Origin of the sequence: Geobacillus proteiniphilus (assembly GCF_001908025.1) — a bacterium.
Lineage (GTDB): Bacteria > Bacillota > Bacilli > Bacillales > Anoxybacillaceae > Geobacillus > Geobacillus proteiniphilus.
Genome location: NZ_MQMG01000015.1, coordinates 1 through 56208, shown reverse-complemented (window position 1 = coordinate 56208; position 56208 = coordinate 1). Strand labels below are relative to the sequence as shown.

55 protein-coding genes and 5 pseudogenes (1 of these 60 only partly in view) are annotated in these 56208 nt (G+C 52.1%); 15 read left to right on the top strand and 45 right to left on the bottom strand.

The window, feature by feature from the left end; translation table 11 throughout:
- A protein-coding gene (gene typA, locus BRO54_RS07155) for a translational GTPase TypA (protein ID WP_042380146.1) crosses the window boundary here: on the bottom strand, positions 1-1687 show its 5' portion. The gene continues 152 nt to the left of window position 1, outside the view; only the first 1687 of its 1839 coding nucleotides appear in the window; it begins with the start codon at positions 1685-1687; its stop codon lies beyond the left edge, outside the window.
- 118 nt (positions 1688-1805) lie between these two features.
- Here typA and BRO54_RS19815 point away from each other — a divergent pair, with 118 nt between their 5' ends.
- Positions 1806-1976, top strand: a complete 171-nt coding sequence (locus BRO54_RS19815; RefSeq protein WP_011230569.1) for a DUF5325 family protein — start codon at positions 1806-1808, stop codon at positions 1974-1976.
- A 50-nt stretch (positions 1977-2026) separates the two neighbouring features.
- Here BRO54_RS19815 and BRO54_RS07150 read toward each other — a convergent pair whose 3' ends face one another.
- From BRO54_RS07150 to BRO54_RS07135, 4 genes are all read right to left on the bottom strand, one after another.
- Positions 2027-2821 carry an inositol monophosphatase family protein gene (locus BRO54_RS07150; RefSeq protein ID WP_042380149.1) on the bottom strand — a complete coding sequence of 265 codons (795 nt, stop codon included), beginning with the start codon at positions 2819-2821 and terminating at the stop codon, positions 2027-2029.
- Positions 2822-2927: 106 nt separating this feature from the next.
- Positions 2928-3143, bottom strand: a complete 216-nt coding sequence (locus BRO54_RS07145) for a hypothetical protein (protein WP_013523313.1) — start codon at positions 3141-3143, stop codon at positions 2928-2930.
- Between the two features lie 97 nt (positions 3144-3240).
- Positions 3241-3534 (bottom strand): UPF0223 family protein, encoded by a 294-nt coding sequence (locus tag BRO54_RS07140; RefSeq protein ID WP_042380152.1) that lies wholly within the window; start codon positions 3532-3534, stop codon positions 3241-3243.
- A gap of 16 nt (positions 3535-3550) precedes the next feature.
- A complete protein-coding gene (locus BRO54_RS07135; RefSeq protein ID WP_042380156.1) occupies positions 3551-4510 on the bottom strand; it encodes an NAD(P)H-dependent flavin oxidoreductase in 960 nt (319 codons plus the stop codon).
- 157 nt (positions 4511-4667) lie between these two features.
- Between BRO54_RS07135 and BRO54_RS07130 the strand changes: the two genes are divergently transcribed.
- Complete coding sequence (locus BRO54_RS07130) at positions 4668-6140, top strand: aminotransferase class I/II-fold pyridoxal phosphate-dependent enzyme (protein WP_042380158.1); 1473 nt, start codon at positions 4668-4670, stop codon at positions 6138-6140.
- A gap of 111 nt (positions 6141-6251) precedes the next feature.
- Here the strand turns inward: BRO54_RS07130 and BRO54_RS07125 are convergent, their stop codons facing one another.
- Positions 6252-6377: a GapA-binding peptide SR1P gene (locus tag BRO54_RS07125; protein WP_042380163.1), complete on the bottom strand. Its 126-nt coding sequence runs from the start codon at positions 6375-6377 to the stop codon at positions 6252-6254.
- A gap of 325 nt (positions 6378-6702) precedes the next feature.
- Between BRO54_RS07125 and BRO54_RS07120 the strand changes: the two genes are divergently transcribed.
- Entirely contained in the window at positions 6703-7080 is a 378-nt protein-coding gene (locus tag BRO54_RS07120) for a DUF1885 family protein (RefSeq protein ID WP_042380166.1), read from the top strand.
- Between the two features lie 26 nt (positions 7081-7106).
- On the opposite strand, the gene BRO54_RS07115 is transcribed toward BRO54_RS07120, so the two are convergent.
- The 5 genes from BRO54_RS07115 to pdhA all read right to left on the bottom strand — a co-directional run bounded on the left by BRO54_RS07115 (position 7107) and on the right by pdhA (position 12465).
- A complete protein-coding gene (locus tag BRO54_RS07115; protein ID WP_042380168.1) occupies positions 7107-7349 on the bottom strand; it encodes a hypothetical protein in 243 nt (80 codons plus the stop codon).
- Positions 7350-7589: 240 nt separating this feature from the next.
- A complete protein-coding gene (gene lpdA / locus BRO54_RS07110) occupies positions 7590-9002 on the bottom strand; it encodes a dihydrolipoyl dehydrogenase (RefSeq protein WP_074043552.1) in 1413 nt (470 codons plus the stop codon).
- A gap of 4 nt (positions 9003-9006) precedes the next feature.
- A complete protein-coding gene (locus tag BRO54_RS07105; protein ID WP_074043551.1) occupies positions 9007-10302 on the bottom strand; it encodes a dihydrolipoamide acetyltransferase family protein in 1296 nt (431 codons plus the stop codon).
- A 72-nt stretch (positions 10303-10374) separates the two neighbouring features.
- Complete coding sequence (pdhB, locus tag BRO54_RS07100; RefSeq protein WP_011230559.1) at positions 10375-11352, bottom strand: pyruvate dehydrogenase complex E1 component subunit beta; 978 nt, start codon at positions 11350-11352, stop codon at positions 10375-10377.
- A 3-nt stretch (positions 11353-11355) separates the two neighbouring features.
- Positions 11356-12465 carry a pyruvate dehydrogenase (acetyl-transferring) E1 component subunit alpha gene (pdhA, locus tag BRO54_RS07095; protein ID WP_074043550.1) on the bottom strand — a complete coding sequence of 370 codons (1110 nt, stop codon included), beginning with the start codon at positions 12463-12465 and terminating at the stop codon, positions 11356-11358.
- Between the two features lie 527 nt (positions 12466-12992).
- Between pdhA and def the strand changes: the two genes are divergently transcribed.
- On the top strand, positions 12993-13547 hold the full coding sequence (gene def, locus BRO54_RS07090) for a peptide deformylase (protein WP_074043549.1): 555 nt from the start codon (positions 12993-12995) through the stop codon (positions 13545-13547).
- Positions 13548-13600: 53 nt separating this feature from the next.
- On the opposite strand, the gene BRO54_RS07085 is transcribed toward def, so the two are convergent.
- Entirely contained in the window at positions 13601-14383 is a 783-nt protein-coding gene (locus BRO54_RS07085; RefSeq protein ID WP_079936277.1) for a Cof-type HAD-IIB family hydrolase, read from the bottom strand.
- Positions 14384-14559: 176 nt separating this feature from the next.
- Here BRO54_RS07085 and BRO54_RS20800 point away from each other — a divergent pair, with 176 nt between their 5' ends.
- From BRO54_RS20800 to rnjA, 3 genes are all read left to right on the top strand, one after another.
- On the top strand, positions 14560-14694 hold the full coding sequence (locus BRO54_RS20800) for a hypothetical protein (protein ID WP_014195339.1): 135 nt from the start codon (positions 14560-14562) through the stop codon (positions 14692-14694).
- Positions 14695-14840: 146 nt separating this feature from the next.
- The gene (locus tag BRO54_RS07080; protein WP_013145900.1) at positions 14841-15056 is read left to right on the top strand and encodes a DNA-dependent RNA polymerase subunit epsilon; all 216 of its coding nucleotides are present in this window, start codon (positions 14841-14843) and stop codon (positions 15054-15056) included.
- Complete coding sequence (gene rnjA, locus BRO54_RS07075; protein ID WP_011230553.1) at positions 15053-16720, top strand: ribonuclease J1; 1668 nt, start codon at positions 15053-15055, stop codon at positions 16718-16720. Before BRO54_RS07080 ends, rnjA begins: the two co-directional genes overlap by 4 nt.
- A 71-nt stretch (positions 16721-16791) precedes the next feature.
- Here the strand turns inward: rnjA and BRO54_RS07070 are convergent, their stop codons facing one another.
- From BRO54_RS07070 to BRO54_RS07025, 10 genes and pseudogenes are all read right to left on the bottom strand, one after another.
- On the bottom strand, positions 16792-17454 hold the full coding sequence (locus BRO54_RS07070) for a potassium channel family protein (protein ID WP_013145901.1): 663 nt from the start codon (positions 17452-17454) through the stop codon (positions 16792-16794).
- 163 nt (positions 17455-17617) lie between these two features.
- On the bottom strand, positions 17618-17860 hold the full coding sequence (locus BRO54_RS07065; RefSeq protein ID WP_074043547.1) for a YkuS family protein: 243 nt from the start codon (positions 17858-17860) through the stop codon (positions 17618-17620).
- A 45-nt stretch (positions 17861-17905) separates the two neighbouring features.
- Entirely contained in the window at positions 17906-19042 is a 1137-nt protein-coding gene (locus BRO54_RS07060; RefSeq protein WP_074043546.1) for an N-acetyldiaminopimelate deacetylase, read from the bottom strand.
- A 59-nt stretch (positions 19043-19101) separates the two neighbouring features.
- The gene (dapD, locus tag BRO54_RS07055; protein ID WP_011230549.1) at positions 19102-19812 is read right to left on the bottom strand and encodes a 2,3,4,5-tetrahydropyridine-2,6-dicarboxylate N-acetyltransferase; all 711 of its coding nucleotides are present in this window, start codon (positions 19810-19812) and stop codon (positions 19102-19104) included.
- A 195-nt stretch (positions 19813-20007) separates the two neighbouring features.
- Complete coding sequence (gene cbpB, locus BRO54_RS07050) at positions 20008-20481, bottom strand: cyclic-di-AMP-binding protein CbpB (RefSeq protein ID WP_074043545.1); 474 nt, start codon at positions 20479-20481, stop codon at positions 20008-20010.
- Positions 20482-20583: 102 nt separating this feature from the next.
- Complete coding sequence (abbA, locus tag BRO54_RS07045; protein ID WP_074043544.1) at positions 20584-20781, bottom strand: antirepressor AbbA; 198 nt, start codon at positions 20779-20781, stop codon at positions 20584-20586.
- A 201-nt stretch (positions 20782-20982) separates the two neighbouring features.
- The gene (locus BRO54_RS07040; RefSeq protein ID WP_074043543.1) at positions 20983-21216 is read right to left on the bottom strand and encodes a hypothetical protein; all 234 of its coding nucleotides are present in this window, start codon (positions 21214-21216) and stop codon (positions 20983-20985) included.
- Positions 21217-21264: 48 nt separating this feature from the next.
- Positions 21265-22482, bottom strand: coding sequence for an EAL domain-containing protein (locus BRO54_RS07035; protein ID WP_074043542.1), 1218 nt, complete (start codon positions 22480-22482; stop codon positions 21265-21267).
- A gap of 214 nt (positions 22483-22696) precedes the next feature.
- Complete coding sequence (fadH, locus tag BRO54_RS07030) at positions 22697-23464, bottom strand: 2,4-dienoyl-CoA reductase (protein ID WP_074043541.1); 768 nt, start codon at positions 23462-23464, stop codon at positions 22697-22699.
- 209 nt (positions 23465-23673) lie between these two features.
- Positions 23674-24724 (bottom strand): annotated as a pseudogene (locus tag BRO54_RS07025) (RNA-guided endonuclease InsQ/TnpB family protein).
- Positions 24725-24905: 181 nt separating this feature from the next.
- Between BRO54_RS07025 and BRO54_RS07020 the strand changes: the two are divergent.
- Positions 24906-25775 (top strand): metallophosphoesterase, encoded by an 870-nt coding sequence (locus tag BRO54_RS07020; protein WP_074043540.1) that lies wholly within the window; start codon positions 24906-24908, stop codon positions 25773-25775.
- 80 nt (positions 25776-25855) lie between these two features.
- Positions 25856-26290 (top strand): YkyB family protein, encoded by a 435-nt coding sequence (locus tag BRO54_RS07015; protein ID WP_074043539.1) that lies wholly within the window; start codon positions 25856-25858, stop codon positions 26288-26290.
- 169 nt (positions 26291-26459) lie between these two features.
- On the opposite strand, the pseudogene BRO54_RS20985 reads toward BRO54_RS07015, so the two are convergent.
- The 4 genes and pseudogenes from BRO54_RS20985 to corA all read right to left on the bottom strand — a co-directional run.
- Positions 26460-26757 (bottom strand): annotated as a pseudogene (locus tag BRO54_RS20985) (glycosyltransferase family 2 protein); the annotation flags it as partial.
- A 55-nt stretch (positions 26758-26812) separates the two neighbouring features.
- Positions 26813-28441: a diguanylate cyclase gene (locus tag BRO54_RS07005; RefSeq protein ID WP_074043538.1), complete on the bottom strand. Its 1629-nt coding sequence runs from the start codon at positions 28439-28441 to the stop codon at positions 26813-26815.
- Positions 28442-28614: 173 nt separating this feature from the next.
- Entirely contained in the window at positions 28615-29265 is a 651-nt protein-coding gene (locus BRO54_RS07000) for a glycoside hydrolase domain-containing protein (RefSeq protein WP_011230538.1), read from the bottom strand.
- A 76-nt stretch (positions 29266-29341) separates the two neighbouring features.
- Complete coding sequence (gene corA, locus BRO54_RS06995) at positions 29342-30340, bottom strand: magnesium/cobalt transporter CorA (RefSeq protein ID WP_074043537.1); 999 nt, start codon at positions 30338-30340, stop codon at positions 29342-29344.
- 189 nt (positions 30341-30529) lie between these two features.
- Here corA and BRO54_RS06990 point away from each other — a divergent pair, with 189 nt between their 5' ends.
- Both BRO54_RS06990 and BRO54_RS06985 read left to right on the top strand, forming a co-directional pair.
- Entirely contained in the window at positions 30530-30757 is a 228-nt protein-coding gene (locus BRO54_RS06990) for an IDEAL domain-containing protein (protein WP_011230536.1), read from the top strand.
- A gap of 154 nt (positions 30758-30911) precedes the next feature.
- Positions 30912-32069 (top strand): aminotransferase A, encoded by a 1158-nt coding sequence (locus tag BRO54_RS06985; protein WP_074043536.1) that lies wholly within the window; start codon positions 30912-30914, stop codon positions 32067-32069.
- A 145-nt stretch (positions 32070-32214) separates the two neighbouring features.
- On the opposite strand, the gene BRO54_RS06980 is transcribed toward BRO54_RS06985, so the two are convergent.
- From BRO54_RS06980 to BRO54_RS06940, 9 genes and pseudogenes are all read right to left on the bottom strand, one after another.
- Entirely contained in the window at positions 32215-33189 is a 975-nt protein-coding gene (locus tag BRO54_RS06980) for a quinone oxidoreductase family protein (RefSeq protein ID WP_014195329.1), read from the bottom strand.
- Entirely contained in the window at positions 33186-33968 is a 783-nt protein-coding gene (locus tag BRO54_RS06975; protein WP_014195328.1) for a 2-phosphosulfolactate phosphatase, read from the bottom strand. The genes BRO54_RS06980 and BRO54_RS06975 overlap by 4 nt, the downstream gene beginning before the upstream one ends.
- Positions 33969-33977: 9 nt before the next feature.
- Positions 33978-35036: a phosphotransferase family protein gene (locus BRO54_RS06970; RefSeq protein ID WP_011230532.1), complete on the bottom strand. Its 1059-nt coding sequence runs from the start codon at positions 35034-35036 to the stop codon at positions 33978-33980.
- A gap of 97 nt (positions 35037-35133) precedes the next feature.
- Positions 35134-35718, bottom strand: a complete 585-nt coding sequence (locus BRO54_RS06965; RefSeq protein ID WP_014195326.1) for a TetR/AcrR family transcriptional regulator — start codon at positions 35716-35718, stop codon at positions 35134-35136.
- Positions 35719-35811: 93 nt separating this feature from the next.
- Complete coding sequence (locus BRO54_RS06960; protein ID WP_020278639.1) at positions 35812-37431, bottom strand: long-chain-fatty-acid--CoA ligase; 1620 nt, start codon at positions 37429-37431, stop codon at positions 35812-35814.
- 21 nt (positions 37432-37452) lie between these two features.
- Complete coding sequence (locus tag BRO54_RS06955; RefSeq protein WP_011230529.1) at positions 37453-38235, bottom strand: SDR family oxidoreductase; 783 nt, start codon at positions 38233-38235, stop codon at positions 37453-37455.
- A gap of 18 nt (positions 38236-38253) precedes the next feature.
- Positions 38254-39465, bottom strand: coding sequence for an acyl-CoA dehydrogenase (locus tag BRO54_RS06950; protein ID WP_074043535.1), 1212 nt, complete (start codon positions 39463-39465; stop codon positions 38254-38256).
- Positions 39466-39641: 176 nt separating this feature from the next.
- Positions 39642-40517, bottom strand: a pseudogene (locus BRO54_RS06945) (NAD(P)-dependent oxidoreductase); the annotation flags it as partial.
- A 17-nt stretch (positions 40518-40534) separates the two neighbouring features.
- The gene (locus BRO54_RS06940; RefSeq protein ID WP_011230526.1) at positions 40535-41320 is read right to left on the bottom strand and encodes an SDR family oxidoreductase; all 786 of its coding nucleotides are present in this window, start codon (positions 41318-41320) and stop codon (positions 40535-40537) included.
- A 359-nt stretch (positions 41321-41679) separates the two neighbouring features.
- Here BRO54_RS06940 and BRO54_RS06935 point away from each other — a divergent pair, with 359 nt between their 5' ends.
- Positions 41680-41967 (top strand): hypothetical protein, encoded by a 288-nt coding sequence (locus BRO54_RS06935; protein WP_239691224.1) that lies wholly within the window; start codon positions 41680-41682, stop codon positions 41965-41967.
- A gap of 148 nt (positions 41968-42115) precedes the next feature.
- A complete protein-coding gene (locus BRO54_RS06930) occupies positions 42116-42370 on the top strand; it encodes a hypothetical protein (RefSeq protein WP_074043533.1) in 255 nt (84 codons plus the stop codon).
- Here the strand turns inward: BRO54_RS06930 and BRO54_RS19810 are convergent.
- The 5 genes from BRO54_RS19810 to BRO54_RS06910 form a co-directional block, all read right to left on the bottom strand.
- Positions 42364-42519 carry a hypothetical protein gene (locus BRO54_RS19810; protein WP_161496648.1) on the bottom strand — a complete coding sequence of 52 codons (156 nt, stop codon included), beginning with the start codon at positions 42517-42519 and terminating at the stop codon, positions 42364-42366. The two genes, BRO54_RS06930 and BRO54_RS19810, sit on opposite strands and share 7 nt — an antisense overlap.
- Before the next feature lie 119 nt (positions 42520-42638).
- A complete protein-coding gene (gene odhB, locus BRO54_RS06925; protein ID WP_074043555.1) occupies positions 42639-43907 on the bottom strand; it encodes a 2-oxoglutarate dehydrogenase complex dihydrolipoyllysine-residue succinyltransferase in 1269 nt (422 codons plus the stop codon).
- A 31-nt stretch (positions 43908-43938) separates the two neighbouring features.
- Positions 43939-46791: a 2-oxoglutarate dehydrogenase E1 component gene (locus tag BRO54_RS06920; protein ID WP_074043554.1), complete on the bottom strand. Its 2853-nt coding sequence runs from the start codon at positions 46789-46791 to the stop codon at positions 43939-43941.
- Complete coding sequence (locus BRO54_RS06915) at positions 46791-47063, bottom strand: hypothetical protein (RefSeq protein WP_074043532.1); 273 nt, start codon at positions 47061-47063, stop codon at positions 46791-46793. Before BRO54_RS06915 ends, BRO54_RS06920 begins: the two co-directional genes overlap by 1 nt.
- Positions 47064-47155: 92 nt before the next feature.
- Positions 47156-49132 (bottom strand): methyl-accepting chemotaxis protein, encoded by a 1977-nt coding sequence (locus tag BRO54_RS06910; protein ID WP_074043531.1) that lies wholly within the window; start codon positions 49130-49132, stop codon positions 47156-47158.
- Between the two features lie 151 nt (positions 49133-49283).
- Between BRO54_RS06910 and BRO54_RS06905 the strand changes: the two genes are divergently transcribed.
- A complete protein-coding gene (locus BRO54_RS06905) occupies positions 49284-49481 on the top strand; it encodes a YbxH family protein (protein WP_011230519.1) in 198 nt (65 codons plus the stop codon).
- A gap of 210 nt (positions 49482-49691) precedes the next feature.
- On the opposite strand, the pseudogene BRO54_RS20500 reads toward BRO54_RS06905, so the two are convergent.
- From BRO54_RS20500 to BRO54_RS20980, 3 genes and pseudogenes are all read right to left on the bottom strand, one after another.
- Positions 49692-50414: pseudogene (locus tag BRO54_RS20500) on the bottom strand (transposase); the annotation flags it as partial.
- Positions 50305-50955, bottom strand: coding sequence for a transposase (locus tag BRO54_RS20495; RefSeq protein ID WP_223812913.1), 651 nt, complete (start codon positions 50953-50955; stop codon positions 50305-50307). The pseudogene BRO54_RS20500 and the gene BRO54_RS20495, both read right to left, overlap by 110 nt.
- 115 nt (positions 50956-51070) lie before the next feature.
- Positions 51071-51224: pseudogene (locus BRO54_RS20980) on the bottom strand (alcohol dehydrogenase); the annotation flags it as partial.
- 513 nt (positions 51225-51737) lie between these two features.
- Between BRO54_RS20980 and katA the strand changes: the two are divergent.
- Positions 51738-53204: a catalase KatA gene (gene katA, locus BRO54_RS06895; protein WP_044744909.1), complete on the top strand. Its 1467-nt coding sequence runs from the start codon at positions 51738-51740 to the stop codon at positions 53202-53204.
- A gap of 146 nt (positions 53205-53350) precedes the next feature.
- Here katA and BRO54_RS06890 read toward each other — a convergent pair whose 3' ends face one another.
- Positions 53351-54379 (bottom strand): hypothetical protein, encoded by a 1029-nt coding sequence (locus BRO54_RS06890; protein ID WP_074043530.1) that lies wholly within the window; start codon positions 54377-54379, stop codon positions 53351-53353.
- Between the two features lie 561 nt (positions 54380-54940).
- The gene (locus tag BRO54_RS06885) at positions 54941-56077 is read right to left on the bottom strand and encodes an IS110-like element ISGka2 family transposase (protein ID WP_074043529.1); all 1137 of its coding nucleotides are present in this window, start codon (positions 56075-56077) and stop codon (positions 54941-54943) included.
- Between the last annotated feature and the right edge of the window lie 131 nt (positions 56078-56208).

The window sequence follows — 56208 nt, the reverse complement described above, 5'->3', positions numbered from 1 at the left end:
GCTTTTTCATTGTCACCGTCTGTTCTTTCGTCGACGAGCGCATGTTGGTGACATGTTTTTCCCGGCAAATGTTGACAATCAGGTCGTTCTCACGGTTATGCTCGCCGACGATCATCCCTTCGTACACTTCAGTGCCCGGCTCGACAAAAATCGTGCCGCGGTCCTCAAGCTGCATGATGCTGTAAGCCGTCGCCTTTCCGGTTTCCATCGAGACGAGCACCCCTTGGCGGCGGCCGCCGATTGCGCCAGGCTGCACGGGGGCATAATGGTCAAACGAATGGTTTAAAATGCCATATCCGCGCGTCAACGACATAAATTCACTCCGATAGCCGATCAAGCCACGCGACGGCACAAGGAAGACGAGACGCACTTGCCCGTTGTCGCCGTGCACCATATCGACGAGCTCGCCCTTGCGGCTGCCGAGCGACTCCATGATCGCTCCCGTATATTCCTCCGGGATGTCAATGACGACCCGCTCGATCGGCTCGCACGTGACACCGTCAATCTCTTTTAGAATGACTTCCGGCTTCGATACTTGCAGTTCGTATCCTTCGCGGCGCATGCTTTCAATCAAAATCGCCAAATGAAGCTCCCCGCGGCCGGAGACAATCCACGCATCCGGCGACTCGGTCGGCTCAACGCGCAGACTGACATCCGTCTCCAGCTGGGTGCGAAGCCGCTCCTCCAGCTTTCTCGCCGTCACGTATTTGCCTTCGCGTCCCGCAAACGGGCTGTTGTTGACGAGAAACGTCATTTTCAACGTCGGCTCATCGATGCGAAGCGGCGGCAGCGGCTCTTGATGATCGGGCGGGCAAACCGTTTCACCGACATTGATGTCCTCCATCCCGGCGACCGCGACGATGTCGCCAGCGTGCGCTTCTTCAATCTCAATCCGCTTCAACCCAATAAAACCAAACAGCTTCGTGACACGAAACATCTTGACGGCACCGTCGCGCTTTAAGAGGGCGACTTGCTGGCCTGTTTTCATCGTGCCGCGGAAAATGCGGCCGATGCCGATGCGTCCGACGTATTCATTATAGTCGAGCAGCGCCACTTGAAACTGCAACGGTTCGTTGCGGTTGTCCGCCGGCGCAGGAATATGGCGGATGATCGTTTCAAACAAGACGGTCATATCGCCGTCCTGGCGATCCGGATCGAGGCTTGCCGTCCCGCGCAGCGCCGATGTGTATACAACAGGAAACTCCAACTGCTCCTCGGAAGCACCGAGTTCGATAAACAGGTCGATCACCTCATCGACGACTTCCGCCGGCCGAGCGAATTCGCGGTCGATTTTGTTGACGACGACGATCGGCACAAGCTGCTGCTCAAGCGCCTTTTTCAGCACGAACCGCGTTTGCGGCATGCAGCCTTCATACGCATCGACGACAAGCAAGACGCCGTCGACAAGGCGCATGATCCGCTCCACTTCCCCGCCGAAATCAGCGTGTCCCGGCGTATCCAAAATGTTGATGCGCGTTCCTTTATACAAGACAGCGGTGTTTTTTGCCAAAATCGTAATGCCGCGCTCCCGCTCCAAATCGTTGCGGTCAAGCGCCCGCTCCTCGACTTGTTCGTTTTCGCGGAACGTCCCCGACTGCCGAAGCAGCTGGTCAACGAGCGTCGTTTTTCCATGGTCGACGTGAGCGATGATCGCGATATTGCGAAGATCGATTCGTTTGTTCGTCAATGTCGGTCACTCCTGTTCGGCAAACTGCTTGTCTATTATATCACAACCGATAGAAAATCGGCATGTTTTCCGGTACACTAGAAAAAGACGCCCACTTTGCCAGAAAGGAGTCAACCCAATGAAACGGATCGAGCCTGTACCGCTGTTGCTCGCCATTCTTGCCGTCGCCGCCATCATGGCGATCGGCGTCTTCATCGCCGAGCAAAGTTTGATCGGCATCGCCGCTTCCACGCTCATCTTCATCGCCGCCATGGGCGCCGGGTTCGCCCATAAAAAACGGACGCGCTAAAAAACGGGACAAGCTGGATGCTTGTCCCGTTTTCGTGATTTCTCGCCTCATCAATAGTGAAGATAGCGCCGCAAAATTTCTTCGTGCACCCCGGGTTTCGCAGCAAGCACCGAATTGCGGCCAAGCAGATCCAGCGGCTTCCCGTCAAGGGTCGTCACCATTCCGCCCGCTTCTTCAATCAAAATCATCCCGCCGGCGAAATCCCACGGCGACAGGCGCGGCGAAATGTAGGCGTCCAAACGGCCGGCGGCAACATACGCGAGCTCAAGCGCCGCTGAACCATACGAGCGCGTGCCGCGCGCCTCTTTCGCCAGCCTCATGAGCGGACGATGGTCGAGGCGCTTGTTTTCCATGAGCCATGTCCCGTTGATGGCGATGATCGACTCCGCCACTGGCACGGGCTGCAGGCGGCCGAGCGGCTCGTCGTTCAAAAATAGCCCCCGCCCTTTTTGCGCCGCATACAGTTCGTCAAACACGACGTCATACACGTAGCCGAGCTGCCCGACGCCATCTTCAAAAATGCCGATCGATACAGCAAAATGGCGCCGCTGATGAACGAAATTCATCGTGCCGTCGATCGGGTCAATCACCCAAACAACGCCGTCCAAGACATCGATCCGGTCGCCGAATCCTTCTTCTCCCAACAGGCGGTGACTAGGGAACTGGCGGCGGATGTGCTCGGCGAAAAACTGCTCAATGCCGCGGTCAACGTTCGTCACTAAGTCGTTCGGGTTCTCTTTCGCTTCCACCGTCAGCTGTTCCGCAAACGAGGCGCGGATGCGCTTTCCTGCTTCGTCGATCCATTGCCGGGCGTATCGGTCGATCTCTTCCCATTTTTCTGCCATATTGATTCCTCCTGCCATCGGTTATGTATAGGATAGCAGCTGGAAAGGGGGCGGACACCGCTCAAGAAAAAAACGAACCGGAAAGATGGTTCGCCTTGAATAAGGATCATACTTGAAGGCGCATCAGTTCTTGGCGCAGCTTTTCAAGCCGCCGTTTGCACTCTTTTTTCTTTTCTTCATCGTTTTCCATCATAGCTTCGTACAGCGTCGCTAATTCGTAATCAAGTTCGAGCCGCAACACCGCCATGCGTTTGTCTCCATCTGGCCGCTTCAGCGAATTGGCGGTTTTTTTCATGTTCGTCCGCACCCCTTTCCCTATCATCCGCTAAACTTCCGGCGCCCGTCACCGAATGTGCTGCTTCATTTTGTTTTATATTATATTATGTGGAAAAAGGGGTGTATGCAACTAATTTGTGCGTTTACCTACCGCGCTTCCCTTGTGGCTCGATGCGAATCCAATCGCCGTTTTTGGCCTCTTTCGCCTGCTTCATGACCGCATATGACGAGTAGCCGCTTTCTTTTTCAAATTCGGCATACAGCCGGTTTTCTTCGCTTTTCGATGGGACGATCTCTTTGAAACGACGGTAGACATCCATCAGCTCCTCGCGCCTCATCCCCTGCTCATAGACCGTTTCGATCGCCGTGAAAAATTTGATGACATCAATGATTTCTTGTGTTGACCAGTCGTAGGAAAACGGATAGGAATAACCCATTGTTCCACCTCCGCCGTTAGTTTGCCCAACGGCGCCGAATTTGTTCCGCCTCTTCAATCATGCGGGCAAACAGCTCAGCGACGGACGGAACGTCGTGAATGAGCCCGATCGCCTGCCCGGCCCAGGCGAATCCTTCGTCCACCTTTCCTTCGTAAATGAAGCGCCGGTTCGCTTCTCCGCTAATATATTCTTTTAAATCATCATACGTACCGCCTTGGCGCTCGATTTCCAATATTTTTTCCGCCCAGGCGTTGGCCAGCACCCGCCCCGGCGCCCCGAGCGACCGTTTAATGATCACCGTATCGTTTTCGGTGGCGTTGAGAATCATTTCTTTATACGCGGGGTGAGCATGAACGCATTCTTTCGTGGCGATAAACCGCGTTCCCATCTCAATCCCTTCCGCTCCAAGCGCCAATGCCGCCATCAACCCGCGTCCATCGGCGATGCCGCCCGAGGCGATGACCGGGATCGATACGGAGTCAACGACTTTCGGAATGAGGACGAACGTGCCAGTATCGTATTTGCCGAGATGCCCGCCCCCTTCCTGACCGACGACCATCACCGCATCAGCGCCGAGCTCCTCTGCTTTCACTGCCTGGCGGACGGCGGCGACGAGCACGAGCTTTTTCACGTTTGTTCCTTTCAATTGTTCAAAAAACGGCGCTGGGTTGCCGCCGGTGACCGAAACGACCGGCACCCCCTCATCAAGCGCTGCTTCAAGCATATGAGCAAACGGGCGGCCGTGCTGGCCGATGGCGAAATTGACGCCGAACGGTCGATCGGTTTTTTCCTTCACCTTGCGGATTTCCTCGCGCAGCTGCTCCGGGCCATCGAGCGACATCGCCGTAATTTGTCCGAGCCCGCCGGCGTTCGAGACTGCTGCGGCCAAATCAGCGTACGCCAAGTAGGCAAGTCCCCCTTGAATGATCGGATATGTAATACCGAGCAATTCCGTTACCCTCGTTTTCCATTTCACGATAAACGCCTCCTTTTCCTTTTGCTGTTCTTTTATTCTCTTTTGAACCCCCGTTTTCCTTTTTCATCGTCCATTCATTTCTTCTTTGCAAACGGAAAAATCCATGCTATAATGCATTTTGTTTTATTCTCCGAGTTAAAAGAGGTGTGAAAAACCATTGTCGCAACTCGAGACACCATTGTTTACCGGTTTGTTGGAGCATATGAAAAAAAATCCGGTTCAATTTCACATTCCCGGCCATAAAAAAGGGGCCGGCATGGATCCGGAGTTTCGCGCATTCATCGGAGACAACGCCTTGGCGATTGATTTGATCAACATCAGCCCGCTCGATGACTTGCACCATCCAAAGGGGATGATTAAGCGAGCGCAGGAGCTTGCTGCCGAAGCGTTCGGCGCCGATTATACGTTTTTTTCAGTGCAAGGAACGAGCGGCGCCATCATGACGATGGTCATGTCGGTCGCCGGGCCGGGCGATAAAATCATCGTGCCGCGCAACGTCCATAAATCGGTCATGTCGGCCATTGTCTTTTCTGGAGCGACGCCGATTTTCATTCATCCCGAAATCGACAAGGAGCTTGGCATTTCTCACGGCATCACGCCGCAAGCAGTGGAAAAAGCGCTCCGCCAGCACCCGGACGCCAAAGGGGTGCTCGTCATCAACCCGACGTACTTTGGCATTGCCGGCGATTTGAAAAAAATCGTCGATATCGCCCACTCGTACAACGTTCCAGTGCTTGTCGACGAAGCGCACGGCGTGCACATTCATTTTCATGAGGACTTGCCGCTCTCAGCGATGCAAGCGGGCGCCGATATGGCGGCGACAAGCGTCCATAAGCTCGGCGGATCGCTGACGCAAAGCTCGATTTTGAATGTGCGCGAAGGACTCGTCTCCGCGAAACACGTGCAGGCGATTTTAAGCATGCTGACGACGACCTCAACGTCGTACTTGCTGCTCGCTTCGCTTGATGTCGCCCGCAAACAGTTGGCGACGAAAGGGCGTGAACTCATCGACAAAGCCATTCGACTCGCCGACTGGACGCGCCGGCAAATCAACGAGATTCCATATTTGTACTGCGTCGGTGAAGAGATTTTAGGTACGGAAGCGACGTACGACTACGATCCGACAAAGCTCATCATTTCGGTTAAAGAGCTCGGGCTGACCGGCCATGACGTCGAACGGTGGCTGCGCGAAACGTACAACATTGAAGTCGAGCTTTCCGATTTATACAACATTTTGTGCATCATCACCTCGGGCGACACCGAACGGGAGGCGAGCCTGCTCGTTGAAGCGCTCCGCCGCTTGTCGAAGCAGTTCAGCCATCAGGCAGAGAAAGGGGTCAAGCCGAAAGTGCTCCTTCCAGACATCCCGGCGCTCGCCTTGACGCCGCGCGATGCGTTTTACGCCGAAACGGAAGTCGTGCCGTTTCACGAATCGGCCGGCCGAATCATCGCCGAATTTGTGATGGTGTATCCGCCTGGCATTCCGATTTTTATTCCAGGCGAAATCATCACGGAAGAAAACTTGAAGTATATTGAGACGAACTTGGCTGCCGGCCTTCCTGTCCAAGGGCCGGAAGACGACACGCTGCAGACGTTGCGCGTCATTAAAGAATACAAACCGATCCGCTGACCGCACAAGCCGGTTTGTCTGGCTTGTGCTTTTTTTGGCCAAAATAAACGGCGCGCATGTCGACAAGTCACATGCACGCCTTTATCCGTTCCTTCCCCCGGTTTGACCGTTTTATTCTTTTTCCCCGCCCTCGCTGTCATGTTCGCAGCAATCGCATTTGCCGTAAAGCGTTGTCACTTTTTCATCTTCGAAATACGCAATCGTCGCCTCACACGTTTGACATACGATCGTGCCCATCCCCAAAACCCCTTTGTGATGATAAATTCCGTTGTTGACTTTATAATAATATATCACATTTCGGTTGTCAATCCTAATTTGTATATCACATTTAATCAAAAGGGGATTTTTTTGCAATCGCTCTTTTTTCCACCCATCGTCTAGCGACATATGGTACAATGAATTTGAACTACTCCACTGTTCGGAAAATTCGATGATGTAGGCTGGACTTCCTGCCATTCATCTCCCACTTATTTTTGGGCTATACCCTGAACAAAACGGAAGTGGGGATCTTCTGTCGAGAAATGATAAAGACGCAATGCGAATCATGGGAGGGGCGAGAAACATGAACACCTATCTAAAGCTGCCGGCAGGGAAAACGATGACAACCGAGGACGTCAAACAGCTGCTCGAACGCTACCGGATGGCGCTCAAAAAAACAGGGGAACAGCTTGGCTGGACGTACGAACAGGCCGCTTTCCCGTATACGATCCGCGAACACGAATCCGTTCTCTACTTGCAAGGCGACGGCCGTTTATACAAAGGGATGGCGATTTCCGTGCGGACAGCTGGAGAAGAGACATTCATTGACGTCACGCTGCCGCCGGGGGCGACGCATGGGGATAAAGGGAAGGCCAATGAATTCAGCAAATGGCTGGCGAAAACGCTCGGCGGTGAATTGCACTTGTTCAGCGGCCGGACGATGGCGTTTGGCGGCGCGTAAACAGCGGGCATTCGACCGCTGTTTTTTTATTGAACGGCTTGCCAAATGACATGCTGGCCGGCAAAATACACCGCCGCCGTCCCAAGCGTCGTCAGCGCCGCCTTGCGCGTCGCCAAGCCGAGCTGGCGCGCCAGCAAAAACGCGATGTACATAAAGACACACAGCATCAGCCCACGGAAAAACGGCCGATCCCTTCCTGACAGCCACTCGATCAACGAAAAACTGCTCCAAATCATCATTTGCAGCAAAAACGCAACGTAAGCTTTCATCTCGACTTCATCCCCCGCTTGTTCTTTACCATAACGATATGAAACGAGAGCGGAAAATAGTATGGGAAATTGGACAAGAAATGGGCCAGGCCGCTCCTTTGGACAAAAAGCTGTACAATCCAGCTGCCGCCGCAGATTCGTCTCCTTTCCACCAACCATCTTACTTCTGGATGATGTTCCTTGCTTATTGCGCCGCAAGAAAAAGGTGCCCCGCTGTGTTTGGGGCACCTTCATTTTCCATTACTTCGCAATGATATGAATCGGCGTGCCAAGCGCCACTTCCGCCGCTTCCATGGCGATTTCGCCAAGTGTCGGGTGGGCGTGGATCGTCAGCGCGATATCTTCCGCCGTCATGCCGGCTTCGATGGCAAGCCCAAGCTCGGCGATCATATCCGAAGCGTTCGGGCCGATGATTTGCGCTCCGATCACGACGCCGTCTTCTTTGCGGACGACAAGCTTCAGGAAACCGTCCGTATCGTTGAGCGACAGAGCGCGGCCGTTGGCAGCAAACGGGAATTTCGCCGTAATGACGTCGATGCCTTCATCTTTCGCCTGTTGTTCAAAGTAGCCGACCGAGGCGCATTCCGGATCGGAGAAGACGACAGCCGGAATGGCGATGTAATCGACGACCGACGGATGGCCGGCGATGGCTTCCGCCGCCACTTTCCCTTCATACGACGCTTTATGAGCAAGCGCTGGTCCTGGGACGATGTCGCCGATGGCGAAAATGTTCGGCACGCTTGTCCGGCATTGTTGGTCAACTTCAATCAAGCCGCGGTTGTTCATTTTGATGCCGATTTGTTCAAGACCAAGCTCGTCCGTGTTCGGCCGGCGGCCGACCGTCACCAACACATAGTCGGCGTCGATCGTTTTCGTTTCGCCGTTGGCCTCATACGTGACCGTCACGCCATCTGCGCGCTCTTCAGCTCCTTTCGCGAGCGCGTTCGTCACGACTTCGACCCCTTTGTTCTTCAGACGGCGCTTAATGATGGACACCATTTGCTTTTCAAAGCCGGATAAAATCTCACCGGCCCCTTCAAGAATCGTCACTTTCGTCCCGAAGTTGGCGTAAGCCGTGCCGAGTTCGATGCCGATGTAGCCGCCGCCGATGACAACAAGCGATTTCGGGATTTCCCCGAGGTTGAGCGCACCGGTCGAGTCGAGAATGCGGCCGGAAAACTTGAAGTTCGGCAGCTCGATCGGGCGCGAACCGGTGGCCAGAATCGCGTTTTTAAACGTATACGTCTGCGCGCTGTCGCCGTTGACCACACGCACCGTATTGGCGTCGACGAAGTACGCTTCCCCCTTGACGATGTCGACTTTGTTGCCTTTAAGCAGTCCTTCGACGCCGCCCGTCAATTTTTTGACGATGCTCGCTTTCCATTCTTGTACTTTCGAAAAATCGACGGTGACATTTTCCGCCTTGATGCCCATCTCTTCGGAATGTTTCGCCTGCTCATAGCGATGGCTTGCCGAGATGAGCGCCTTGGACGGGATGCAGCCGACGTTTAAGCAAACGCCGCCCAAATTGCCTTTTTCCACAATCGTCACTTTTTGGCCGAGCTGCGCGGCGCGGATGGCGGCGACATAGCCGCCAGGGCCGGCGCCAACGACGAGCGTTTCTGTTTCAATTGCAAAATCGCCAACTACCATCGTTTTACGCCTCCATTAATAATAATTCTGGATCGCTTAACAGCTGCTTGATATGGTTGAGTGCTTTTTGCGCCGTCGCTCCGTCGATCATCCGATGATCAAAGCTCAAAGAGAGCGCCAAGACCGGAGCAGCGACAATTTCGCCGTCACGGACGATCGGTTTTTCGGCAATGCGGCCGATGCCAAGAATCGCCACTTCCGGATGGTTGATGACCGGCGTAAACCATTGCCCGCCGGCTGAGCCGATGTTCGTGATCGTGCACGATGCGCCTTTCATTTCGTTTGGCATCAGTTTGCCTTCACGCGCTTTTTCAGCGAGTTCGTTGATTTCTTTCGCCAGCGCGAAAATCGGCTTCCGGTCGGCATGTTTAATGACCGGCACGAGCAACCCGCGGTCCGTATCAGCGGCGATGCCGATGTTGTAGTAATGCTTATGAATAATTTCCTCCGTCGCATCGTCGATCGACGTATTCAGCACCGGATATTCACGCAGCGCGGAAACAAGCGATTTGACGACATACGGCAAGAACGTCAGCTTGATGCCTTTTTCCGCGGCAATGGCCTTGAATTTTTTCCGGTGAGCAACAAGCTTCGTCACATCGACTTCGTCCATGAGCGTCACGTGCGGGGCCGTATGTTTCGAATGCACCATCGCCTTGGCGATCGCTCGACGGATGCCGCTCATTTTCTCGCGCGTTTCTGGGAATTCGCCTTCCGGCACAACCGGTTTCGCCGCCGCTTGCGGCGCTGCTTTCTCTTCCGCCGCTTGTGGAGTCGGCTCAGCCGCGGCTTTCGCGCCGCCGGCGAGGAAGGCATCAATATCTTCTTTCAAAATGCGGCCGTTTTTCCCTGTGCCTTGGACGAGTCGGATATCGACGCCTTTTTCACGCGCATATTTGCGCACAGATGGCATCGCGATGACGCGACGGTTCGGGTCGGCTTCCGCCGCCGGCGCTTCCGGAGCGGCCTCAACGTTTTCTTCTTTCGACACGGTTTCCGCTTTTTCCTCTTTTTTCGCCTCTTTTTCGTGCTCCTGCCCTTTAAACGTCATGTTTTCATAGCCCGGCGCATCGAGCGTAATGAGCGTTTGCCCGACCGTCGCCACCGTTCCTTCCGGGACGAGAATCTCAAGCACTTTTCCCTTGACTGGGGACGGGATCTCGACGACCGCCTTGTCGTTTTGCACTTCGCACAACACGTCGTCCTCGTTCACTTCATCGCCCGGCTTGACGAACCATTTGACGATCTCACCTTCGTGAATGCCTTCGCCAATGTCCGGCAGCTTAAATTCAAATGCCACTGTAGGTCGACCTCCTATCGTTTGCCGAAAATGAGCGGGGGAAGGCGCTTTGCTCCCCCGGATTTGTCCACATTAGAAGTTGATCACTTTTTTCGCCGTCTCGATCACGTCTTTAAAGTTCGGCAGCCACACCGATTCTGCTTGAGCGAACGGATAGACGGTATCCGGCGCGGCGACGCGCAATACCGGCGCCTCAAGGCTTAAAATCGCGCGCTCGTTAATTTCAGCAACGACGTTGGCGGCGATGCCGGCTTGCCGTTGCGCTTCTTGAACGACGATGGCGCGGCCCGTTTTTTCGACCGAACCAATGATCGTCTCAATATCGAGCGGCTGCACGGTGCGCAAGTCGACGACTTCGGCAGAAATGCCTTCCTTCTCTAATTCTGCCGCCGCTTTTAACGATTCATGCACCATGGCCCCGTACGCGATAATCGTAATGTCTTTCCCTTCACGCTTAATGTCTGCTTTGCCAATCGGAATTGTATACTCTCCTTCCGGCACCTCTTGTCGGAACGAACGGTACAGCTTCAAATGCTCAAGGAAAATAACCGGGTCGTTGTCGCGGATCGCCGAGATGAGCAATCCTTTCGCATCATACGGCGTCGACGGGATGACAACTTTCAAGCCCGGTTGTTGGGCGACGAGTCCTTCTAAGCTGTCTGAGTGCAATTCTGGCGTATGGACGCCGCCGCCAAACGGCGAACGAATCGTAATCGGAACATGGTAGCGGCCGCCAGTGCGGTAGCGGATGCGCGCCATTTGTCCGCAAATCGCATCCATCGCCTCATAGACGAACCCGAAAAACTGAATTTCCGGCACCGGGCGGAACCCTTGCAAGGCCAAGCCGATCGCCAAACCGCCGATCCCCGATTCGGCCAGCGGCGTATCAAACACACGCTCTTCGCCAAACTCAGCTTGCAACCCTTCGGTCACCCGGAATACGCCGCCGTTGACCCCAACGTCTTCGCCAAACACAAGCACGTTCGGATCGTTTCTCATCTCGATGCGCAGCGCATCGGTGATCGCTTGAACCATTGTCATTTGCGCCATGGCTTACTTCGACTCCTTCTCTTTATAAATTTCATACTGCTCTTTTAAGTTCGCCGGCAGCTCTTCGAACATGATGCTGATTAAGTCGGTCACTTTTTGTTTCGGCGTTTCGTCCGCTTTTTTGATCGCTTCCTTGATGTCCTCTTTCGCCTGCTCGATGACGCGGTTTTCTTCCTCTTCGCTCCATAAGCCTTTCGCTTCTAAAAACTTGCGGAAGCGGACAAGCGGGTCTTTTTTCGCCCATTCGTTTTCGAGTTCTTTCGAACGATAGCGCGTCGGATCGTCGCCGGACATCGTGTGCGGGCCGTAGCGGAAGCAAAGCGTTTCGATGAGCGTCGGCCCTTCGCCGTTAATGGCGCGTTCGCGGGCTGCTTTCACCGCGGCGTAGACCGCAAGCGGATCCATGCCGTCGACTTGAATGCCCGGAATGCCGGCAGCGACCGCTTTTTGCGCCAATGTTTTGGCGACCGTTTGCTTTTCCACTGGCGTAGAGATGGCAAAGCGGTTGTTTTGCACGACAAAGATGGCCGGCGCCTTAAACGCCCCCGCAAAGTTGATCCCTTCGTAAAAGTCGCCTTGCGATGTGCCCCCATCGCCGGTATATGTAATCGCCACCGCTTTTTTGCCCCGCATTTTCAAGCCGAGCGCCACGCCGGCCGCTTGAATGTATTGAGCCCCGATGATAATTTGCGGCGGCAAGACGTTGACGCCTTCAGGAATTTGGTTTCCGTGGAAGTGGCCGCGCGAGAACAAAAACGCTTGATAGAGCGGAAGCCCGTGCCAAATGATTTGCGGAACGTCGCGATATCCCGGCAAAATGAAGTCTTCTTTCTCAAGCGCAAAATGGCTGGCGATTTGGCTCGCCTCTTGCCCAGCGGTCGGCGCGTAAAACCCGAGGCGGCCCTGGCGGTTCAACGAAATGGAGCGCTGGTCGAGGATGCGCGTATACACCATGCGGCGCATCAGCTCTTTCAGCTGCTCATCGCTTAACTCCGGCATCGCCTCTTCGTTGACGATTTCGCCTTCTTCATTCAAAATTTGAAACATCGGGAACTGCTCGGCTACTTTCTCGAGCTGCTCCGCAAATCGAAATTGGGAGGTTTTCACACCCATGTTGTTCACCTCTGCCTTTCATTAAAAATTTGGAAATCAGGCTACATTCATCCATATACTATTAATGTACCCAAAACGAAAGAGAAATAAAAAAACGACCGCCGGCCGGCGCCAACGCCAAACAACAAAGGCGCCGAAATCTGTATCACTATTTTTCAAGACTAAATTAGTACAATACCTATTTGCAAGTTTTAGTTTACACGTTCTTGGACCAACCGTCAATGACTTTGATTTCTCATGTTTTTCGCTTTACCTTTTGGTTGAAATTGGAATTGTTAATATTCCGTCGACAAACTGTTATATTACATTCCTCACTACCTGTATAAGTCCTGTATTATATTTTCACAAAATATAAAACACACAGTGGCTTGACAAGATAATGAAAACGTTTCCTTGAATTTGTCTTATTGCTTTCCTTATACTCGAATAATATATCCGTGCAGCTGTGTTTTTATTTACGATCGATGCTCATTTTGTTAGACTAAACGATAGACAGCGATGCCAAACATAGGGAGTGAACGAAGCGAATGATCACGATGAAAGACATCATCAAAGAGGGGCATCCGACATTGCGGAAAATCGCCGAACCCGTTCCGTTGCCGCCTTCAGAGGAAGATAAGCGCATTTTGCAAAGCTTGCTTGACTACGTGAAAATGAGCCAAGACCCGGAGCTGGCGTCTAAATACGGCCTGCGGCCCGGCATTGGCCTTGCCGCCCCGCAAATCAACGTCTCGAAGCGGATGATCGCCGTCCATGTCACCGACGAAAACGGGACGCTGTACAGCTATGCCTTGTTCAATCCAAAAATCGTCAGCCATTCCGTGCAGCAATGTTACTTAACGACCGGGGAAGGCTGTTTGTCGGTTGACCGCGACGTGCCGGGGTATGTGCTGCGCTACGCCCGCATCACCGTCACCGGGACGACGATCGACGGCGAAGAAGTCACACTGCGCTTGAAAGGGTTGCCGGCCATCGTCTTCCAACATGAAATCGACCATTTAAACGGCATTATGTTCTATGACCGCATCAACCCCGATGACCCGTTTCAAGTGCCGGACGGGGCGATTCCGATCGGGCGCTAAAAAGTCCTCTTGTAAATTGCGAGCGGCCCCGCCTAAAAGGCAGAGGCCGCTTTTTATCGGATGAGCTGCAGCTGCTTCAATCCGTGCCAAATGCCTTCCTTATCGACCGGCTTCGTAACGAAGTCGGCGACCCGCTTCACTTCCTCATGGGCGTTGCCCATCGCCACCCCAGTTCCGACGAACAACAGCATTTCAATGTCATTCAATCCGTCGCCGAACGCGTACACATCCTTCTTATCGATCCCGAGCTTTTCGATCATCATGCGGATGCCTTCTGCCTTCGAGCCCCCTGCCGGCAGCACATCGGTCGAGACGTCGTGCCAACGGACGAAGCGAAATTCGGGATAGTTGCGCACATACGGTTCTTCTTCCTCGGCGCGGCAAAACAGAAGCGCTTGGTAAATGTCTTTGTTCTCATAATAAAGAGGGTCGACGGGCGGGTGGGCGAATTTTAGGCTCGCCATGCTGACGTGGATGTGCGGATGGTCGCCGATGCTCGCTCTCATTTTCTCCGCATCCATAAAGACGAGCGGATGGCCGTTTTTGTGGGCTTCCTCTGTCAGCGCCCTGACTTTCTCGCGCCGGAGCGGCTGCTTGTATAACACGTTCCCTTCAAAAACGACGTACTGACCGTTGAAGCTGACGAACGAATCGATGCCAAGCTGTTTGCGCACATGCTCAAACATAAACGGAGCGCGTCCGGTGGCGATGGCGACATAAACGCCCGACTGCTTCAGGCGGCGAACCGCTTCGATCGTTGACAGCGGCAGCTGCTTTTGCTCATCAAGAAGCGTGCCGTCGATATCGAAAAAGACGATTTTTCTGCCCACGTTCACTTCCCCTTGTTGAAAAGTTGTTCATTGTTTACCGTACTGAAAAACACCCGGAATGTCAACCAAGAGGCACGATCTGTTCCATTTTTACCCATGAAAAACAAACCTCCGCCTACATATCATATATAATAGAACATTTACTTTCGCCGCAAAATGAGTACAATAAAAGGTAAGGAGTGATGAAACATGTTGAAAAAGCTGAAAAAAAAGCTGCTTCAACAGTGGAAAGACCTGCTCCGGAAAAAATTGATCGCCTGACCGTTACAACAACAGCCCTTCCATTCGAAGGGCTTCTTTCCCACTTTGGCGAATAAAGCGGGCAACATTCGTCAAAGATGATGCATATCGTCGGCACATCTCACGCCTGTTTTTTGCTTTTGGCAACAAAACACATGAAAAGAAAGTTACATTCTTATATAATAGATAGAGCAACCATTGTACGATAAGGAGAGATTTCACGATGATTTTCAAAGTGTTTTACCAAGAAAACGCAGACGAGGTGCCCGTGAGAGAAAAAACGAAAACACTCTACATCGAAGCAGAATCAGAGCGGGATGTACGCCGAAAACTCGAAGGCCGTCCGATCAATATTGAGTATATTCAGCCGTTAGAGGGAGCGCATCTAGAATACGAAAAGAAAAGCCCGAACTTTCAAGTATTGGAGATTTCATCATGAAGCTGTTGACAGACCAGCAAGTTGGCGTTTTTGCCCTCGGCGGACTGGGTGAAATCGGAAAAAATACATACGGCGTACAATTCCAAGACGAAATCATTGTCATTGACGCGGGCATTAAGTTCCCGGAAGATGAGCTGCTCGGGATCGACTACGTCATTCCAGACTACTCCTATTTAGTGAAGCACGCAGACAAAGTAAAAGGACTGTTCATCACCCACGGGCACGAAGACCATATCGGCGGCATTCCGTATTTGCTCCGGCAGGTGAACATCCCGATTTATGGCGGCAAATTGGCGCTTGGGCTTATTCGCAATAAACTTGAAGAGCACGGGCTGTTGCGCCAGGCAAAGCTCATTGAAATTCGCGAAGACGATGTCATCCGCTTCCAAAAAACGGCCGTCACCTTTTTCCGGACAACGCACAGCATTCCGGACAGCTACGGTATTGTTGTGAAAACGCCAGTCGGGCAAATCGTTCACACTGGAGATTTTAAATTCGACTTTACGCCGGTCGGCGAGCCGGCCAATTTGACGAAAATGGCCGAAATCGGGAAAGAAGGCGTGCTTTGCCTGCTATCGGACAGCACGAACAGCGAGATCCCGCATTTTACGATGTCGGAGCGGCGCGTCGGCGAGAGCATTCACGACATTTTCCGCAAGGTGGAAGGTCGCATCATTTTCGCCACGTTCGCCTCAAACATCCACCGTCTCCAACAGGTGACGGAAGCAGCCGTCGCCAACAACCGAAAAATCGCTGTCTTCGGCCGGAGCATGGAAGCGGCGATTGAGATCGGACAAGACCTCGGCTATATCAAATGTCCGAAAGGCACGTTCGTCGACGCGAACGAAATCAACCGCCTGCCGGCCAACCGGGTGACAATTTTATGCACCGGCAGCCAAGGCGAGCCGATGGCCGCCTTGTCGCGCATCGCGAACGGCACGCATCGGCAAATTCAAATCATCCCGGGCGATACGGTTGTCTTTTCCTCGTCACCGATTCCGGGCAACACGGTAAGCGTCAACCGGACGATTAACATGCTGTACCGAGCCGGCGCTGAGGTGATCCATGGTCCGCTCAACGACATCCATACGTCCGGCCACGGCGGGCAGGAAGAGCAAAAATTGATGATCCGGCTGATGAAGCCGAAATATTTCATGCCGATCCACGGCGAATACCGAATGCAAAAAATGCATGCCAAGCTCGCCATCGACTGCGGCGTGCCGGAGGAAAACTGCTTTATTATGGACAACGGCGAAGTGCTTGGCATCAGCGACAAAGAAGCGCGCATTGTCGGTAAGATCCCGTCCGGCTCCGTCTACATCGACGGCAGCGGCGTCGGCGACATCGGCAACATCGTCTTGCGCGACCGCCGCATTTTGTCCGAAGAAGGGCTCGTGATTGTCGTCGTCAGCATCAACATGAAAGAGTTCAAAATCGCCGCCGGCCCGGACATTATTTCTCGCGGCTTCGTCTATATGCGCGAGTCAGGTGACTTAATCAGCGAAGCGCAAGTGTTGATCTCCAAGCATCTCGAAAAAGTGCTGGAACGAAAAACGAATCAATGGTCGGAAATCAAAAACGAAATTACGGAAACGCTCGCTCCGTTCTTGTACGAGCGGACGAAACGGCGGCCAATGATTTTGCCGATCATCATGGAAATCTAAAGAAAAAAGGGCGTCCTTGCAAAAGGATGCCCTTTTTCCTTTATCATCATGCACAGGCCGCCTGCCCGCCGTCAACCGACCACTTTTTCCTCAAACCGGTCAATGTCGCTGTCAGCGCCGATGACAACCAACACATCGCCTTTGCGGATGATTTCCGAAGCGAGGGGGGAGACGATGACGCTTGCTCCACGCTTGATGGCGACGATGTTGATGCCGTAGCGGGCGCGGATGTCAAGCTCCAAAAGCGAATGGCCGTCAAGCCGCTCGCTTGCCACGATTTCAACAATGCTGTATTTGTCCGACAGCTCCAGATAATCTAGGACGTTGTTGGAAATCAAATTGTGGGCGATCCGCTCGCCCATGTCGCGCTCTGGGTGCACGATTTGGTCAGCGCCGATTTTTTTCAGCACTTTCTCATGGTAATCGTTTGTCGCCTTGACCGTAATATGGTTGACGCCGAGCTCTTTTAAAATAAGCGTCGTCAAAATGCTCGCCTGGATGTTGTCCCCGATCGCGACGATGACATGGTCGAAGTTGCGGATGCCTAAACTTTTCAGCACGTTTTCATCGGTCGTATCGCCGACGACGGCGTGCGAAGCGATCGAGGCAAATTCATTCACTCGGTCTTCGTCAATATCGATGGCCAATACTTCCATCCCTTGTTCGCTCAGCGTGCGGCAGATGCTGCCGCCAAAGCGCCCGAGGCCGATGACGGCAAACTGTTTCTTTTTCATTGACACTCCTCCATCGTTGATCAAGCATTGTTTCTTCCTCTTATTTTAGCAAAAAAGAAAAAGGAACGAAAACGATCTTCGCTCCTTTTCCACCATCCTTTGCACCATGTGATTCCGCAAAAAAAAACGGGCTGCCAGCGCGCACAGCCCGAACGTTCGATCATCAGCGGAGTTTTTCTTCGACTTTTTGGCAAATCTCTTCTGCGGTGAGCCCGCTCGCTTCAATGACCGGACCGGACGTCACGATGTTGTGAATGCCGGCGATATTGGCGTCCAGGCCGGTAATGACGCAGCAGTCGCAGCCTCTTGCGTCTTGCTCCCCGCGGAGCGGCACAACATTATACCCTCTTTCTCTCAATGCCTCTTGCACATCAGTCAGCGATGGCTCGACACCGATTTTCGCCATCACACTCCACCTCCTCACACATAATGTGCCTTGTCAGAGGTGGAACTATACTTTCGAATTCCCCTTCCAGGAAAAATAGTCGATCAAAAAAGCGATCGCGCGGTCGATCGCCGCTTCATCCGGGGCCAGCTTCGCATGATGCAGCCCATAGGGCGAGGCGACACCAAGCCAAAACATAAAACCCGGGATGTCCGCCAGCATATAGCCGAAATCTTCGCCGGTCATCGCCTCTTTGCAACGAATGACGTTCACGCCGCCGTGCGTCTCGGCAAACTTCATAAATTCCGCTGTCAGCTCCGGATCGTTGTACACTTCATGGTACATGGCACCGTAATCGATGGATGCTTCACATTCGTACGCGACTTCAATGCCATGCACGATCGCTTCAATCCGCCGCTTCACCTTCTGCATCGCTGCAGTCGACAGCGTCCGAATCGTTCCTTCGAGCCGGGCGTGCTCCGCAATGACGTTCTGTACCGTCCCACCGACAATTTTCCCGATCGTAATGACCGCGCTGTCAAGCGGATCGACGTTGCGGGCGACGATCGACTGCAGTTGCGTCACCAATGCGCAGGCGGCGACGACCATGTCATTCGCTAAATGCGGAAACGCCGCGTGGCCACCTCTTCCCTTCAAATCAATAAACAGCTCCGACGTATTGGCAAACAGCAACCCTTCTTTCGTTGCAATCGTACCGACTGGATATTCCGGCGCAATATGCAAGGCGACGATCATATCCGGCTTCCATTCCCGCATGATGTCGCTTTCTAACATTGGCTTTGCTCCGCCCGGTCCTTCCTCGGCCGGCTGGAACACAAACAGCAAATCGTCTTTCAATGGATGATGAGCAAAATGGGTGAGCACGCCAAGAGCGATGCTCATATGCACATCGTGGCCGCACGCGTGCATGTGCCCTTCATGTTTCGACCGATACGGCAAACCGGTCTCCTCACGAATCGGCAGCCCGTCCATATCGGCGCGGTAGCCGATCGTTTTGCGCGGCGATGTTCCGTTGACTTTGACAAAAATCCCTGTTTTCCACGTCCGGACTTGAAGCCGCTCTTGCGGCAGGGACTGGATATAGCGAAGCAAATATTGCTGCGTCTTAAACTCCTGAAACCCAAGCTCCGGGATTTGATGCAAGTCGCGGCGAATGGCGACAAACGGACTGATCGTTTCCATCCTCTCTCCTCCATGGGCAAAAAAGCTGTCCTCGTGTGAAGGGACAGCCTTTGTTGTGATTATAATTGGCGAAGCTCCTGTTTAATCTCCGTTTTCGCCCGCGTTTGCTCGTCGATCTGCTTAATGACGCGCGCCGGCACGCCGGCGACAACCGTATACGGCGGCACGTCTTCCACGACAACCGCGCCGGCAGCCACAACCGCTCCTTTGCCCACGGTGACGCCTTCTAAAATGACGGCGTTCGCCCCGACGAGCACATCGTCTTCAATGACGACCGGCTTGGCTGATGGCGGCTCGATCACGCCTGCCAACACCGCGCCGGCGCCGATATGGCAGTTTTTCCCGACCGTCGCCCGGCCGCCGAGCACCGCGTTCATGTCGATCATCGTTCCTTCGCCGACGACGGCGCCGATATTGATGACCGCTCCCATCATAATGACGGCGTTGTCGCCGATTTCGACATGGTCGCGGATGATGGCGCCCGGCTCGATGCGCGCCTTGATGCCTTTCAAATCCAAGAGCGGAATGGCCGAGTTGCGGCGGTCGTTCTCGACGACATAGTCCTCGATTTTGTCTTGATTCGCTTCGATTGCTGCTTGAATGTCTTGCCATTCGCCAAACACGACGCCGACGTTGCCGGTAATAAACGTTTTCGCGCTTGAGCCGAAATCGATGCCTTCGAGATCCCCTTTTATGTATACTTTGACTGGTGTCGATTTTTTGCTGTTTTGAATAAACGAAATGATTTCATTGGCGTCCATCATCTTCATGGGCGATATCCTCCTTTACACCTGTATTCTTTTTTACTTTAGCAAAACAGAGATCATCGTGACAAGCATAAATTCATCGAACAAAATTTTGCAGCACCTTCTCGAAGGCTTGTACTTGCGGAAGTTGCCATGCTGCTTCCGAACTGATCAACCAAAGCCAGCTGCGCTTGTTATTGCATACGATTACCTTTCTGCTCATTGTTCAGCTTCTTTTCGGCCTGATTTCCGGCCGCCATTAGGCTTCCGCAGCTGTTTATTCAGTTGCTTCAGTATTTCCCGTCGAGTGAAAATGCCCGCAAAATAGCCGTCATCATTTTCCACACACACGAACGGATGGTTGACAATCAGCCCGATGGCCTTCATCAGGCTGTCGTCAAGCCGCAGGCGCGGAATGTTTCGGTTCATCACTTCTTCGACCTTCATCGTCTCGAGCCGTTCAAATTCGATGCGCTCCAATCCTAAAATCGCATCCATCATCATCGTCATGCTGATGAGCCCGTGAAGCTTATAAGATGTGTCCAATACCGGAATCGCCGAATAGCCGGTTTTCGTAAGGACGAGCAGCGCATGATCCAAATAATTTCCCGGCTGCACATGCGCCACTTTATCCGCCGGAATCAGAAAGGGCTTCACAGTCATTTGCATGAATTCATTGTGTTCCCATGTCATGCCGATGTTCCGCCTTTCTTCTGCATCTTCTCCTCTCCACACTGTTATCATACCATAAAAAAGACTATCGCTTCCTGCGATAGCGATAGTGCACAATGACTTTTATCCTTCCTCTGTCAACAGGCGGTCGTATAAACGCAACAGCTGCCGATACCGGCGTTCATCGACCGCCTTGTCTCCGTTTTCGATATCCGCCAGCTCAGAGCGGATGAGCTCGAGTGCATATTGCTGGCTGAACAAAACGTCAAGCAATAACGCCGCCTCCTCGCCCGACAGCCTTGGCGGCAGCCGCTTCGCCATCTCCATTCCCCCTTTGCCCTTTCCGCTTTCATATATATTCGCCGGCAAAGGAAAAAAGTCGTGGAAAAAACCGTCATTTCCAAACGATCAAAAAATGAAGCGAAAAAACGGCTTTCTCTCCTTAAAGCAGACAGATGCGTGATATTTTGTGCATGGCGGCCATCAAAAAAGGTGTCCCGCCTCTGTTGGGACACCTTCCGTTCAATAATATCGAAGCGCCAAATAACCGATGGCAAACACAGCAAGCAAGACGGCGAGCACATACGCAAGCAATATCGGGTTGCGCAAATAGGCATGCTCCTCAACTGCTTTCGGGATCGGTCCGTCAAGCTCTCCTTGCCATCGCTGCTGGCGGCCGAGTCGGACCGTATAAACGAATCCAATGACCGCAATCAATACAGAAAGGACAGATAATACGAAAGTCAGCTGTGCCATACGTTTCACCTCATGCTTACTTTTCCGCAATGAGGCGATTTTATACGATCAATAATGAGCATCATGCTCAAACAAATAGCTGTACGACAAGTCGATAAACAAGTAATGGCGCTCATCGATCGGATACGAATACGTCCGGATCGTTTCCCCTGTTTCAATGTCCGTGTATAAATCGGACAAAATCCCTCTTCGGCGCGAGCGCATGCGAATGATGTTTTCCAAAAAATACGGGCGCCAGCTCCAGTTTTTCATATAATATTGCGGCTCAAGCTCCCACCGGCCGCCGCGCTTGAACATATTGCCCGACTGCTGGAAGCCGTCCTCATCACAAACATAAATGCGGAAGCAAACGTCGTCGAGCTCGCCGGCCAATAGGGAAATGAGCTCGTTAAAATCGGCGGCTTTTTTGTATTTGCCAAGCAGCGCGCTGATCCGCTGCTGAAACTGCTCAGCAATTTGATACAGCGTTTCAAGCTTTTTCTTTTCCTGCTGGATGAAGCGATGGCACTCTTGGCGGAGCAAGTCTTTCAACAAATCGCGCGGCACAACCTCTGGCGCCGGCTTGGCCAAATAATACCCTTGATAATAGCGGCCGCCATGCCGCCAAGCATACTGAAGCTGAAATGACGTTTCGATGTCCTCATACAGGAGCGTCGCTCCGATTTTGCGCGCCAACAGCGAAATCGAGTGAACGATTTCCTGGTATGCTTGATGAACGGACGTTTTCCGCAATTCACGCAAATCGATTTTTAAAATGTCAGGCGACAAGACGCCGATTCGCTCAAGATGAATGCTATGTTCGGCGATGTTGTCGACCGCCACTTTAACGCCGTATGTACGAAGATACGTCAATAAATGGCTGAGCTGATCGACGTCTCCCTTGAAATGCTGCTCGTTGATTTCCAAAACGATGCGGCTTGGCGCCAACCCTTTCGCTTCATAGGAGAGAAGCAGCTGCAAAAACGATTCGCCGCGGTCAAGCATGAGCAAGTTGGCGTCGCGGTTTAAAAAAATGAGCAGCGTTTGATCAGCGAGTGACAGAAAATAGTCGAGCGCCTTTTTCGTGATCACATCATCCACTTCGATGCGAAATTCTTCTGGAATGGTTTCATCATGAAAAAACGATCCAAGGCTGACCGGTCCTGTTTCCGTTTGAAACCGACCGAGCACTTCATAGCCGACGACCCCATGCTCATCGGCGCTGAAAATCGGTTGATAGTGCGGAATCACTTGCGGCAAGTTGGCCATAACGTCTAATGCATCCATCGTGCTCACCTCATTCCCATCGACCATCTTTGCCCTTATTATAGCATAATTGCCTCATCGTTCCCGACGCAAAAAAAGCGGCTCCCCTGACAGCAGGGAATCCGCTTGTGACAAAAGCCGTTACGTGCAATGAGCCGGTTGCCCGCGATAAATGAAGAAATACCGCCTGCAATCCCTTTTGGGTGAGGACCATCTTGCTTTACGGCAAATTTGATTAAAACGGCCGCCGGTTCAGCCATTGGCCGCCGTCGACTGTGATGCAAGCGCCGTTAATGTAAGCGGCTTCATCGGAAAGCAAAAACGAAGCGACCGCCGCGATTTCTTCCGGCGTTCCGAGCCGCCCAAGCGGCACGCTCTCGATCGTCATCCGCTCTGCCTCTTCCGACTCCCAAAGACGTTCCGCCCCGCCTGTCCGCTCGATCGGACCCGGGGCGATGGCGTTGACGCGGAAGCCGTACTTTTTCCCCCATTCCACGGCAAGCGTGCGCGTCATCGCCAGCACTCCAGCCTTGGCGCTCGCTGAATGAATGACCCCGGCGCCGGCATGCCAGGCGTATGTCGCAACGATGTTGATGATCGTTCCTTTCAAGCCGCGCTGAATCCAATAGTTGCCGACTTCCCGGCTGCAGTAAAACGTGCCGTTTAAAACGATGTTAATGACGCTGTTCCAGCCGTTGATCGACAACTTTTCCGCCGGGCAAATGAAATTGCCCGCCGCATTGTTGATGAGGGCATCGATGCGGCCAAACTCCTCATCAGCCCGCTCCACCATGTGCGCCACTTGTTCCGGGTTGCGCACATCCATCGGAACCGTAAGCACTTGTCCCCCATCCGGCGTAGCGATTTCCCGCTTGGCCTCTTCGAGCGCCTCCGCCCGCCTTCCCGTAATGACGACGTTGGCCCCCTCAGCGACAAACCGCTTCGCCATATATTTCCCCATTCCGCTCGACCCGCCCGTCACAATGATTACTTTTCCGTTCATCCATTTCTCCTCCCTATGACTGATTACTCATTCATTTCTATCATATCTTGACACTCCACACGGCTAAAGCCGTGGGATTCTTGGGTCGTTCGCGTCCTCATCCCTTTCGAGTTCGGACCACGCCCAAGTTCGGGGCTGTGTCATCAGCCCATCCCATCCGGTTAGATAGGTACCCGAATGGGCGGCGCACCTGTGACCAGTGCGCTAGGTTAGGCGCTCAAGCCTGAAATCGCTTTGGCGATGTTGATCGCCCCATTTAAGTCGGCGTGGATGGTGTATCCGCATTTTTTACACTGAAAGTGGATGCCATTGCGATTTTCCTTTTCCCGATGCCCACATTTACACGTTTGGCTCGTGTAGGTCGGATTCACCCACTCCACTTTAATGCCTGCCATTTCGGCTTTATAGGCGATCATCGTTTGCAGCTGATGAAACGCCCAGGAATGAAGGCTTCGTCCTGCTTCTTTTGCGGAAGTTGCCCGTTTCCGAATCCCCGTCAAATCTTCCATCCGAATCACGCCAACACCGTTGACGAGGGCAAAGTTGACGATTTGACGGCTGATTTTATGGTTCACATCCTTCATCCAGCGGGACTCTTTATGGCCGATTTTGCGAATCATATGAAGCTTCTTGGCTTTGCCCAATTCTCGCCGCAGAGCCGCATATCGTCTGCGAATGAAGGCACATGGATTCCCTTTGAAAAACAACGATTTCGTTCCAACGCTAGCAACGGCGATATATCGCAGCCCTAGGTCAACGCCCATCACGTTCGTTTCGTTGTTCCACTTCAAACGTGATGGTGATGGCGAAGTACCATTTCGTTTTCTTCTTGTAGAGCTTGGCTGTCCCTTGTTTGGCTGTTCCATTGAGCAGCCGATTCAGCCATGCTTCTTGATAGGGACGCGTGACCACAGGCACGCCAATTCGCTTCTCTAATGTCGGAAATGAAATGGTGTAAAAATCTCCCTTTCGTTCGACTTTCCAATTTTGATTGTTAAAGCAACACCATCGTTTTCGAAATTGCTTTGCCTTCTGATGTTTCTTTTGAGACTTCACATCTCGAATGGTTTGACAGGCAATTGCAGACGGAAACCATTGTGATGAAAATTCTCTAAAAATCTTGCTGGTTGCTTTGTTTAATTCAGGATGATTCAAGAGCCAATTCGCAAATTGGGTGTTGATGTTGGTCATCCGTTCATACATCTCTTGTTTGGCTTTGGTCGGCTTGTGAAGCTCCAATTTCAAGGTGATGGTGGGCATCCTTTCACCTCCTCATGTTTATTATACCATTATGCTCGCTTTCCTCTCACCTCGAAAGAAGTGGGTTTTCTCGCTCGCATTTCTATAAAATAGTGGAATATTCGAACATCTTAGTCCTCCTATTGTCCTTTTCCCTCTCTTTTCGTTATAATAAAGCTGCTTGTGAAAGGACGGCGAAACGATGCACCATATCGAAACAACCAAACTAAGCCGGCGCGCCTTTTTGAAAAAGCTGACGCGCACAAGTTTCAGCGCAGCGCTGGCGACGGCAGCCGCCTTTGGCTACGCCCGCTGGATTGAGCCGGCCGAGCTGACCGTGACGCACCATACGCTGTCGCATCCTCTGATCCCAAAGTCGTTTGCCGGCGTCAAGCTGTTGCAGTTCAGTGACATCCATCTCGGCCATTATTACGGCTTGGAACGCTTTTACCGCAGCATCGGCCGCATCAACGAACTCGGGCCCGATCTCGTCGTATTCACAGGCGATCTGCTCCATGAGGCGAACCGGTATCCGCACATCGACGCGGTCGCTGAGGCGTTGGCTGGCGTCCGCGCTCCTCTCGGAAAATTTTGCATTTACGGAAACCATGATCACGGCGGCTACGGAACAGATATTTACCATCGATTGATGGAACGAGCCGGTTTCCGCGTTCTCATCAATGAGCATACCCTCGTCCGACGCGGCCATGACGCGATCGCTATCGCCGGCAGCGACGATATGATGCTCGGGCAACCGGACTGGTCGAAAATGACGAACGGCATTCCGCCGGCGACATATACGATCGCCCTCGTTCATGAGCCGGACGGTGCCATTGAGGCGCGCCGCTTCCCTATTCACGTTCAGTTGTCTGGCCATAGCCACGGCGGGCAAATTCAGTTGCCGTTTATCGGGCCGCTCATCACGCCGCCGCTGTCTGAGCGATATTATGAAGGGTTTTACCACGTCGGCGGGCTCTTGTTGTACGTCAACCGCGGTCTTGGCACGACGCGGGTGCCGCTTCGCTTCTTCGCCCCGCCGGAGTTGACCGTTTTTTCGCTTGCTCCTAGTTAGAAGCGGGACAAACTAGCAACAATGCCGCTTCCTATGTGATCTTTCTATGTTATAATAGAAAGAAAAAAGGAGACATGCCGATGAAACCGGTGCAATTGACGGTCGACAATATTGCCAAAGCGATTTTTACCGTCAACCGCCATGCCAAAACAGCATTGAACCCTTCGTTTCTTTATCTTCTGAAGAAAAAAGCGATCGAGAAGCTGCTTGAGGAGGGCAAGGCGAAAAAAGTCGGCCTCCATTTTTCACGCAATCCGAAATACAGCCAACAGCAATCCGACGTGCTCGTCGCCGTCGGCGACTACTATTTCCACATCCCACCGACGAAACAAGATTTCGCTGCCCTTCCGCATCTTGGCGCTCTCAACGATTCGTACCGCAACCCTCCAGCTCGGATGCCGCTGTCGGAGGCCAAAGCCATTCTCATCGCCTACACCGGACTGAAGGAAAAACCGGAACAAAGTCCGAAACAGCTGACAAGGCCGGTATTTAAACGGCTCGGCGACCGCTATTAAGCGGCCGCCGGTTTTTAACAGGAGGCTCACCTTGGTGCCAGGGCGGCAACAGGGGAGCTGATGCCTCTTTTCGCTTCATCTTTCCCCCGCATTTTCGCTTCCTTTCATGAAGACCATGCCCTCCTGTTTCGTTGCTCTAAAACCAACAATCTGGCTGCTGTTCTGTCGGCTACGCTGACACCCCTTTCCGCTTTATGCTCCCCCATTGCTTTTTTTCGGCGAATGGCATCGATCACCCCTTCGCACCGCCACCAAGCGGTAAGCGGGCGGTACCAAAACGTCTCGGTCAACGCGAAGAAAAAAAGCTTCACCAAATCAGAAACGCTCGGGAGCTTCCGCTCGGTCCATTCTTCAAGCAAGACGGCGGCGGCTGAGAAGAGCGAACCGTACAAAACCGAAACCGTCAGCAAAAGAAGAGCGAATTCGATGTACAGGATTCCGAGAAATAAGGAGAAAACAACGACAATATTCGCCCGCTTCGATCACCCACTGTTGCTGCCGTGAAGACGACCAACAGCGCCATCACTCATCCAGCTCCTTCAGCAGCCGGCGCAGCCGCGCCTCAAGTTCAAACCATTTGAACGGCTTTGTCACATATTCGTCCGCTCCTCGGTTCAGCGCATGGGCAATATCCCGCTCATCTTGGCGCGACGTTAGCATCATCACCTTGTATGGCTTTCGCTCTTGACGGAGGCGGTTCAGCACCTCAAGGCCGTCCATTTTTGGCATCACCCGATCCAAAATGACGACAGATTGCCGCCCGCTTTGATAAAACGGAGATTCGAGAAACGAAAGGCCGTCGCCAAACTCGTAAATGTCTGCTTTCCTCCCCTGCTCATTGACGAGCTTGCGGACAAGATCAGCAATCATCATCCGCACGAGTTCATCGTCGTCTACGATGGCAATCGCCCATCGCCGCCGATCCGTTGATGCTTGGCTTGGGGCCTCATCCGAAGAACCGCTTTTCTCACGCGCCGCCTCTTCGATCCGATTGCCGCCGCCTCGTTTCGCCGCATACAGCGCCTTGTCGGCCAGACGCAGCCAATAGTCAAGCGGCCGATCCGGTTCATCGCACTCAACCAGGCCGGCGGAAAACGTACATGATAGAAGTGCGCCATCCGCCTCGATTTTTTCGGCGGCGAACTGGCGTTGCAGCCGCTCAAGCACTGCACGAGCCTCGCTTTTGGACGTTTTGGCCAGCCAAACGACAAACTCTTCGCCCCCAAAGCGAACGACGGTATCCACTCCGCGTGTATGTTGGCGCAAAAAGGCAGCCAGCTTTTGCAATACCGCATCGCCTGCAAGGTGGCCGAAACGGTCATTGACTTGTTTGAAATGGTCCAAATCAAGCAACGCCAAACAGCTTGGCGCTCCGTAACGCTCGAGGTCGCTCCGAAGGCGGGCGTATACCCGCGGCAAATACTTCCGGTTGTACACACCTGTCAATTCGTCAATGAGCACAAGGTCATCGATTTTTCGTTTTTTTTCAATGAGCCGGCGAACGCGAACGAACAGCTCATCTGCCGCTGGGGTGGTGATGACATCATCCGCGCCAAGCTCATAACCTTTCAACCGCCCCTCTTTGCCCTCGTCTCTCCTCACAATGACAACAGGAAGATAGGGGCGCTGTCCGGCGCGCTCAAGCAAAACCGTCAAGTCCGGATTCTCCCACTCTCCCTCCTTCACGCTGACGATGATGCAATCCGGGCTGAGACGAAACATCGACGCGGCCGCCTGCTCAAGGGAGGGAATCGTCGTGAAACGCCATGGCACGGTTTGCAGGGCGCCGCGGACGTAAGCAAAAAACAGGGGATCATTTCCACAGAGGAGAATCGCTGCTTTCGGCCCTTGGCGGTGCGAAGAGGGAATGGTGGCAGAAGCCGCTTCCCCGGCTTCATAGAAGCAGCGAAGGAGAGGAACCATCTCCATCAGCGCCTCCTCCGCTGTCCATTGCCGTTCCGTTTGGCCGTTCAACCGGTGAATGAACCGCTCTGCTTCAGCAGCGATGTCGCTAAGGCCAATCACCGCCGCCGTCCGGCCGACAGCATTGAAAAATCGGGCCAATTCCACACCGTCAAGCGGCGGTCCCGTCCTCCATCGTTCGTATTGTTCATGGATGCGATCCAACAGTGAGGCGACAGACCGATCCATATTCCCTCTCCTTTCGATCATCGTTCCGTTTTCCCCAACCGACTGACATCCTCCTTTTTTCCTATTACTAATATAATCGATCCAAGCAAAAAAATTAAAAGAAAAGACGCGCAACAGCCAACAATTTCCCAGCCGCATAAAAAAGCCGCTGCCTTTTTTTGCAACGGCTTTGTTCAATACAAAAAGTCCAATAGGCGTCGGTCAGCTAAATTCGTGTCAACCGGGCAGACTTCTGCATCACGCCCGTACTGCCACACCCAGACATTCGCGCTGCAAGGCGGGGCAGCCGGCTGATAGCGCGGCGCTTTCTGCTCTTTCGTCGTTCCCGGCCTTGGTGCGGCGCTCCAAATGACCGCCTGCACCGCCACTTGGTTGTTCCGGCTGACCGCCTCGCAATAGGCAGCGGCGAAATCCCCTTTCGTCGGGTCCGCGTACAGCCCCGGCCGGTATCCGGTCGGATAGAGCGTTTCCACCCAAGCAGCGATCCAAGCGGCATCCACAGCGAAAAAGTCTTCGATGTTGGCAAACAGCAGTTTATTTTTCGGAATGCCGAGCCGCCGCGCATGGAACACCGCGTTGCGCGCCGCCACCTGACCGTTCGCATAGCCGACCGCTTCGCGGAAGGCGTTATAAATCGGCAGCACCTTCACGCCATAGCTGCGGATGCGGGCGATCTCGTCGCGTGTCAACCCTTCGGACACGTTCGGCACTTCCGACAAATAACGGCCCCAAAATTTCGGATAGCCAAGCTCCGTCCGCACGCATTGAAACAGCTGATCCGTTACGGCTTGCGCCGAGTCGACTCCCCAAATTCCTCTTGCCATCGGTTCCCCTCCTTCGCGCTTACGCTGCCGTCATTATGTAATTATATATATGAGGGGAACAGCCCGTTTTATACGGCTACTGGCGGCGCTCCCGCTCCTCCTTCGCCCAGTCGCCTTTCAACAACTGAAACCAGCCGTTGCGCTTAAACCAGACGAACATCGTCATGCCGATCACCGCCATGGCAGCCAATACAACAAAGTATCCGTACTTCCAGTGCAATTCAGGCATATAATCAAAGTTCATCCCATAAATGCCGGCAATAAAGGAGAGCGGCATGAAAATGGTCGTAATGGCTGTAAATGTCATCATAATATTGTTCATTCGATTCGAGTTGAGCGATAAATAGCTGTCGCGGATATCCGCGGTAATTTCTCGGTTTGTCTCAATCATTTCCGACAGCTTCAGCAAATGATCATAAATGTCATGAAAGTACAGCTGCCGTTCTTTCATGCGCTGCAGCCGGTCGGAATGGATGATGCGGTACAACAAGTCGCGCATCGGCACGATCGTCCGGCGCAGCTTCGATAAATCACCACGGATGTCAAACACTTTTTCAATAATGTCATGAATCGGTTCGTTGTTCGTATTCTCCTCTAAATCGTTCAGCACGTCTTCAATATGGTAAAGCGGTGGGAAATAATCATCCACAAGCTTATCGATCAGCCGGTACATGACGTGAAACGGCCCCTGCTGAACATCTTCTTCATGCTTCAATCGCTCCCACACCTCGTCGACGGCATGGATCGGCGACTTATGAAACGAAACGATGAAGTTTTGCCCGACAAACAAATCGACCTCCTCAGCCTCCAGCGTCATCCCGGCAATGGCATGAAGAACGACAAACAAGTAGCGGTCGTAAAAATCGAGCTTCGGCCGTTGCACATATTCGAGACAGTCTTCAATCGCCAGTGGGTGGAAACGGAAAAAGGAGGCGAGCAACTCCGATTCCTCATCCGTCGGCTCATGAAAGTCAACCCAATACCATGAGACGTCTGGGCTGTTGACAAGCGTTAAGTCAACATCATATAAAATCTCAAATTCTTTTGTCACGACACACGTGCGAATCATCGCCATCACCTTTGCCTTGTTCTCCTCTTATCATAACCGAAAAACTGTTAAGCCCCAACAAAAAACGGGTATAAAAATCATGTAGAGAAAAAATTGACAAAAAATATTTATCTAAATTTTCTTTACATTGGCATCAAAAACGACGATAATATAATAAAGGGAACTGTTTCGTTCCCATATGGGAGGGACTGAATCATGTACGAAAAACAATACCCGAATGAAGGCGCCGTTTTGTTCAACCAGCCGGAAGAAAAAAGCAGCTACGGGCCGATGGCCGAACAAGTGCTGAAAGAAGCGATCTTCCAGTTTCAAAGAAAAAAACTGATGGAACAAATCGATGAAGCGCTCGCGGCCGGCAACAAACCGTTGTTTTTCAAGCTTTCCGCCCAATATAACGACCTGTTGAAAAAATACGGCGCGTAAAAGGAGCGAACGAAGTTGGAAAGTGAATCGTCGATGACCAAGTGAGCCCCATTTCCGTTTGAGGAAACAATCCGGACGGAAAGGGGCTCATTTTTGTTTTTTCGTTTTCCTCGCCAATGGTACAATAGAAACAAAAAAGAAAGGTGGACAACCGGTGAAACACCTCATTCAACCACGCGTTCAAGCCATTCAGTTATCAGGCATCCGCCAATTTTTCAACCTTGTCGCCGACCGGCCGGGACTTGTTTCCTTGACGATCGGCCAGCCTGATTTCCCAACGCCCGATCATGTCAAAGCGGCCGCTCAGGAAGCGATCGCCGCCGATTTCACGACGTATACAGCGAACGCCGGCCTGCTTGAACTGCGCCAGGCGGCTTGCCAATTCGTCGCTGACAAGTACGGCCTTCGCTACACGCCGGACGAAGTCATCGCCACCGTCGGCGCCAGCCAAGCGCTTGATATCGCGTTTCGCACGATTTTGGAGGAAGGGACGGAAGTGCTTCTTCCCGCGCCAGTCTATCCTGGCTATGAACCGCTCATCCGCCTGTGCGGGGCGAAACCGGTGTACATCGACACAAGGCCAAACGGTTTCCGTCTGTCGGCCGAGCTCATTGCGCCTTATTTGACGGAAAAGACGCGCTGCCTCGTTCTTCCATACCCATCAAATCCAACCGGGACGGCGCTGTCAGCCAAAGAGCTTGAGAACATCGCTTCCCTTTTGAAAGGACGGCCGATTTGGATCGTTTCCGATGAAATTTACAGCGAGCTCGTTTACCACGGACGCCATCGCTCGATCGCCGAGTGGCTGCCGGAGCAGACGATCGTCATCAACGGTTTAAGCAAATCGCACTCCATGACGGGTTGGCGCATCGGGTTTGTCTTCGCTCCAGCGTTCGCCGTTGAACAAATGGTGAAAGTGCACCAATACAGCGTCTCGTGCACGTCATCGATCAGCCAAAAAGCGGCGGTGGAGGCGCTGACCGCCGGCAAAAACGACGCCGAGGTGATGCGCGCCGCCTACGCCGAGCGGCTTGAGTATGCCTACAGTCGTCTCACCGCCATGGGGCTGCCGGTTGAGAAGCCGGATGGAGCCTTTTACTTGTTTCCGTCAATCGCCGCCTTTGGCATGTCTTCGTTTGATTTTGCCCTCGATGTCGTCGAAAACGCCGGGGTCGCCCTCGTTCCCGGCAGCGCCTTTTCCGAATACGGTGAAGGCCATGTCCGCCTGTCGTACGCTTATTCGCTCGATGTGCTCAAAGAAGGGCTTGACCGGCTCGAGCGGTATATCCAAACGAAGCGCCGCAGACCGTAACGGTTTTCAAAAATCGTATCGGTTTAGGCCGCCATGCCCCCATTAGAAAAAGGCTGCTTTTCTTTCGACTTTTGTTCATCATTGGCTTTAGGGGAATATACAAGAAAAGGGTGTCCCAATCCTTTTGGAACACCCTCTTCTTTACTTATGGCACAAGCAATAGCTTGCCATGCGTTTTCCGCCCCTGCAGCAGCCGATGCACTTCAGAAGCCTGCTCAAGCGGGTAGACGCCGCCGATCATCAGCTTCAGGCTTCCTTCCTGCACCCACGCGAGCAATTCCCGCAAACTTTGTTCGTACAACGCCCGCTTTTTCATGATTTGCGGCAAGAAAAAGCCGATCACTGACCAGTTTTTCGCCATCAGCCGGACTGGATTGAGACGCGTCATTTCCCCGCTCGCCGCCCCATATACGACCAGGCGGCCGAACGGAGCAAGGCAATCGAGCGTCTGATGAAAGACATCGCCGCCCGCCATTTCCAAAGCGACATCGACGCCGCGCCCACCGGTCGCCTCCATCACGTCCGCAGCCCAGCTGTCTTTTGTATAATCAATGGTGACATCAGCGCCAAGCTGTTTGGCGAGCGCTCGTTTTTCCTCCGTGCTTGCCGTGGCGATGACCATTTTGGCGCCGAACCGTTTCGCCAATTGGACGGCAATCGTCCCAACGCCGCCGGCTGCGGCATGAACGAGCACCGTCTCCCCTTCTTCCAAGCGGCCCATCGTTTTGAGAATATGGTAGGCGCTTAGCCCTTGCACCGGCAAGGCCGCCGCCTGCCGGGCATCCATTCCATCCGGAAGCGGCACGACCGCCCGTTCATCGACGGCGACAAACTCAGCGTAGCCGCCGGATTCGATCAACGCGACGACGCGTTGCCCCGGGAGGACCGTTTGCACCTCCGGACCAACTTCACGGACAACGCCGGCCACTTCCGTCCCAGGGATGAACGGAAGCGGCGTCGGCACAACATAGCGGCCTTCCCGTCGGGCTGTATCCGCATAGTTGACGCCGATCGCTTCAGCTTCAATCACGACTTGCCGCCCCGTGGGTTTCGGACGTTCGCCTTCGCAAACACGCAAGACATCCGGTCCACCGTATTCAACGAATTGGACAAATTTCATGGCGATATCCCCTCTTTCGTTACTTTTGTCGACGCCATATTGCGCAGTTCCAGGCCGAACGGCCCCAGCTCAAGTTTTGGAACGGCAGAAAGCGACCCGTGCCGGTTGATGTAGTCGATTTCTTTTTCCAAGCCGTACGCCGTCATCCAACGGCCGACGCGCGAGGCAGACAACACTTCTTTCGCCTTTCCTTCATCTGAATATTGCCGGTAAAAGAACCATGCGGCCGTCGCGCTGTCGGACAGCTCCGCCGCGTTGATCCCTTGCTCGATCAAGCAGTGCACAAAGTAGCCGGCGCCATAAAAGTCTTCTAGGCAAAAACGGCCCGACGAGCCGGAACAAATCACAATGATCGTCTCTTCCTGATGTAAACGGCAAATATGCTCGCTGACCGCCGGGCTGTTCAGCAAGCTCGCCGCGTACACCGCACGGGCTGGCTGAGCTCTGCGAATCGCCACCGTGCCATTGGTCGTCGATAGCACGACTGTTTTCCCTGGACAAACCGTTTGCAAAAACAGCGGCGCCGGCGGATGAAAACCGGCGATCGTCCGCCCTTCGTATTCGCCGACGAGCTCATAGCTGCCCTCTGGCAAGCGAAGCGCGATCTCCTTGGCCTCCTCGGCATCGCGCACCGGGATCACCGAACGAGCGCCGGCAGAGAGAACTGCTGTAATCGACGAGGTGGCAAGCAAAACATCGAACACGACAGCCACCTTTCGATCAGCAAGCGCCATCTCATCAATGTCTTCTTTGCGCAGCACGACATGCACTTTTGTCATCACGCCGCCTCACCGTCCTGTCGCCAGCTGCCATGCATGCTCAATGAGCGCTTCGACAAACTGGCCAAAATGGCGAAACCGCTCATCGTTCGTCTGTCCGCGGCGGTAGCGGTAATAAATTTGCTGGCAAATGACCGCTAATTTAAAGTAGGCAAACGTTAAATAAACGTGTATATCGGACACATCACGGCCGCTTTTTTTGGCATATGCCTCAATAAACTGTTCGCGCGTATAAAAACCGGGACGGACGGTGACCGGCGCGCGGCCAAACCCACTTTTAATGAGTGGAGGATCGTCTTCCTCAATCCAATAACTCATGGCCACCGCCAAATCGGCAAGCGGATCCCCGACCGTCGACATCTCCCAATCAAACAGCCCAACCATTTTGGTGATGTCGTCTTTGGCAAACAAAGCGTTATTCAGCTTAAAATCGTAATGGATTACGGTTGCTTCGCGCTGCGGTGGAATATGAGAAGCGAGCCACTTCATCAGCGCCTCGGCTTCCGGAATATCATCCGTCTTGGCCCGCTCATAGCGCTGGATCCATCCGTGCACTTGCCGTTCCATAAACCCATCCGGCTTTACCATCTGAACGAGGCGTGTGTTCGTATAATCAATTTGATGGATACGGACAAGCGTCTCGACCATCGTCTCGGAAATGCCACGGCAAACCTCCTCCGTCGGAGTGATGCCATCGGGAAAATCACTGTCAATCACGACGCCATGCCGCCGCTCCATGACGAAAAACGGACTGCCGATCACCGATTCGTCTTCACAAAAATAGAATGGTTTCGGGGCGAGCGGGAACAGCGGATGGATTTCAGAAAGCCACGTGCTCTCCCGCTTCATATCGTGCGCTTTCGGCGGCACCGGGCCAAACGGCGGCCGGCGCAGCACCGCCTCCCACTCCCCACAGCGGAGCAAATACGTCAAATTCGACCGGCCGGCGGAAAATTGCTGGATCTCGAGCTCCCCATCCGGCATGTCCGGCAGCACCGTGCGCAAAAACTTGGCCAGCTTCCCTGCCGGCAGTTCTTCCCCCTTGCGCACTGGAATAATCGCTGTCATCTCCCTCTCCCCCTTGGTCAACAATTCAAGCGCGCCATGCCGCCGCACGGGCAGCATCCATCGACACACCTCGGATCAAACTTGTTTGTCTCTCTTTTCACTCGGCTTTCGAGACAGACGGCGCGCTCATGCCATCAAGCAGGATCTCCACCATCTGCTTCGCCACCTCGGCATCGGTCAGCTCGCCGTCCGGACGAAACCATTGGTAGCTCCAATTGGCCGCCCCAAGAACGGTAAGCGTGGCGATCGATGGCGACAAATCGCAGCGCAGTTCACCGTTTTTCATTCCTTCCTCAATTAACGCCTGCAACCGTTGGCGAAACAAATCGCGCTTTTCTTTTACTTTTTGTAAATGCTCCTCACTCAAATGCTTCATTTCACGAAAAAAAATGCGTGCTTCCCGTCCTTGCCGCTCGACATTATGAATGAGCATGAAGATAATGTCATACAGCTTCTCCCGCAACGGGCGCCGTTTATCGCTTATAATGCGCTCCTCTTCGTCAAGCAGCCCTTCAATGTAGCGAAGGTGAATATCCATCAACAGTTCTTCTTTGCTTGTAAAATAGTAATAAAACGTCCCTTTTGTCACCCCGAGGGCGTCAACGATGTCTTGGATCGATGTTTCGCTGAACCCATTTTGTTCAAACAGCTCAATGCTGGCAGCCATAATTTTCTCCTTCATGTTTTTACACCTCTTGCCTAAAATGTAGTCGCTGCCAGCTATTGTACCATAAAACGGCCAAGCCCGCTTTGGGACTTGGCCGAAAGCCCTCTGTTATTGCGGGCGGGACGCCTCTTCACGCAAGGCGCGGCGCAAAATTTTCCCGACGTTCGTCTTCGGCAGTTCGGCACGGAACTCGACAATGCGCGGCACTTTGTACGCCGCTAAGTTTTTTCGGCAATGGGCAAGAATTTCTTCTTCGCTTGCCTGCATTCCATCTTTTAAAACGATAATCGCCTTCACCGTTTCGCCGCGGTACGGATCAGGCACACCAACTGCCGCCGCCTCTTTCACCGCTGGATGTTCGTACAGCACTTCTTCGATTTCACGCGGATAAATGTTATAGCCGCCGGCGATGATCAGATCTTTTTTCCGGTCGACAATCGTCACATACCCTTCCTCGTCAATCGAAGCCAAATCGCCAGTGTACAGCCAACCGTCGCGCAGCGCCGCCGCCGTTTCTTCCGGCATGTTCCAATAGCCTTTCATCACTTGCGGTCCACGGATAATCAGCTCGCCGACTTCGCCTGGCGGCAGCTCTTGCGTGCCAGTCGCCACATCGACGACTTTGTACTCGGTCAGCGGCATGCCGATGCCGACCGTGCCCGGCTTGCGCGCCGCAAACGGCGGATTGCAATGCGTCACTGGCGAGGCTTCGGACAAGCCGTATCCTTCAAGGATAACCGCTCCCGTTTTCGCTTCGAAATCGCGCATCAATTCAAGCGGCATCGGCGCGCTGCCGCTGTTGCACGTTTTAATGCTACTGATGCCGTATTGCTCGACTCCAGGAGTATTTGTAATAGCGACATACATCGTCGGCACGCCTGGAAACACGGTCGGCTGCTTGTCGCGAATCGTCTCCAACACTTCTTTCAGCTCAAAGCGCGGCAGCAAAATGTTTTCCGCTCCTTGGTAAATGGCCAAGTTCATTCCCGACGTCATCGCGAACACGTGGAACAACGGGATGACAGTTAAATATCGCTCTTTCCCGAACTCAAATGTCCCTTTGAAAAATTCGGCGCATTGCAAGACGTTGGCGAAAATGTTGCGATGGGTGAGCATCGCCCCTTTTGAGCGCCCTGTCGTCCCGCCAGTATATTGCAACACAGCGACGTCATGCGTTGATTCGATCGACACCGGGCGCACAGCTCCGCTTCCTGCAGCAAGAAATTCGTCAAACGTGACATCTCCTTCAGCCAGCGAAACGGATGGCGGCGCTCCGAAGCTGACAGTGATCGCTTGTTTGACGGCTGTCTCCCCTCTGACGGCGGCAAGGCGCGGATAAAGCGGTTCATAAATGACGATCGTCTCGGCGCCGGAGTCTTTGAGCAAATAGGCAAGTTCGCGCTCAACAAGCATCGGGTTCACTTGTGTGACGATCGCGCCCGCCTGCAAAATGCCGTAGTAAGCGATGACATACTGCGGGCAGTTCGGCAGCATAATCGCGACGCGGTCGCCTTTTTGCACCCCAAGCGCCTGCAGGCTTGAGGTGAAACGGTTGACCGCCGCCTCAAGCTCGGCATAGGTGATCGTCTTGTCGTAAAATGTCAGCGCCGGCTGGGAGCCGAATTCCGCCGCTCGTTCATGCAGTACATCGCATACCGTTTTGTCGGGAATATCCATATAGAACGAAATGTGTTCCGGATAAAGAGACAACGCCCGTTTTTCACTCATTTGCGTTTCCCCCTTTTTTAATTAAATGCCGGTCGCATGGCTGCCGCCGTCAACGACGAGGAGCGCGCCCGTGACAAAGGCGGACGCCGGGGAAGCGAGAAACAAGACGGCCCCTTTCAAGTCATCTTCGCCGCCAAAGCGGCCGAGCGGCGTATGCTCGAGCACTTTTTTCCCAACGCGTTCAAGAACGACTTTTGACATTTTCGTCGGGAAAAAGCCCGGCGCCACCGCGTTGACGCGAATGCCGTGCTTCCCCCATTTGGCTGCTAGGTCCCTCGTAAACGTAATAACCGCCCCTTTGCTCGTGTTGTAGCCGATCGTATTTAAAATGTCCGGGTGCGTGCCGCCAAGGCCAGCGACGGAAGCGATATTGATGATGGAACCGCCGGTTTGTTTGGCGATCATCACCTTGCCGACCGCCTGGCTCATGAGAAACGTGCCGGTAACGTTGACGTTGATCACCTTTTGCCATGCCTCAAGCGGCATTTCCTCGACCGGCGCTCCCCACGTCGCTCCGCTGTTGTTGACTAAAATGTCGATGCCGCCAAACTCTTTGACGGTCGTTTCGACGACATGTTTGACCTCCTCCGGATTCGTCACATCGCACCGCAGCGCCAGCGAACGGACGCCGAGCTGTTCAAGCTTTTCTTTCACTTGCTCGCACGCTTCCACTTTCCGCGAACAAACGACGACGTTCGCCCCGGCTTCGGCAAGACCGACGGCAATTTGCTCGCCGAGCCCGCGCCCACCGCCAGTGACAATGGCGGTTTTCCCCTCGATTTTAAATAAGTCCAACACATGCATACGACCACTTCCTCTCCCTTATTGTTGATATTGCCGCAATTCAAGCTTGGCAACTTGCTCTTTATGCACTTCGTCCGGCCCATCGGCCAGACGGAGCGTGCGCGAGTTCGCCCACATGGCGGCAAGCGGAAAATCGTTGCTCACCCCAGCGGCGCCAAACGCCTGAATGGCACGGTCGATGACCTTCAAAGCGACATTGGGCGCCACCACTTTAATCATCGCAATTTCTTTGCGCGCCGCTTTGTTGCCGACCGTATCCATCATGTACGCCGCCTTTAGCGTCAGCAAGCGCGCCTGCTCGATCTCAATGCGCGACTGGGCGATCCACTCGCGGATGACGCCGTGTTCAGCGAGCGGCTTGCCGAACGCCACCCGCGACTGTACGCGCCGGCACATGAGTTCAAGCGCTCGCTCCGCCGCTCCAATCAAGCGCATGCAATGGTGGATCCGTCCCGGGCCAAGCCGACCTTGAGCGATGGCGAACCCTTTTCCTTCGCCCCAAATGATGTTTTCTTTCGGCACGCGCACATGGTCATACGTAATTTCGGCATGTCCGTGCGGCGCATGGTCAAAGCCGAACACCGGCAGCATCCGTTCGATTTTCACTCCTGGCGTATCGAGCGGAACGATGATCATCGACTGTTGCTCATGTTTTGGCGCATCCGGATTCGTTTTTCCCATGACGATGGCAACTTTGCAGCGCGGGTCGCCGGCTCCAGACGACCACCATTTCCGCCCGGTGATGACATACTCATCGCCGTCGCGGACGATGGAGGCGCGAATGTTCGTCGCATCGCTCGACGCGACATCCGGCTCCGTCATCGAAAAGCATGAGCGGATTTCCCCGTTTAACAACGGGATCAGCCATTTTTTCTTTTGCTCCTCTGTGCCATAGCGGACGAGCACTTCCATGTTGCCGGTATCGGGCGCATTGCAGTTGAACACTTCCGGAGCGATGAGCGAACGGCCCATAATTTCGCAAAGCGGCGCGTATTCGACATTCGTTAATCCCGCGCCGTATTCGCTGTCTGGCAAAAATAAATTCCACAGTCCTTCTTTTTTCGCCTTTTCCTTCAATTCTTCCATGATCGGCGGCACGCCCGACCATCTCGACTCTTGTGCGTTTAGCTGCTCTTCGTATACTTTCTCATTCGGATAAATATACTCTTCCATGAAAGCGCTTAATTTTTTGATCAACTCTTTCACTTTCGGCGAATAGGAAAAGTCCATATGCTCCCCTCCCTTTTATACTAACCGGTTGGTATGTCCTTTCTACTTTTACTATACCTCTACAAGAAGAAATATTCAATATTTTTAGAATAAATGCATTCGAATTTGCGCTTCCCATCTCCCCTGCTTCGCTGAGAAGACAGAGAGGATAAAAAAGGGGCGAACAACCGCCCCGCTTACGCCTTAACATACCGCTTGTATAACGCTTGCGTGCCGCTGTTTTCCTCACCGGCTTGCGCCAACTCTTCGTACAGTTGCTTGGCGAGCGCCAGGCCTGGCAGCGGCAAGTTCATCCGCTCGGCTTCCTCAAGCGCAATTTTCATATCTTTAATGAAATGCTTGACGTAAAACCCAGGAGCAAAATCTCCTGACAACATGCGCGGCGCCAAGTTGCTCAGCGACCAGCTGCCGGCTGCCCCTTTGGCGATGCTTTCAAGCACTTTGAATGGATCAAGACCAGCCCGCTTCGCATACGCCATTGCCTCGCACACCCCAATCATGTTCGTCGCGATGGCAATTTGGTTGCACATTTTCGTATGCTGGCCGGCTCCAGCTCCTCCTTGCCGCACGATGTTCGTGCCAAGCCGCTCGAGAATCGGCTTGCACGCCAAAAAGACGTCCTCATCACCGCCGACCATAATCGTCAACGTTCCTTCGCGCGCGCCGATGTCGCCGCCGGACACCGGGGCGTCCAAAGCATGGATGCCCTTTTGCTTGGCCGCCTCGTAAATCGATTGCGCGAGCGTCGGCGTTGACGTCGTCATATCGATGACATATGTTCCCGGCCGCGCATTCTCCAAAATGCCACCCTCGCCGAAATACACTTGCTCGACATCGCGCGGATCGCCAACCATCGTCATGACGACATCCGCCTCCCGCGCCAAATCAGCAACCGTTTCCTTCCAAACCGCTCCTTCTTGAAGCAAGTCTTCCGCCTTTTCTTTTGTGCGTGTATAAGCTAGAAGTGGATAGCCCGCCTTCAGCAAGTGGCGCGCCATGCTTTTCCCCATGACGCCAAGGCCGATGAATCCGATCGTTTTCATCCGGTCTTCCCTCCTGTCGGTTTGCCTTAAATCGCCTTCACCATGCCGCCATCGACAATGAGCGCTTGACCAGTAACGTACGAATTCGCTTCGGACAGCAAGAAGACGACGACATTGGCAAACTCTTCAGGGGTTCCGTAGCGGCCGAGCGGAATGGCGCTTTTCATGCGCGCTTCCATTTCTTCTTTCGTAATGCCGAGTTTCTCGGCATTCACTTTGTCCAAAAAGGCGACGCGCTCCGTCGCGATCCGACCAGGAGCCACCGTATTGATTAAAATGCCATCCGGAGCCAGCTCAACAGCAAGCGTTTTCGTCAGCCCAACGATGCCAGTGCGGAACGTGTTGGATAAAATAAGCCCCGGAATCGGCTCTTTAATCGATGATGAGGCGATGTTGACAATTTTTCCTCCCTTTTTCTTTAAGTAAGGGAGCGCTTCGCGAATGAGGCGAATATAGCTTAACAAATTGAGCTCAAACGCATATTGCCAGTCTTCGTCGCTCACCGTTTCAAACGTTCCCGCCGGAGGGCCGCCGGCGTTGTTGACGAGCAAATCGATCGTCCCAAACGTCTCGACCGTTTTGGCGACAAGCTGGCGAATGTCGTCGGCGTTGGTGACATCTGTGCGCGTATAAGCGACGCGTCCCTTATGTAAACTGTTCAATTCTTCCGCCACTTCGTGCAACTTTTCTTCGTTTCGGCTCGTGATCATCACGTTTGTTCCTTCAAGCACAAGCGCTCGCGCAATCGCCTTGCCAAGCCCTTGGCTCGAGGCAGCGACAAGCGCCGTTTTTCCCGCCAATCCAAGTTCCATCGTCATCCCTCCAACAAAAGAATGGGTGTTAAGTAACCATATTCGCGCTCATTCGTCATTTTCCTCCTTTATCAATTCAAAAGAGAATGAAGAATGGGGACCCAAAACAACCAACATGACCCTGTCAACCCGTCTTACGGCAGAATCGAAACCATTAATGGATATTCAAGCAAAGCGAACAATTGTAAAATAAAAGTTAAAAAGGGGTGGGATGGATACTGACAACGTATTTTTCGTTTAAAGGCTGGTGATTTAAAAGGAAGTGCTGCTCTCCAACAGTGTTTCTTTTGCTACCCTTTTCTTTTTTTGCTTCTGCCAACTTACTGAGGACACATTTATTATTAAAAAGGGGAATGTCCATGAAGATCATTTTGTTAGCTATTTCATGGTTTATTATTTTATTTACCCTGATGATTCAAAGTTCCGATGTGTTCGTTTATTGGTTTAATCCAAACGTAGTATCCATTAGTGATGAAAGGTATTTTTATACTTTGGTGCCTACCTTTTTGAATATCCTATTTTTATTTTTCCAAATTAAGTTTTTAAAGGCTGGAGAGAGAAAAGCAACTATCCATAAAATCTTACTTGCTACACTTATCATGAATAGTATATTACTTTTATATTATGCGTTTTTTCAATTTAAATGAAATTAAAAATTATTCATCTAACAACGATATGAACCATGCCATTACTCGATTGGCATATTATTCATCCAAACTTCCGAGCGAAGTCCTGCAACGTTTAGGGGATTCAGCGTAAAGCAGAGAACGGATAGTTAAAAAGGAGGCATGCAAAATGAATATTTTAAAAGACCCAAACAGAATGAAGTTTGTTTCGCTTATTCTTTCTCTCATTGGATTGTTGTTAATGTTAAACAGCCCTGAATTAGGGAGTCGCCTTGCCTCATCGTGGGTTCGATCCATGGGGGGTTCTGTGGATTCTCAAGAATATTTGCAAATGTTAAAAGAATATATAAGCACTTATAAAACGCTAGGGGGGATTTTTTTGTTTGTGGGCTTGTTTTCTTTTCTTAACAATCATCATCAGTAAGCGTTGTGTTTGTCCATGGAGTATGGAGCAACCTGCATTTGTGCAGGTTTTTTATTATCTTTTGCACATTTCGAATATAAGATTAAGAAGATCGGGGCGCCGTCGCGGTAAAACATGTGCGGGTGATCGTTTCGTCCACGCTCTGGCATCAAATTCCCCCCTTTTTTCCGGTAGTGTTCCGTAAGACATGGAAAATCATTCACCGATCAAGGAAAGGCGGGGAAAAAGAAAGAGCCCGCGCATCGCAGGCTCCCCTTTTCCTTCCTAATCAACTTTCAAGCAGCAAATCTTCCGGATTTTCGATCAAGTCTTTCACCGTTTTTAAGAACCCTACGGCCTCTTTGCCATCGATGATGCGGTGGTCGTATGACAAGGCGACGTACATCATTGGACGGTTTTCGATCCGCTCCTCATCGACGGCAACCGGACGCAGTTTGATCGAATGCATCCCTAAAATGCCGACTTGCGGCCCGTTGAGAAGCGGGGTCGACAGAAGCGAACCGAACACGCCGCCGTTCGTAATCGTAAACGTGCCGCCTTGCAAATCGGCGAGCGACAACTTGTTGCTGCGCGCTTTCGCTGCCAATTCGGCAATGTCGCGCTCAATTTCAGCGAAGTTTTTCCGGTCGCAGTCGCGCACAACCGGGACGACAAGCCCTTCGTCCGTCGACACGGCGACGCCGATATCATAATATTTTTTCAACAAAATTTCATCGCCTTGAATTTCCGCGTTGACGTACGGATATTTTTTCAGCGCAGCGACAGCCGCTTTGACGAAAAATGACATAAAGCCAAGGCGGACGTCATGCTCTTCGAAAAATTTATCTTTTTTCCGCTTGCGCAGATCGATGACCGCCGACATGTCAATTTCGTTGAACGTCGTCAACATCGCAGTCGTTTGCGTCACTTCAAGCAGCCGTTTGGCGATCGTTTGCCGACGGCGCGACATTTTTTCGCGGATGACCGGCTTGCCGGCCTCAGCGGCTGGAACGGCGGCCGGCGTCGACGTCGGCGCAGCTTGTGGAGCCGGCTGCAAAGCGGCGGCCGGTTGTGCGGCAAACGAGGCGACGTCTTGTTTGCGCACGCGCCCAAGTGGATCAACGGTCGGCACTTGCGTCAAATCAATTCCTTTTTCGCGCGCCATTTTTCGAGCGGCCGGCGAGGCGATCGGTCGTTGGCCCGGAGCTTGGGCGGCCGCGACTGGCTGCGGCGCTGGCTGTTCATTGCTGTCGGCCGGCGCGACCGTTTCCGTTTCATCGGCTGGCTGCGGGGCAGCTTGCGGAGCGGCAGTCGGTGCTGCCGCTCCTTCGCCGATAATGGCGATCGCTTGGCCAACCGCAACCGTATCGCCTTCATTGGCAAGCAGCTGTTGCAAAACACCCGACTCTTCCGCCATAATTTCCACATTCACTTTATCCGTTTCAAGCTCGCAAATCGATTCTCCTTTTTCCACGTAGTCGCCCGGTTTTTTCAGCCATTGGGCGATCGTTCCCTCCGTGATGGATTCTGCTAACTCTGGGACTTTGATCTCAGCCACGTTGATGCCCTCCTCAAATGTTCCGTAGTCATCATTCATGCTTCGTCAATGCACAGCGGATGATGCGCTCTTGCTCTTTTCGGTGGACGACCGGATCGCCTTCCGCCGGGCTGGCGCGCCGGCGCCGCCCGATGTAGCTGACGTCGACACCCTCTGGAGCCAACGCCCGCAGGCGCGGTTCCATATACAGCCATGCCCCCATGTTTTTCGGTTCTTCTTGCACCCAGACGAGCTCTTTGACGTTCGGATAGCGGGCGATGATGTCTTTCACCGCTTCTTCCGGGAACGGATACAGCTCTTCAATGCGCACGATATGCAGCCAGTCAAGACCTTCCATTTTGCCGATTTGTTCCGCCAAATCGATCATCAATTTTCCGGTGCCAAACACGATGCGTTCCACTTTGCCAGCGTCAGCGCCCAATCCCGGCTGCTCGAGCACCGGCGAGAACGCACCGTCAACGAACGCTTCCGCATCCGACGCTGCCAGCGGATGACGGAGCAAGCTTTTTGGCGTCATAATGATGAGCGGACGCACTTCTTCTCTTGTCAACAGCGCCGCCTGCCGCCGCAAAATATGGAAATATTGCGCGGCCGTCGATAAGTTGGCAACCGTCCAGTTGTTTTCCGCCGCCAGCTGCAAAAAGCGCTCGACGCGGCCGCTTGAATGTTCAGGGCCTTGCCCTTCGTAGCCGTGCGGCAAGAGCATGACAAGCCCGGATTTTTGCCCCCATTTCGCCCGGCCGGATGAAATGAATTGATCAAACATCACTTGCGCCATGTTGGCGAAGTCGCCAAATTGCGCTTCCCAAAGCACGAGCGTCTCCGGCGCGTAAACGTTGTAGCCGTATTCATAGCCGAGCACGGCGGCTTCCGTCAGCGGGCTGTTGTACACGACAAACGACGCTTTGGCGCCGCTGATGTGGTGAAGCGGCACATACTCTTCTCCGGTTTTCACGTCATGGAGCACCAAATGGCGCTGCGCAAACGTGCCGCGCTGCGAATCTTGTCCGGTCAAGCGGATCGGCACACCGTCTTGCAAAATCGTGGCAAACGCTAAAATTTCCGCGTGCGCCCAATCGACTTTGCCGTTTTGCGCAAACACACCGCTTCGCCGTTTTAAAATGCGCTCAAGCTTGTTAAAGACGTTGAATCCGTCCGGAAACTGCAGCAATTCTTCGTTCACACGATGGAGCACGTCTTTCGCCACGCCCGTTTTCACTTCCGGCAGCCGATCGACGACCGGTTTGGGCGGATCCATGATGAAATCAAGCTCGTCTTCGTTTTTCGGCACCCGCTCGTAGGCGATTTTCAGCCGTTCGGCCACCTCTTGCTCCATTTCGTCGACTTCCCGCTCGGTGATGATCCCTTTCTCGATCAATTTTTGCGCATACAGCTGGCGCACGGTCGGGTGCTCGTTGATGATCGCATACATTGTCGGGTTCGTCGCCATCGGCTCATCCATTTCGTTATGGCCGAAGCGGCGGTAGCCGATTAGGTCAATGACAAAGTCTTTTTTAAACCGCTGGCGGTAGGCAAACGCCAAGCATGCGGCCGCCAAACAAGCCTCCGGGTCGTCGGCGTTGACGTGCACAATCGGCACCTCAAACCCTTTCGCCATATCGGAAGCATACGTCGTCGAGCGTGAATCGTAGCTTTCCGTCGTAAAGCCGATCATGTTATTGGCGATGATATGGATCGTCCCACCGGTCGTATAGCCGCGCAGCTGGCTTAAGTTGAGCGTTTCAGCGACGATCCCTTGCCCCGGGAACGCGGCGTCGCCGTGAATCAAGATGGCAAACGACGCATCGGTATTTTGCACCGGCACGCCTGGTTTCGTCCGATCTTCTTGCGCGGCGCGCGTGTAGCCAAGCACAACCGGATTGACCACTTCGAGATGGCTTGGGTTGTTGGCGAGCGTAATCCGCATCGTATGGGCGCTTTTATTGCGCAAACGGCGCGCTGCCCCCAAATGGTATTTCACGTCGCCCGTCCAACCATACGTGATCGCCACCGACCCTTCGGACGGAATGAAATTTTTGCTTTCCGCATGCTGGAACTCAGCGAAAATCATTTCGTACGGCTTGCCGAGCACATGGGCGAGCACGTTCAGCCGGCCGCGGTGCGCCATGCCGATGTTGACGGCGTCGATTTCATGTTCGATCGCCTGGCGGACGAGCTCATCCAAAAGCGGCACCATGGCGTCAAGCCCTTCGATCGAAAACCGTTTTTGCCCGACATACGTCCGGTGGATGAACTTTTCAAACCCTTCCACTTCCGTCAGGCGGCGCAACAAAGCGACCCGCTCTTTGTTCGCCAAGCTCGGGTAATACGCTCCGGACTCGATTTGCTGAATGAGCCAGTTCCTCTCTTCGAGATTATGTACTTGCGAGAATTCGAACGCGATTTTGTCCGTGTAAATTTTGCGCAAATGCAAGATGGCGTCCCAGCCGTTTTTGACATGCGCCGGAGCGTGCGGGCAAAGAAACGCGACCGGAATTCGCTTTAAGTCTTCTTCAGTTAAGTCGTATTCGTCAAGCTCCAAGCGGCGCAGCTTTTTCTCCTTTTTGACAAGCGGATTCGTATCGGCAGCCAGATGGCCATAATGGCGAATGCTGTCCGCCAGCTTGACAGCGGCGACAAGTTTGCTGAAAACGGTCGGCGTCTCCGGCAGCCGAAACGTTTGATGCGTTTTGGCTGCTTCATCATCCGCAGGAGAAACCGGTTCTTCCAAGACCGGCGCCCCCCACTGTTCAAACAATTGTTTCAGTTCCGGGTCGATGCTGTTTGGGTCATCGAGATACTGTTCGTACATTTCGATGACATAACCGAGGTTCGGCCCGTAAAACTGGCTCCACGGTTGAGCGTAGTTCGTCTGTTTTGCCATCATGAAAAAACCTCCACCTCGTTTTCGCATCGTTCGGGCTGGGCAACAGCCATCCATGCGTGAAAGCTCTCGTTTAGCTGCCAGTATTCCCGAACGTGCAGCAAAATAACGGTATAAACGTTTTCACTGTTTATTTTAGCACTATCGCCCACTAAAATCGACGAAGAAGCTGAAAAAATTTCACTTATTATCATTGTATGAATAGAAAAAAGATCGTGACCGCGTTGCGGCGGAACATTCATGATTTTAGGCGAACGCCGACCGGCCTTCATCTCCCACTTACGCTAATCGTTTGGAAGTGGGGTCTTCTCGGCGGGGGATGATAAAAAAGGCGCCCCGCTGCCGTTGGGACGCCTTCCGTTTTTTACGAAATCTTGAACTTTTCCACCAGTTGTTTCAACTGCCGGCTCATTTCGCTTAACGCCTCCGCCGATTCAGTCACTGTCGAAAGGGCTTGTAACTGATCGTCAGCCGAAGCGGCCACTTCTTCCGCCGCTGCCGCTGCTTGTTGGGCGATGGCGGCGATGTTTTGCATCGCCCCAACGACATCGTCTTTGCTTGCGTTCATCCGCTTTGCTTCCTCCATAATCCCGGCGATCGCCGCCGCCACTTGCTCCATCATGCCGGTGATTTTGACAAATGAATCGCCGGTCGTGTGCACCGCTTCCCGCTGTTCGTTGTACGCCTGCTTGGAGCGGCCGACCGCTTCCATCACCAGCCCGGCTTGCTGCTGGATGGCAACGATCGTCGCACGGATCATCTCCGTCGCTTTCGCGGATTGTTCGGCCAGCTTGCGCACCTCATCGGCGACAACGGCAAACCCTTTGCCATGCTCGCCAGCCCGCGCCGCCTCGATGCTGGCGTTTAACGCCAGCAAATTCGTCTGTCCGGAAATGGCCGTGATCGTTTGAATGACGCCGTCAATTTCATCCATCTTTTTCACAAGGTCGCTAATGACATTTTCTACAGACTCGAGTTCATTTTTCGCTTCCTCCGATTTTTTCTGCAAAATGTTTAAATGCTCCAAGCCATCGTAGCTCGCGGTTTTCGTCTCATCGGACAGCGACTCCATGCCAGCCGTCGCATTCGTGACCGCTTCGATTTGCTGGGACAGCGCCGTCGTCCGCTCATTGATCGTATCGAGGCTTCCCGCTTGATCGGTCGTTCCTTTGGCGATTTCGCCGATCGCTTTCGCCACTTGTTCGCTTGTGGCCATCGTTTCTTCCGAGACAGCGCTCAAATGGTCGGCCGAAACGGCCAATTCATTGACCGAGCGGTTCACCTCGCTGATCAGCGTCCGCATATGGTCGATCATGTCATTGAAGTGGCGGGCGAGGCGGCCGATCTCATCTTTGGCTGTGACACGCGCTTGCACCGTCAAGTCGCCGCCCGCCGCCTTTTCGACTTGCTCTTGCAGCGCGGCAATCGGCCTTGTGATCGAGCGCGCCAAGAAATAGACGGCAACAAGCGCCACAACGAGCGCAATAACTGTAATGACAAGCATGTTTACCCCAAGCGATCGGCTCATCGCCGATAAGTCCTTTTCTTTATAGACGACGCCGACTTTCCAGCCGAGCTCCGGAATCGTGGTGAAATACATAACCCGCTGTTCGCCGTTTTGTTCATATTCCCGCATCCCTTTTTTATGTTCGAGCATATAGCGGACCGTTGCGTTTTTGGCCATGTTTTTTCCTTTATATTGCGGGTGGACGACCGCCGTCCCTTTCGAGTCAAACAGCACCGGATAACCGTGATAGCCGACGTCGCTCGCATTGACGATTCTCGTCACCGCATCGAGCGTCATATCGATGCCGATGACTGCAGCAATGCGGCCATTTTCGCTCACCGCTTTGGCCAACGTCACAACGTTCTTGCCGGTAATGGCATCGACATAAGGTTCGGTCCACACGACTTCATCCGGCCGCTTCATCGCTTCCTTATACCACGGGCGGCTCGTCGGATCGTATCCGTCCGGGAGCTCTGTCATCGGCGTGATGTACATTTTCTTCTGCTCAGTGCCAATATAGATGAATTGCACATTCTCATGCAAGCGCAAAAACGTGCGGAACTGCTTTTCCAGCCCTGACCAGGCGCTTTCGTCCCGAACCATTTGCAAAGCCAACGGCGATTCACTGAATTGCACTAAGCTGTTCTCTTCACTTTGAAAACTGTCGCGAATGTCGCCAAGCAACCCATCGAGCGCCGTCTGCGCCCGTTGTTTCACATCAGTGTCAACCATCCGCCGCATTTGCACAACTCCAACGAGCTGCGTCGCTGCCAAGGAAATAACTAACAATAAAGCCATCAAGACGATCAATTTGCTGCGCAATGTCCGGAACACTCGCTATTTCTCCCCTCTGTTTCCTCTTTTTGTCGCACTAATTTTCATTATACAAAGGACGATCGGCCCCCGTCTATAGGAGGACCTTCTTAATTCATACATAACGAATCGACGCACATGAGACAATAAACGAGAGGAAGGTGAATGACAATTGGGCGCCATCGAACACGAAGGATATCGATTTGAGATCGAATACAGCGTCTTGCTGCAAAAAGGGGCGCTGCATGTTTACCGCAACGGCGAATTCATCGATGAAATTGTGTTTCCCTTTCGCGGCGAAAAGCCCGATGAACAGCAAATTGAAGCGCTTGTGAGCGAGTATGTCGAGCAAAAAGCCCGCGGCCGCTAACAGCGGCCGCAGACTGTTGACAAAATGGGTTTCAGACATTCGTCTGAAACCCATTTTGTTCCATAAATAGACTATGTTTTCAAAAAAAGTGGGTAGGATGGGAAGCCATGCAAAGGAAAAGAAAGGGCGGTGCTTCGCCTTCCATAGGTAATTCGCCAGTTTTTTTAAATTCATGGCAGCACAAACAAGCATCGCCTGCGCCTCATTTTTTTCCAATCCCCGGTAATGCGTCCAGCGCAGACCATGCTTCTCTTTCATATCGGCGAAATCCCGTTCAATCGTCTCTTTTCGGAGGGCATAGAGTTCCCGGTATTCCGGAACATACCGCAAATGCTCTGCTTCTTCATAGTAGTCCTGCCATACGTGGCGAGTGACTACTTTGGTGTAGCTCTTGCTTTGCGTGCACTGATGAAGATACGGACAGCTTCGGCACACCGCCGGGTCCGATTTGTATTCTCGGTACCCTTCCCGATTCGTAGTAGAGTAAGATAGAACTTGATCATTGGGGCATAGATAACAATCAAAATATTCGTCATACACAAAATCTGATTTCCGAAAGAATCCATCTTTTGTTTTCGGGCGAGTGTACGGCCAAATCGGCTTTACCCCTTGTTCGAGTAAATACTTGGCAATGGCAGGAGTTTTATATCCTGCGTCTACACACACGGCTTCCGGACATGATTGGATTTCCCGTTTCACTCGTTCGAACAGCACAAAAAACGCTTGACTGTCATGGACGTTGGCTGCCGTCACGTAGGGCTGTAGAATCCATCCGTTGCGATCACAAGCTGTATGATACGAATAGGCAAACACTCGCTCCCGTTCATTTTTCACCAACAGTCCGCTCTCCGGATCCGTTTTGCTTACTTTTACTTCCCGTTTTTTTTTTCTCAGATGGCAACGGCGATTTTCCATGAGCGATCCGATCCCGTTCGATTTCTTTTTCGAGTTCCTGTTGGTAGGCTTTGGCTTCGACTTCTGCCATTTCCGTTGTAAACTTCTTTTTATTGGCGCTTGCTTTGACATGAGTGGAGTCTACGTACAAGACACTCGAATCTACCAATCCGTGTTCAAAGGCTTCTTTTAAAATCCGTGAAAAAATTTGATGGAATACATCCGTTCCAGCGAAACGACGCGCATAGTTTTTACTTGGCGTCGAGTGATGAGGAACGGGATCATGAAGACTAAGTCCTAAAAACCAACGGTAGGCAACGTTGGTTCGGATTTGTTCAACGGTTTCACGCATGGAACGAATCCCAAATACATACTGAATCAAATACATTTTAAACAACATCACTGGATCAATGCTCGGACGTCCATGATCAGGAGAGTAGAGATCTTTCACCACATCATAGATAAAAGAAAAATCAATGGCCGCATCCAGCTTTCTTACCAAGTGATCCTCTGGAACCAGATCATCCAGTTTCACCGTGGTTTCGGTATAGCGCCCATCTTCTTGGTGTGGCCGAAGCATCGTTCCTTTCCTCCATTTCTCCCTCGTCTTACCTTCATAATAAAACAGCTTGTCGACTTTGTCGACAAGCTGAGCTGCCCACAAATGTGGGCAGTTCTTCGTTTATTATCCCTTCTCGATGCTTTTCGATACTTTCCCTAATAACTTTCAATTTTTTCGACTCCACCGTTTTTAATAACATCGGTGTAGAAGTCAGTCGTATTGACAAGGCCGGTTGTTAGCGTAATGTTACGGATCCATAATTTTTCAATATGAAACTCCACATTTTTTCTGTCTAGGCTTTGATCTCCTTTGATGATGAACCTAATAAATTCTCATCAAAGCCAAAATCTTAAATACATCAAATTGTCTCGGGCTGATCAATTAAAATTAGGATGCTTTGCATTACTTAATAGAAAAACAACTGTAAATCATACTAATTCTCTTTTATCAGGAGTCATATGCATAAATCAGACGTTTTTTTAATTAAATGAAGATGCAAAACTCATAACGGATGCATAAATGCACATAAAAATCCGCCACCTTGAAAATCATTCAGCAGCCAAACCAACTACCGAGGGATGGACACTATCATGATTTTCAGTTGGAGCGATAATATTGATAACAGCTTATGCATTTTCGTACATATGGCAACTTAATTATCTGAATAGTTGTTATATTATTTTAAATATGATTTTATTATAAATATATTTTTATAATTATTATAAATAAGTATTGACTTTAATTTGAAAAATGTTATCATTTGTTATGAAGACGAAAATGAAAATAGGGGGAAATAAACGATGTCAGATAAAAAAAAGCTCACAACTAGTTGGGGAGCACCTGTTGGCGATAACCAAAACTCGATAACGGCTGGTAATCCCGGACCGACATTAATCCAAGACGTACATCTTCTTGAAAAACTGGCACATTTCAATAGAGAACGCGTTCCAGAACGTGTCGTACATGCGAAAGGCGCAGGTGCGCACGGTTATTTCGAAGTAACGAACGATATGTCGAAGTATACAAAAGCAAAAGTGTTTAATGGTGTTGGAAAACGCACGCCTGTGTTCGTCCGCTTCTCTACTGTCGCCGGTGAATTGGGATCTGCGGATACCGTCCGCGACCCGCGCGGTTTTGCGGTGAAGTTTTACACAGAAGAGGGGAACTACGATATTGTAGGCAACAACACACCAATTTTCTTTATTCGTGATGCGATTAAATTCCCGGATTTTATCCATACACAAAAACGCGATCCGCGTACACATTTGAAAAATCCGACAGCAATGTGGGATTTCTGGTCTTTATCTCCGGAATCTTTGCACCAAGTCACTTATTTGTTCGGGGATCGCGGCATTCCGCTCACTTACCGTCATATGAACGGATACGGAAGCCATACATTCAAATGGGTGAATGAAGACGGCGAAGCAGTATGGGTAAAATACCACTTTAAAACAAACCAAGGCGTCAAAAACATGGATCCGGAACTAGCGGTTAAAATCGCCGGAGAAAATCCGGATTACCATACGGAAGATTTATATAACGCCATCGAAAAAGGCGACTATCCATCTTGGACATTATATGTGCAAATTATGCCGCTAGAAGACGCAAAAACATACCGTTTCAATCCATTTGACGTCACAAAAGTTTGGTCACATAAAGATTATCCGTTAATTGAAGTCGGCCGTATGGTATTAAACCGCAATCCGGAAAACTACTTTGCCGAAGTCGAACAAGCGACATTCTCTCCTGGAAACCTTGTTCCTGGCGTTGAGCCGTCACCGGACAAAATGTTGCAAGCCCGTTTGTTCGCTTATGCGGATGCGCACCGTTACCGCGTCGGCGTGAACCATAACTTGCTTCCGATCAACCGCCCGCGCGTGGAAGTAAACAATTATCAACGTGACGGCTTCATGCGTTTTGATAATAACGGAGGCGGTTCGGTCAACTACGAACCAAACAGCTTCGGCGGACCGACAGAAGTGCCAGAACATAAGACGACCCCATTCCCGGTATCCGGCGTGGCAGAAAGCGTGCCATATGACGACGATGATCATTATACGCAAGCAGGAGACTTATACCGTCTCATGAGCGAAGAAGAAAAAGCGCGTCTCGTGAAAAACATTGTCGAATCGATGAAACAAGTCACAAAAGAAGATATTAAATTGCGGCAAATCCGCCACTTCTATAAAGCAGACCCTGACTACGGCCGCCGCGTTGCCGAAGGACTTGGCTTGCAAGTTCCGGATGACGTGACGACAAAATCATAAAAAAAGGATGTCCCTCATTTTGGGACCTCCTTGCATAAAGTGATTCCAATCCCATCGGGATCGTCTCGTCGCTGCCTTATGCGATAAAGGCATGGAATTTGAGTGTATAAGTATGAATTTGGAAAATTGACAGATCGTCATCGGTATTAAGGAATAATATTTAATAATCCCAACAATTTTCTTATGATGTTCTCTTCCTTTTTTTGCACATTATTCACTTGTTCTATTTGTTCGCCAGAATTTATACTTGGCTCTTCGGATTCCAAGTATCCTTTTTCATTTGCTGCCGAATGCGGCGCTAATTTTAAATTTTCTTTAACATTTTCCGTACTGTTATTTTGTTTAGAATCTTCTGGATAATCCGTATGTTTCGCACTGCTATTTGCAGATCCATTTTGTGCCTGTTCAGGCGTTTGTTCGCTCACCGATGATTGCTTTGTGTCAGTTTGCTCATTTGCCGATTGTGGATTTTTTTGCTGCTCTTTATTAGGTAAGCTGCCATTTTCCAAATCATCCAAATCATTTTGATTATTCTCTTGGTCAGCTGGCTCCTTACTTGAATTCTCCTTTTCCGATTGCAGTTCGCCTTCTTTGTTTTCCTCCCCGACAATAACAGCTTTTTCTTTTATCAATTCATCTATTGCTCTTTTTAAACTATCTAAAGAGGTAATGCCAAATAGTCTATTTAAAATTTGTACAGTTGGAGGAATATTAGCATTTGAAGATCCAGCATGATATTCAACCGCCATATCTTGTAATGAAATATGATCAGCTGTTAAAAAATAGCTGAGCAAAGTGGCGTTTTTCAACTCAATCGCAGGGATAAGCTCGCCTAACCTTAATTGAAGATTTTGAAAGCTAATCCCTGTTGCGTCGACAACTAAATTTCTTGCTTCGACTTTTCCTTTTGATGAAATTATCATGTGAAACAAACCGTTATTTGTCTGAATTTCCCTGATTAATTTTAGTCCATAAATTTCAGCAGAAGCGAAGCGAAACCGAATCATCGGCTGAAGTTTTTTATTTCCCGTTTCGCCGATGACTATTCCCGGGACAAGCCCTTTTCCTACAATTCGATCCGCTTGAATGATAAAACCACTTTGATCGGGATAAGCTTGCAACGTTTCTGCCGCCAACGCATCCGGAAAGAAAGAAAAAAGAAAAAGAATATTCATTAAAATGCATTTAAAAAAGCTGGGCGGTGCCAGGTTTTTTTTCTCATTTCCTCCATCCCCTCCTCCCTGACATGTTATAACCGTTCAGGCATGCCGCTGAACGAATAAAACTCATCACTTCCGCCGGAATAAGTAGCGGCATCTTGCCCACTGGGCATGCGATGCGCATGCTTATCCCAAACGGTGAATTCGTCGCGGCCAAACCATTTGTCCGCTGGCGTTCCTGTTTGGGGATGACGGCAGAAAAACCGGATTTATGCGCTATTTTCACTGTCCATGCACGATGACGGCGATGAACAGTACTTTAACTCTTTTTTATAGAAGACGGACCCAATGGCCACGGCAATTGTTTTCTAATGATCATCTCCGCCATATAAAATGCGGGTAGAATTAGTCGGAATCCAATCCATTTCTTTTTCCGTGAAAATCCCCACCACTTGGTGAGTGCGGTATACGCTCCTGATCCGTGAGGGTATACTGAAAATGGCCAAAAAAGGCAATAGGAAAGCAGAGGTGCCCGATTTTAGGCATCTCGTATAACCTGTCTGCCTTTTGGCTAGACTAAATAAGTTGTGGTTGGCGGAACGGCTCTTTGCGGGAGATCATGCAAAAGATGATCACCAACATCCGCCGAGCAATGGCGATGAGGGCTTTTTTCTTCCCGCACCGGGCCGCCAACGACCAAAACTTTCGGGACAAGGGATGTGTCTTGGATCGAGCTGCTGACCATGCCGCCTCGCATAACGCCGATCGGAGATGGGGATTGCCTTTTGTCGTGCGCGTGCTCTTTCGCTTTCCGGCGCTTTCATGGTTGCCGGGGGACAATCCAGTCCATGAAGCCGCCCGTTCCGGCGTTTCAAAGACGCTCATGTCGGTTCCCATCTCGGCTATGATGACGGCGGCGGTTTGTTTTTTCACTCCGGGCATGGTCATCAGCAGGTTCACTTCCTCGCGATACGGCTCGAGCAGGCGGTCGATGTGCTGGTCGACTTCTTCGATTAACTGCTCCAATTCCTCAACGTGTTTCCACAAGAGGCGAAGGAGACGGAGCTCGTGTTCGGTCAAGGTGCCGAGCAGCGAATCGTACACCGCTTGCTTTTTCTTTTTGAGCCTTCCGCGCAGGCATTGATCCAACTCGTCCTTGTCCACGTATCCCTTCTCCAGCAGCCGGGCGAGGATGTCTTTTCCGGAAACGCCGAAGAGATCGGAGAGGACCGAGCCGAGTTTGACATTGGAAGACTCGAGCACTTTTTGAATCCGGTTTTTCTCCGAAGTCAGCTGTCCGACCCACTTTTTGCGGAGGCGGGTAAAATCCCGCAATTCGCGAATATCCGCTGGGGGGACGAAACTTTTTTCAACGAGTCCATGGCGGAGCAGCTTGGCGATCCACTCGGCGTCAGAGACATCGGTTTTTCTTCCCGGGACATTTTTGATCCGCTGCGGATTGGCCAAAGTCAAGTCGACATAGCCCTCGAGGAAGGCAAAGACCGGTTTCCAATACACGCCGGTGGATTCCATGGCGACATGGGTGACCCCATGGTCTTCGAGCCACTCAAGCAGGTCGCCAAGTCCTTTCGAGAACGTGGAGAAGGTTTGAATGTCCTTTTGAATGTGTCCATCTTCTTCCCATAGCGCGCAGGCGACGATGGTTTCGGCATGAACATCCAATCCTGCGCAGCGAGGATAGATGACATCCATGATGAAAATCCTCCTTTTCGATGATCGAGTGCGCAAACAGCGAATCCACGGGAGAAATGCGGCAGTTTTCCGTTCGTCGTCACCTTTCCTCCGCATCGGGAAAGGGCGGACAATGGGTGGTGCACCCAGTG

What these genes read in the sequence shown, in the direction of transcription:
- BRO54_RS07145 (WP_013523313.1), bottom strand. Translation starts at nt 3,143, where the DNA reads ATGATAGGGAAAGGGGTGCGGACGAACATGAAAAAAACCGCCAATTCG.
- pdhB (WP_011230559.1), bottom strand. Translation starts at nt 11,352, where the DNA reads ATGGCGCAAATGACAATGGTTCAAGCGATCACCGATGCGCTGCGCATC.
- BRO54_RS07000 (WP_011230538.1), bottom strand. Translation starts at nt 29,265, where the DNA reads ATGGCAAGAGGAATTTGGGGAGTCGACTCGGCGCAAGCCGTAACGGAT.
- BRO54_RS06950 (WP_074043535.1), bottom strand. Translation starts at nt 39,465, where the DNA reads ATGGACTTTTCCTATTCGCCGAAAGTGAAAGAGTTGATCAAAAAATTA.
- BRO54_RS07065 (WP_074043547.1), bottom strand. Translation starts at nt 17,860, where the DNA reads ATGGCGAAAATCGGTGTCGAGCCATCGCTGACTGATGTGCAAGAGGCA.
- rnjA (WP_011230553.1), top strand. Translation starts at nt 15,053, where the DNA reads ATGAAGCTGTTGACAGACCAGCAAGTTGGCGTTTTTGCCCTCGGCGGA.
- BRO54_RS07005 (WP_074043538.1), bottom strand. Translation starts at nt 28,441, where the DNA reads ATGGATCGGTCTGTCGCCTCACTGTTGGATCGCATCCATGAACAATAC.
- BRO54_RS07125 (WP_042380163.1), bottom strand. Translation starts at nt 6,377, where the DNA reads ATGGGCACGATCGTATGTCAAACGTGTGAGGCGACGATTGCGTATTTC.
- BRO54_RS06885 (WP_074043529.1), bottom strand. Translation starts at nt 56,077, where the DNA reads ATGGATGTCATCTATCCTCGCTGCGCAGGATTGGATGTTCATGCCGAA.
- pdhA (WP_074043550.1), bottom strand. Translation starts at nt 12,465, where the DNA reads ATGGGTGTGAAAACCTCCCAATTTCGATTTGCGGAGCAGCTCGAGAAA.
- BRO54_RS07120 (WP_042380166.1), top strand. Translation starts at nt 6,703, where the DNA reads ATGAACACCTATCTAAAGCTGCCGGCAGGGAAAACGATGACAACCGAG.
- def (WP_074043549.1), top strand. Translation starts at nt 12,993, where the DNA reads ATGATCACGATGAAAGACATCATCAAAGAGGGGCATCCGACATTGCGG.
- BRO54_RS06975 (WP_014195328.1), bottom strand. Translation starts at nt 33,968, where the DNA reads ATGACAAAAGTGCATGTCGTGCTGCGCAAAGAAGACATTGATGAGATG.
- BRO54_RS06970 (WP_011230532.1), bottom strand. Translation starts at nt 35,036, where the DNA reads ATGACAGCGATTATTCCAGTGCGCAAGGGGGAAGAACTGCCGGCAGGG.
- BRO54_RS19815 (WP_011230569.1), top strand. Translation starts at nt 1,806, where the DNA reads ATGAAACGGATCGAGCCTGTACCGCTGTTGCTCGCCATTCTTGCCGTC.
- BRO54_RS19810 (WP_161496648.1), bottom strand. Translation starts at nt 42,519, where the DNA reads ATGCCAGAGCGTGGACGAAACGATCACCCGCACATGTTTTACCGCGAC.
- BRO54_RS06915 (WP_074043532.1), bottom strand. Translation starts at nt 47,063, where the DNA reads ATGAAGGCCGGTCGGCGTTCGCCTAAAATCATGAATGTTCCGCCGCAA.
- BRO54_RS06965 (WP_014195326.1), bottom strand. Translation starts at nt 35,718, where the DNA reads ATGAAGGAGAAAATTATGGCTGCCAGCATTGAGCTGTTTGAACAAAAT.
- BRO54_RS07015 (WP_074043539.1), top strand. Translation starts at nt 25,856, where the DNA reads ATGAAACCGGTGCAATTGACGGTCGACAATATTGCCAAAGCGATTTTT.
- dapD (WP_011230549.1), bottom strand. Translation starts at nt 19,812, where the DNA reads ATGAAGATGATGGACGCCAATGAAATCATTTCGTTTATTCAAAACAGC.
- BRO54_RS06980 (WP_014195329.1), bottom strand. Translation starts at nt 33,189, where the DNA reads ATGAAATTTGTCCAATTCGTTGAATACGGTGGACCGGATGTCTTGCGT.
- BRO54_RS07035 (WP_074043542.1), bottom strand. Translation starts at nt 22,482, where the DNA reads ATGGATGCATTAGACGTTATGGCCAACTTGCCGCAAGTGATTCCGCAC.
- BRO54_RS07150 (WP_042380149.1), bottom strand. Translation starts at nt 2,821, where the DNA reads ATGGCAGAAAAATGGGAAGAGATCGACCGATACGCCCGGCAATGGATC.
- BRO54_RS06940 (WP_011230526.1), bottom strand. Translation starts at nt 41,320, where the DNA reads ATGGAACTTGGATTGGCGGGAAAAACGGCGCTTGTCGCTGCCTCGAGC.
- BRO54_RS07020 (WP_074043540.1), top strand. Translation starts at nt 24,906, where the DNA reads ATGCACCATATCGAAACAACCAAACTAAGCCGGCGCGCCTTTTTGAAA.
- corA (WP_074043537.1), bottom strand. Translation starts at nt 30,340, where the DNA reads ATGGCGATGATTCGCACGTGTGTCGTGACAAAAGAATTTGAGATTTTA.
- fadH (WP_074043541.1), bottom strand. Translation starts at nt 23,464, where the DNA reads ATGAACGGAAAAGTAATCATTGTGACGGGCGGGTCGAGCGGAATGGGG.
- lpdA (WP_074043552.1), bottom strand. Translation starts at nt 9,002, where the DNA reads ATGGTAGTTGGCGATTTTGCAATTGAAACAGAAACGCTCGTCGTTGGC.
- BRO54_RS06890 (WP_074043530.1), bottom strand. Translation starts at nt 54,379, where the DNA reads ATGAATATTCTTTTTCTTTTTTCTTTCTTTCCGGATGCGTTGGCGGCA.
- BRO54_RS06990 (WP_011230536.1), top strand. Translation starts at nt 30,530, where the DNA reads ATGTACGAAAAACAATACCCGAATGAAGGCGCCGTTTTGTTCAACCAG.
- BRO54_RS06960 (WP_020278639.1), bottom strand. Translation starts at nt 37,431, where the DNA reads ATGAGTGAAAAACGGGCGTTGTCTCTTTATCCGGAACACATTTCGTTC.
- BRO54_RS07040 (WP_074043543.1), bottom strand. Translation starts at nt 21,216, where the DNA reads ATGGCACAGCTGACTTTCGTATTATCTGTCCTTTCTGTATTGATTGCG.
- BRO54_RS06930 (WP_074043533.1), top strand. Translation starts at nt 42,116, where the DNA reads ATGAATATTTTAAAAGACCCAAACAGAATGAAGTTTGTTTCGCTTATT.
- cbpB (WP_074043545.1), bottom strand. Translation starts at nt 20,481, where the DNA reads ATGACATGGGAACACAATGAATTCATGCAAATGACTGTGAAGCCCTTT.
- BRO54_RS07140 (WP_042380152.1), bottom strand. Translation starts at nt 3,534, where the DNA reads ATGGGTTATTCCTATCCGTTTTCCTACGACTGGTCAACACAAGAAATC.
- BRO54_RS06955 (WP_011230529.1), bottom strand. Translation starts at nt 38,235, where the DNA reads ATGCATGTGTTGGACTTATTTAAAATCGAGGGGAAAACCGCCATTGTC.
- BRO54_RS06920 (WP_074043554.1), bottom strand. Translation starts at nt 46,791, where the DNA reads ATGGCAAAACAGACGAACTACGCTCAACCGTGGAGCCAGTTTTACGGG.
- BRO54_RS06935 (WP_239691224.1), top strand. Translation starts at nt 41,680, where the DNA reads ATGAAGATCATTTTGTTAGCTATTTCATGGTTTATTATTTTATTTACC.
- katA (WP_044744909.1), top strand. Translation starts at nt 51,738, where the DNA reads ATGTCAGATAAAAAAAAGCTCACAACTAGTTGGGGAGCACCTGTTGGC.
- BRO54_RS20495 (WP_223812913.1), bottom strand. Translation starts at nt 50,955, where the DNA reads ATGCTTCGGCCACACCAAGAAGATGGGCGCTATACCGAAACCACGGTG.
- BRO54_RS20800 (WP_014195339.1), top strand. Translation starts at nt 14,560, where the DNA reads ATGAAACATGTTGAAAAAGCTGAAAAAAAAGCTGCTTCAACAGTGGAA.
- BRO54_RS07080 (WP_013145900.1), top strand. Translation starts at nt 14,841, where the DNA reads ATGATTTTCAAAGTGTTTTACCAAGAAAACGCAGACGAGGTGCCCGTG.
- BRO54_RS07070 (WP_013145901.1), bottom strand. Translation starts at nt 17,454, where the DNA reads ATGAAAAAGAAACAGTTTGCCGTCATCGGCCTCGGGCGCTTTGGCGGC.
- BRO54_RS07115 (WP_042380168.1), bottom strand. Translation starts at nt 7,349, where the DNA reads ATGAAAGCTTACGTTGCGTTTTTGCTGCAAATGATGATTTGGAGCAGT.
- abbA (WP_074043544.1), bottom strand. Translation starts at nt 20,781, where the DNA reads ATGGCGAAGCGGCTGCCGCCAAGGCTGTCGGGCGAGGAGGCGGCGTTA.
- BRO54_RS07060 (WP_074043546.1), bottom strand. Translation starts at nt 19,042, where the DNA reads ATGGAAACGATCAGTCCGTTTGTCGCCATTCGCCGCGACTTGCATCAA.